Below are 57671 nucleotides of genomic sequence, written 5' to 3'. Positions count from 1 at the left end.
TCGCTTAATCTTTGGCGAAAAATCACTAGCAATTGTCGTGTACTATCAAAACAAAATAAAACAGTCTGTTAAAGTAACCACAGCTTTAATAAAACAACAAAAGGTACACTCAATGACAGAATCAAGAGCTCCTGACTGGGATAATATAAAAACTTACGAGAAGTTATATCAGGAAATATTAGTCAACCCTGATACATCAAAGTTTCATCATTATTTTACGGAAGATTGCTATATCAATATTAACGATAAAGAATATGATGCTGATGCTTTTAAGCAACGTATGGTCTGGTTGAAAAAGAATGCAAAGGTTAAAGTTGAAGTAGTTAACTTTTTTACCTCAAAAGACGGCACTAAGATAACAGACACGCATTTATCTCACTCCATAGATGCAGAAGGAATCAAGAGAACTTTTCGTGTTATGCAACAATCCGAACTTGAAAATGGCAGGATAAAAAGATTTATCGACAATACATTTATGCTTAGTGGTAATGATTCAGATTATAGTATTACAACAAATAAATAATTTTATTGCTTACCTTTTAGCTTCTACATCGCATAGCACCCCACTTTATGTGAGGTGCTACGTTTTTATAAATAATTAAATTTATTAGAATTTATAATCAACACTCCAAACAATTTGCTCTGTTCCTTTTAAACGAACACCATCTGTTTTGTAATTTTGATCAAGATAACGGTATGTAAGATCTGATGAAATATTATCCGTTAGTTGAACCATTGCACCTAGTTGTCCACCCCATACAAAATCAGTAGAGCTATCTTTACCACTCGCTTCTGATGTCTTAGCTGTTAATTTATTATGAGCAGCACCCATTGACGCACCAGCAAAAAGGTTAATATTAGAAGTGACTGGTACTAGGTAATCATAAGAAACTAAAAATAAATCTTGTTTATGCTTAGCCTTGATAGTTTCTTCTCCAGATTCAGCGATATTGAATTTATCTTTCTTATAACCGTAAGTTGCCATTAAGCGGTGATGGTTATCGACAATTACACCACCACGGATTTGATAGCTAGCATCTTCACTATGCATTTTAGCTGCATCTTTAAAGTTATCTAATTGATAACCCACACCACCACCCATAAATGTTTCCACATTTGTTGCCATCGCTGGCGCTGATACGATACCTGCTAAAACGACCGTAGATAAAATAGACTTTTTCATGATTTTATTCCTAACTTATTGTTATTAGTGAAAGTCATTAATCTAAAGGGAAGATTAATTGGCTTTCAAAATACCTGTGTCTTTTCGTTAGCAACAAAACTAAAGCATCTCTCCTGTACGAAAACTTAACAAATAAAACACTATTTTATTAACTAAATGCAACCTGAATAGAGCTGAATTTAAGCGTCTAAAAAGCACTTCAAGTGTAAGTATTTATTTCAAACACATGATAATTCATTTAGAAAATAGAAATCGATTTCTGGTTCATTACTATGCTTTTTATTTTTCGCGTAGACTGTCAGCTAATGACTTTTTAGAATGAATGCTTTGTTTATGTTGAGCTTGGTTCCAAAACAGTCTTTCGCTATTTACTCTAATAACAAAATTTCATTACTAATAAGGTAATAATTAAAGTTAACCACTTTAAACACGATAGCAATAATATGGACATCACTCGTGAACAACCAAACTCAAGCATGACGAATAACGAAATCATGAAAAAACAATTAAAAACAAGATTGACGCTGCATACGTTCGCCACTTTCTTATTGCTAGCTAGCTCTGCGCCGCTATATGCTTATGCTCTTTCACCTATTCACTTACTGAACTATGTCGATTCATATGGCAATGTCTCATTAAGAAATAGTAGAGATATACAACTACCCGATCCTCTTGTGATCACTGGTAACTTGAATCTTGAAAAAAGCAAGATTTCACAACTTCCACGTAGCCTGACTGTAAATGGTAATCTTAATCTTGCTTATACTGAAGTTGAGTACCTCCCCGTGGTATTTAACGTCGATGGATTCGTTAACCTTGCTCATTCAAAAATTAAAGCACTTAACTATGGTATGAGAGTAAAGGGAGATCTCAGTTTAATGGGAACGGAGATCCAAACGCTTCCAGATAACCTTTATGTCAAAGGGGATCTTTACTTAAACAACAGCAAAATAACTAAACTTCCTAATCAAATCATCGTTGATGGCGATATCCACATTAAGGGCACTCAAATAACAAGCATTCCAGATAATGCAAAAATAAAAGGTCGTATTATCAATTAACAAGCCATTGTATTATTTTGCATTTAAAAATAGCAATCGTTTGCCTTTTAATTTAAATGCCTATCTAAATATAGTTAAATGCGAATTTTAAATATAAGAAAGCCAGAAATATTCATTTATTTCTGGCCACTGATACTCAATAAGTATTTAAATTTACATTACTAAGATTTTGAACATTTAACGGGGGATTTGCTAAATGTATAAGACTTTCTGAATCACCTAAAAGAAAGCCTTTCTGTCAGCATTGATTATGCTTTTTCAACTTTAGTAGTTTGATTTTTATAGTAAAACCACTGTCTACGGTTACGTGTTTTCATTTAAAACCTCTCATTAATCTTATATGAGTAAGGTTGATATCACTAAAATTAATACCGTTCTTACTCTTTACTTATCTGTTCTACTTAAACAACTTGATGTGACATAAACATGACATCACAATAGTTTTTTTGTGAACATCTTTTTTTATTAATATATCTTAGGCAGCAAGCTATCAGAAAAGTTCACAGTAGATTATTAAAATGATTTTTATAGATATGGGTTCGATAGGAAGTATTGAAATGCAACCATAGCTAAATATTATCAGCTACGTTTTCTTACTTTAAAAAACCTCGAACAATTTATATCGACAATTTAATATATGTATCTTTTGCTCATTTGACAACCACTAAAATAGATTTTTTTTGTGATTCAACTCTTTATTTTATTATACAAGTGATCATACCCTATTAACGATAATCTTAACCTATTGCAAAATAAGTATATTTTTATAACTATCGGCAATCTATACCAACGTCCTACCCTCTCAAAAATTTAATCAAAACAGCCAATTTTCACTTTTTATTATTAATATCATCACCAATTCATTCCTTTTAATACCATCATAAAAAAGAAAAAATCCCTTTAAAGCTTGCGCTTTGGCTTCCAACAACCAATTGTAAATGGTATGTTAGATGTAATTAAGTGCTATGGAGACGATAATGACGATTCATACCGTTACTTTAGAGGTAACCGCTAATGTACCTAAAACCGTCCTCTTTGCATTACTTTCTGATCACGCTAAATTAGGGCGTTTTTTTAATGCTCAGTACTCGTTGATTCGCTCAGGAAAACCAGAGATTAATGGGATCGGTGCTATACGCGAAGTCATTCAAGGGCCATTTACATATCAAGAGCAAATCATTGATTTTAAAGAAAATGAACACATTCACTATCAAATAATTCAAGGCGCTCCAGTGAATGAACATGGCGGGTGGATAAAGTTTAAAAGTATCAATGCAACCCAAAGTAAAATTCATTATCGCATTACTTTTTCCCCTAAAATTAAAGGCACTGGCTGGTTAATTAAGTTTCAAATACAAAACTTCTTAAAACAAGCACTAGCAAACGTGATTAAACACAGTGAAGATATGTGGAAATCCACAACGACAGCGAAACCTTATTCACGTAATACCACTTCAATAAAAGACATTCCAACCAAAGCCCGCATTAAATAATGCGCAACAGCAAATCGCGATCAATTCTACATTTTTGATTTTCTCTTCCCATAAACATGCCTCTTGTTACGCGATCTTTGATCAAATCGAGGACGTACATATCAAAATACGTTTTAATAGCTCAACAATATGCCTTTAATTGCATTAATAACTACGTTGAGAGGTCGTTAAGACTATGTACCAATCACAACCACTACTAACAACTGACAGATTAATTCTTCGTCCACTACAATTATCAGATGCGACAAAAATTCAACATTTAGCAGGCAACATCGATATTGCAAATAGTACTATCAATGTTCCTCATCCTTACTCTGACGGTATGGCGGGTAAATGGATTGGTAAGCATTTAGGTGGTTGGCTCACCCAGAATTCAGCAATCTTTGCGATAACATTAAAAGCAAATCACCAACTGGTTGGCTGTGCTGGACTTGAAAATATACAAAACGGGAGTGGTCAATTGGGTTATTGGATTGGTGTACCTTACTGGGGCAATGGATATTGTACTGAAGCGGTTGAACGTCTTAAAGAGTTTGGTTTTAACCGATTACATCTCAAACATATTTATGGTCGCCACAGTAAAAGCATCACAGATCCTGCAAAGGTCATGCTAAAAGTGGGTATGTGCCCTGTTGATAAACTTTCTATTGCTTCTATAGACAATATAAATGATGACATTTCACTGTATGAGATCACAACCTCAGCATGATACCGACTGAATAACGACTCCGTATAGTAAATAGCCTTATGATAACTCTCATCACGCATCGCCATACCAATGGGAGGTTTTAGTGTTAGATTGTGACTTTCTAGTTATTGGGGCTGGAATAATTGGATTAAGTACAGCATGGGAGCTGCAACAACGTTTTCCCCAAAAAAAGATATGGGTTATCGAAAAAGAAGCTCATGAAGCTTTCCATCAAACAGGCCACAATAGTGGTGTCATACATGCTGGTATTTATTACCCTCCAGGCAGCTTAAAAAGTGATTTTTGTCTTCGTGGTAATCAAGCTATTAAAGCCTTTTGTAATGAATTTGATATTCCTTTCGAACAATGCGGAAAATTAGTCGTTGCCACAAACACTTCCGAGCAACAACGATTACAACAACTAGCAATACGAGCTGCTCATCTTGATATTGATATCACCCTTCTTGATCAGCATGGACTGAAACAACAAGAGCCTAACATTACAGGCATTAGTGCTATTTTTGTCCCAGATTCTGCCATCGTTAATTATCGATTGATTTGTCAAAAACTTGTTGAGTTGATCCGACATCACAACGGTCATGTTATTTTTAATCAAACCGTTGAAGCAATAGAAGAAAAGACTGATAGCGTTGCTGTTAAATGTAAAACGAAAACATTTGTCGCGGGTAAATTAATTGCGTGTGCTGGACTACAATCCGATAGAATTGTTTCTATGCTCGGTACTCAACCCTCATTTTCTATTGTTCCTTTTAGAGGCGATTACTATCAACTCCCAAACAAGCACAACGATCAAATAAACCATTTAATCTATCCTGTCCCAGATCCTACCTTGCCTTTTCTAGGGATCCACTTAACTAAAATGATCGATGGCAGCATTACTGTTGGACCCAATGCCGTCCTCAATTTTGCGCGTGAAGCTTATGATTCACCAATGTTTAATCTTAAAGATAGTTTGGACTTACTTAGCTTTAAAGGCTTATACCCTCTGCTATACAAACACTTATCATCAGCATTGACAGAGTTTACTCAAGCAGTATGGAAACCTTCTTATTTAGCTAAAGTACAGAGCTATTACCCTCAATTAACAACCTCTGATTTACAACCGTATCCATGCGGGATACGAGCCCAAGCGGTGAATAAACAAGGCCAACTGATTGATGATTTTATGTTTCATCAAACAACATTAAGCCTTGTCGTATGTAACGCGCCTTCACCAGCGGCTACGTCATGCTTTCCTATCGCTCAGTATATTGTTGATAAGCTACGCTATGAGTGAGTGATGTTTTTGATATACTCGCCAACATCAAAAATTATCGTAAAAAGGGATCTTGTAGTGAAAAGCCCATGTGTTGCCAAGTGTAAAAATAGTGATGGTATCTGTAGTGGTTGCTTACGCACCATGAAAGAAGTTATCGAATGGCAAAACTTTGATGATGCCAAGCGAGAATCAGTTATGGCTGAAATAAAGGGGCAGCCTGATACTCATTTTTGCCCTGAATGCCATGAGCCCGCACATTGCGATATTAGTGCGGGAAAGGCAACGTGTTGGTGTTTCGAATTAGATAAACGCGATACTGCAGATTGTCCTTCAGGACGCTGCTTATGTCGTCAGTGCTTATCAAAGCAACCTCTCGCTTAATAATAAATGGCGTTCTAACTTATATAGATCGCTTTGCACGCCTTTTGTTACTAGGACAGTGAAATGACACTTAAGCTTAATAAAAGAAAAGCACAAATCCTTGATGAAGCTATTGCGCACTGGGAACAAGAAAAAATTGTAAGTATGGAACAAAGTGAGCAATTACGACAAAGTTATCAAGTCGCAAATTTTGACTGGAAACTGCTTGCTGTTTATTCATTCTGGATAGCTATCGCTTGTTTTATCCTCTCCGTCATTTTATTAGTTGCTGATAACTATTTAATGTCGTTATTGGCCAAATTGATTAATACTCCAGCCAGTGTTTTAACTATTTTTACCGCGTTTTTATCCGCCGCATTATACTATCTCGGCGTTAGAAGACGTACTAAGTTCCCTGAAAAAAGTATTAGCAATGAAGCAATTTTCTTTTTTGGTGTTTTACTCACAGCTGTTTCTGTCGGTTTTTTAAGTAAAACAGCATTCGCTGAACATTGGCGAGAAAGTCTATTTATTGCTATTCCTGCCATCATCTATTGTGGGTTAGGTATCAAGTTAAGATCAGTTTTAATTTGGTTATTTTTCTTATTAAGCGCGGGGCTTTATTTACTCTCAGAAACGTCCTATTTAAGTGATAGCCATTACCTCTTTTTAGGAATGAATATTCCGCTGCAATTTACTTGTTTTGGCGCCATCATTATCTTAATTAGTCTATTTTTTCCAAAAATAAAAATAGTAAAACCACTAACAGAAGCAACGCGTTTTGCTGGACTGTTCTATTTTTTCACTTTTTTATGGCTACTGACTATATTCGGTAACTATGACAGTTTTCATGAGTGGTCACAGATAAAACAAGTGGAATTATGGGCATGGAGCCTTTTAGCTTTGGCTTGTTGTACTATCGCAATTGTTATTGGCATAAAAACTAATGATGTTATGACGCGTGCATTTGGTATTACTTTTATGTTAGTTGTGCTGTATACCGAATATTTCTCGTATTTTTGGGGCGAGATCCATAAAGCACTTTTCTTTGCGATACTTGCACTTAGCTTTTGGTTTATCGGAACACGAGCTGAAAAGTTATGGCAACCTTATCAGTAAATAAAACACATTCTTCCATACCATGAAAATGGGATAGCTTAATAGTAAAGCTATCCCATTATGAAAGTCATCGATTCAATCTCTATCGATGATAGGCTATGTACTGTTTAGCCTTTTTAAGCCCCATATACTTAGCCAGCGTCTTTTCTGCTACCTGACGTAAATCAACCACAACTAAACCATCTAACGCATCATTAAAAGCAGGATCAACATTAAAGCAAAGTAGCTTGCCATTTAAGCTTAGATATTGCCTTAATAAGACAGGAACACCTTTCTTATCGTTATCTAATCGACTCACAACTTTTGAGAGCAGTTGAATATCAGTAAGCGCGGCCAATATATCGGGATGATGATAACAACGATCCCCTTTCGGCAAAGGATAACTCGGCTTTACCAACGTTGCTACCTGCTGATCGTAATAGTGCACCTCTAGACTAGCCGCTAATAATTGGCGAGCCTCTAAACTATAGTCATTACTTATACTCACAGGACCAAATAAGTGCGTATATTGCGGATGACGATAGACAAATTCGCATATTCCCTTCCACAGTAACAATAGTGGGCTAAGGCTACGCTGATAAGGCTGAGCAACAAAAGAACGTCCTAATTCTAATGAATTACCTAACTGTTTCACTAACGCCTGATCATAATTAAACAAGGTTCTTGAGTATAACCCTTCAATCCCTTGCTGCTGTATGATTTGATCAGATGCTCCTAAACGATATGCACCAACCAACTGCTGCTGCTCTTTATCCCATACGAATAAATGATAATAAAAGTCATCAAACCGATCTAAGTCCAATGCTTTTCCAGTGCCTTCCCCGACAGCCCTAAAATTAACTTCTCGCACTCTACCAATTTCTTTTAATAAATGTGGCGCGTCTGCAGCTGTGGTGCAATAAACATCAAAGCGAGAATTTTCAATAAGCTTCTGATCATGTGGCAAATGTGCAATTTCTGCTGCTAGTAATTGAGCTGGGATAGGAGGATGGATCGTAGCCATTTCAGGGTTCGATACTGGTTCTTGCTTTGTTGACTGAGATAAATAGCTTGAACCTAAAAGATATGTATTGAGCCGTAAGTAATTAACTAATTGATAGTCATCATTAATATTTTTCACTTCCGAATAATGTATAGCTTCACCGATCGCTAGCCCTATACATTGTTGGCGTTTATTTAGCATCTCTCGCCCAAGCATTGCTGTACGTAATAAAGGATGAATTTTCCCTGCTAAATAAAACTTTTTACTGTTTTCACCACTAATAAAAATCGGCACTACAACTGCTTTATGACGGCGAATAAAGCGACTGACCGAGCGATTCCAACTTTTATCGACTAACCTTTTTTTTTGATCTTTAGTCGATACTTCTCCTGCTGGGAATACCAGCAATAAGCCTCCCGCAGCAAGGTGATGATGTGCTTCTCTTACTGCTTTTGCATTCGCTTTTACTGTGGATTGACTTTCAAAAACATCAACGCCAATGAACAGAGAATCTAATTCAGGCACTGTTTTTAAATATTGATTCGCCAAAATTTTTATATCTGCACGAACTGAGAGCAGAAGCTCAGCAAGAATAATGCCTTCCACACCGCCAAGAGGATGATTGGCAACAATCAAGGTTGATCCTTGCTGTGGGATCGTTTGTACCGAGCCTTGTTGGAGTTGATAATCAATCCCTAACGATTCTAACGCATAGCGCACAAAAGTTGTTCTATCTGAATCAACGGGGCGTTTTAAATAATACTGATTAAGCTGCTTTAGTCCTGTCACCCATTCAGCCACGTTCTCAGCAATACCTAGTGGCGTTTTTCTTGGAAGTAAAAAAGGCGTGTCCGTTTCCATACTTTCACCGCAAATCACCGAATTTGGTGTCAGTATAAAAAGGATAAATGACGAAGGGGTTTCAATCTATTGCCGTTTTAATGACAAAAATAAAGCCACTGTTTAAAGTGGCTTTATATCGGTAAATTATTTATAAACGCTATCTGTAACAAAGTCGATACTCAAAAAATAGATATATTATCTTACTGCTTGCATTTCAAGATTATAAAGACGGATCTCATGTAATACACGTTCTGTCAGAATTTCATTCATGTTGTCACGAACTGACGCTTGCATTTCCGATATAGCAGGAAATACGTTCTCATGCATTTCATCTAAACATTCCTTTGATACCTTCATTTTTAAATCAAACTCAAAAGATGCTAGAGCCAAAAACTTCTCCATTCGCTCTAAAACGACATCAATCATGTATTGATCAGCATTTAAATCAAGCAGTTCCTGCTCAACAATGGTTTCTAAAGGTGTCCGTTCTCTCGGTTGTTCTTTTACTGGAAAAGTAAGAATATTCGACATAATATCCTCCCATAGACAGTAACTGTGAAGTCCCTAACAAATTTCCCTGTAACAATACCGTTACATTTATCCTATGTGTATTTATTCATTCTGAAAAGCACAATTTTGAAAAAACGTTATAAGTATAACATTTTTTAAATCTAACATGCCCTATCCTAACTCTATAAAACCTTTAATAAACATATAGATAAACAAATAAAAATAAATTTAAACTTTTCTTATTTTTTTTTCGTACAACTATCAACGATGACCAATATTGTTCGATTTTCATGCATTTCCTCTAACAAAACATTTTTGATTTGGAGCCTTGTAGCGCCACTTATCCGAGTTACTCAAGCCGTATCTCGGTTTTTTTTGTCCTAAAAATAGCAAAACCTTAATATGTGGTTTAAATATCAAACGTTTAGTGAAAATAAGACATTTTTCACGTATAAAGCTATATATTCGATCTACCGTAAATAAAAACAAATCGATTACGGCGAATAGACTAAGGAGAGAGTAATGAAAAAAGCCATAATGGTGGCAGGATTGGTAGCATCAGCGCTATTAACAAGTGGTTGTTCAGATAATGAAGTTGGCGATGTATCACTAGGGGTATTTACCACCAAAGATATTAAATTAAATACTTTAGTTGACCCATTAGTGCCCGGTGTTACCTGTCATATAGCAAGTATTGAGGCAGATTTAAGCCTTGCAGATCCATCCGATTCATCGATTTCATGTCGTCAAACAGGTGAAATTACACCTGATATGATTGCAAAAATAGACAAATCGAAATCGGGTGAAGTGGTATTTAAAAAGTCGAAAAGTATTTTCTTTAAAACAATGAAAATTCGTCGTATTTATGATCCTGCTTCTGAAACATTGATGTATTTATCATACTCAACAAAAGAAACATCAGGCAGTTACAAGCATAGCTTATCAACTGTGCCTCTTTGGGGAACGAAAGCTTACGTACCCAAAGACGTAACACCACAATCTGCGCAGTAATATCGGTTTATACACCGCAACCATGTACTTTTAACATACATGGTTGCGGTATCCTGATAAGAAAAAGTAATTTAAAACTTGTTAAATCGACCTTTAACCATGATCGAGCCGATCAATGCCATGACAAGGCCCGTTAATAACACCACAAAGTTTTTATGACGCTCAGCGGCTAAAACTTTTTCTGCATAATTTGCATTAGGCAAATCAGTACTGCTCGCATGAATATATGCACCCATTTCCATTAGTACGTGCTCTTGTCCGACCATACCACTTAAAGAAATACTTGCCCATAATAGCGATACAACGCCAATTGAAATTGAAATAAAACCCCAGCTTTGTTTAACATCCATATTCTAGCCTACTTTAAAAACCATAAAACATACTGTGTATTTATATAATGGATAAATACACAGTATGTGTAATAAATATCAGAGATGTTCCTCTTTGGTCGCATAGAATATTATAATAGCAATTGAAAAACAAATGATTAATATAAAGTCAAATACTGTTCAAAAAGGCACCAAATATAAGTTTAAGTATATATTTAAAAAACAAAAATAACTAACCATATGTTTTTAAATGATTTTATTTTTTACGTGTTTTTTTTGAATTTCAGTTTTGAAAATATGAATAAATAATTTTGGAATTCATATTTATATTAGGCTTAATTTCGTGAGAAAGTACTAATTTCATTTACAAAAAAATAACAAGAAAAGATATGGAACTCATAATGCTGTATATATACACACTGCCTTTTTACTCTAGCTAAATAAAAAAGTAACCATAAGGTTACTTTTTTATTTATAGCGCTATATTACTTCTGTTTTGGTCTAAAAGGCTTTATCACCGCATCATCACATTCTAAGAATGGACCATCCATTAAATCAATACAGTATGGAATTGCAGGAAAAACAGCATCTAAGCATTCGCGAATCGATTTAGGCTTACCTGGTAAATTAACAATTAAGCTATCGCCACGTAAACCCGCAGTTTGGCGAGACAATATCGCAGTGGGTACAAACTTAAGTGATTCAGCACGCATCAATTCACCAAAACCTGGCATCATACGATCGCAAACCGCTTCAGTCGCTTCAGGTGTCACGTCACGCTTAGCAGGGCCAGTGCCGCCTGTCGTAACAATAAGGCTGCAATTTTCTTCATCTGCCATTGTAATAAGTGTTGCTTCAATCACATTTTGCTCATCAGGGATCACCTTATAAACAGGCTCCCACTCTGAGGTTAAATAATCATTTAGCGTATCGATAATCGCTTGGCCTGAAATGTCTTCATAAATGCCAGCACTTGCGCGATCACTTACCGTAACAATACCAATTTTCGCTTTGCTCATTCGTTTTCCCTCAGTTTTCTTTTGTCTCTTTATTACTTAATCTTTTAAGTAATAAACTCACGTGCTCGCAAGTGTAAAGAAAATGACGTCGAGGTAAACCGTTATTTTCCTTACACTCTCTATTATCAATTAATATCGTATGACGCATTAACACCAACGACGAACATTTCTGCAATATTGCAAATATTCATCACCAAACATAGCGAGTAATACCTCTTCTTCGGGCTCTATTTGAAAATTATTCATCACCCATATAAAAACAGGTACGATCACAAAGCAACTCAGCGCGGAAAAATAAAAAGCAGCAGCTAATAGGAAAAAGACTAACCCTATATACATTGGATTCCGCGTAAAGCGATAAATACCGGTCGTCACCAACCGTGATGTTTTCTGTGGATGGCGGGGATCAATTGTTGTATTGGCCTTTGCAAACGCAATTATCGCTGTAAATCCTGGGATAGCGCCAATAAAACACAACACCGAAACCAGAAAACTCTTACCACTAAAGTCAATGGTTAGAATCGGATAAAAGCGAGAAAGTAAGTACATGGCTAACACGGATAATAACAATAATATTGGAGGTGGGACACGCAACGACATACAAAGAGCCTTCTAAAACAGATTAAGATATCACTTTGATATTATAGATATAATTATATCCAGTAGATATTTTATTTGCCTCAAATGCGATCAACTTATAGCATGACCGTTTTATCTATTTTGTCACGTTATGCAGCCACTAAAATATCTACAGGGTTACCCAACTCATCTTACTGAGCAAGTACAACAGCTTATCGATAATGATACGCTAAAGACTCTGCTCTTAAAGCGCTACCCGACGCCACATAACATCAAAACAGAAAAAGCACTGTATGATTATGTCGTTGAACTTAAAAATGCCTATCTAAAAAAATCAGCGCCTATCAGTAAAGTGGCTTACGATAATAAGATCAACGTTATTAATCATGCACTAGGTCTACATACCTTCATATCGCGCGTCCATGGAAGCAAGCTAAAAGCCAAACATGAAATCCGTATTGCCTCCGTCTTTAAATCAGCGCCACTTGAATTCCTGCGTATGATTGTGGTTCATGAATTGGCACACTTGCGAGAGAAAGAACACAATAAAGCGTTCTACGCATTATGTTGCCATATGGAACCTCGCTATCACCAATTGGAGTTCGATATGCGTATGTACCTGACCCAACTCGAACTATTAGGCCCAATTTATTCTCAACCGAAAAACGATTAAGGCCAGTACTCCTCTTTCTATGGAAAAATTAGGTCGTCGATTTAATTACGATTACAATAACGTAAAACGTCACAGAGATATTAAGCATGCAACAAGAAGAATTTGAGATTTTAGTAAAAGAATTGGCAGCACTCGATAGCGTTTCAGCGATCCTAAATGCCTTAAAAGACAACGATGAGCCTGAAATTTCAGAAACAGCAGCAGCAATGATTGGTCACTTTAGTCTTGCTGAAATCGACGGGCAACAGCGTATTTACCACGTTTTCACTCAAGAAAACGATCAAGGCGAAGAAGAAGAGTTTGCCGAGTGGGTAATGAATGCTAATGATGAGCTGATGCGCTTCATTGCATGGTTCTTCTACACGACCTTTGAAATTAACGATAAAGAAACGTATCAAGCTGCAGGTCGTTCGTACACACCTGCAAAACGTAGCTAATACGAAAGAATTTACACCGCCAATAACGTTCTTTTATTGGCGGTTTCTAGCTACACACTTATTCTTCTTCATCTTGAACACGAGGCACCCAGTTACATAACGTAAGCATTTTGATTATGGCATCATATTCTTCGTTATTTTCAGTATCATTAAGACGTTGAAGGTAAAATTGCGACATCACATTCGTTATAGTCATAACGGTTCTCCTCTCTAGAAACTGTACTCAGTTTGCTAAAAATAACCGTAACTAAAAACAGAACAAATGCGATTTTCCCCTTCCCTATTTCACCATTATCGATGCAATTACACTGACTAAAACGTCATGAATATAGAAATATGGAACAGTTTTCTAGTTTTATTATCCTTATTTAATTTAAAAAGCTTTATCACTGAAAAACGCTAAGGTAAAACAGTTAAAGTGACCTGCCCCGCATTTTTTAAATAGTGGTTAATCAATGAGTCAATATAAGCCTTATCAATTTCATCAACCACAGTTTGTGGCTCTAGAACTGCACCGATAGGAAAGCCATTGATAAAATCTCGATGAACAAACCAAGCCCGATCTTTCGGCAACTTATCATTATCAAGCATCGCTAAAACTAACGCTTTTTTATGCTCATCCAACTCAAATTGCGGTACTCCTGTTTTATAAAGATCAGCTAATGCATACTCCACCGCCTCAATACCTTTTTTTGCATCTTTTTTATCAGTTACCACGTTTATCTGACATCGTGCATAATTACTTCCAGGTGTTGCAGAGCCACACCAAGCGTTAGGTGAATAGGTCAGCGAGAGTTCTTCTCTAACATAGGTAAGCATTTTTCTTTGTAAGATTCGAGAGATAAGATCCGATGCATATATATCTTTAATATTCGGTTCTGTTGCCTCAAAAATAAAATTAAACACTAAATCTGCACGATCTAATTTATTAATACCTCTTTTTAAACGTACCTTCTTATTTAAAACGGGTTGTTTTTTCGTTGTATATTGGTGCTTTTTACCTTTTGGTAAGCTACCTATATATTTTTCTATTAAGGCTTTCGCTTTTAACGGTTCAAAATCACCAATTACAGTGAGTTTATACCCATTCGCATGACCAAATAACCGCTTATATACAGTTTTGACTTTGTCTTTATCAAGATCATATAACTGTTTAAGTGATAACTTACCTTCATAAGGATTATGTGAAAACAAGTCACCTTTCGTGACCGACTCAAAGTTAGGATCATTATTTCTGGTCCATTGAATCATAGATTGCTTAACATGATGAAACACAGTGTCATCAATTTCTCCGTTTAACATAGCAGCATAAATACTCGACATCGCAAAATCTAAATTGTCTGCCACCGTTTCTATCGTGAAGCCTTGTGTAGTATTGCTAATATAAGGAATTAGCTGAGTATTATTGAGTTGAAACAACTGTGTCGTTTGCTGATTCGTCATACCTGACAAACCACTGTTAAGATATATATCGGTTAACGCAACAGCAGCAGCTCTATATTTAGGATCAAGTATTGTAATACCACCTGGCGCTGAAAATTCTAAATACACTTTTCCATCAGCACTGGCATCAGGCTGTAATAAAACCGCGACGCCATTGTCTAAATGTAATTCTTGCATATTATATTTAGGATGATCACTACTTTTAACAATTTTACCTAAGGAAGGTAAATTGACGATTAATGCTTTACTCTCTGTGACCAAACTACCATTAGGTAGACTCTGCTTAGTCAAAAGAATCTGCTGAATATCAGCAATAATCTTATCTGTATCTGGAGCCCCTGCCCCTTTTGTATAAAACGCGCTAAATTGTGGCTTAACTAATACTTCAGACGTAAAATTATTAATTTCATCTAAACGTATTTCAGCTAAAAATTTTTTCGCTAAAGTGTTATCTAACGATGGAGAAACATTCACTTTATTATGTATTAATGAATCTAACGCTCTGTTTATAATATCAACTGATTTCTGATTTTTATAATCAACATTTGATTTTATTATCTGTGCTGATAATAAATTTTTTTGTAGCTCAAACTCTTCATTGGTGAAACCATATTGATGTAATCTAGCCACTTCAGTTGCTAAAAATTTTATTGCTCCGCTTCTATTCTTATAAAAATTATCATGACCAACACCTAATGAGTAAACCCACTTATTACCGGCATCATTCGGTGTCCCAAGATAAGAATATGCATATTTATAAGGTGTTTTTAACAACTCATTACTTCGCGTTAAACGATGATTAATCAATTGATTCAAAAAGTTAACTAATCTATTATGATAATCATCTTGATACGTTTTATATTGATAATCTGACAAATTAAATACAAGCGATGACGTTTCTTCTTTTATCTGTGAGCTAAAAACGGTAAAAGGCGTTTGCTTAAAGGTTGGTAAATGCGGTGGTTGTTTCAACTCTAATTGACGATACCCTTTAAAATCAGAGAACTGTTCTTTTATAATTTTAACTGTGGTCTTCTCTTTTACATTTCCTACAATTAAAAGCTCCATATTAGTAGGGTGATACCAACTATCATAGTAAGCCTTAAGACCTTTATGTGTAGCTTTCTTTATAGTATTAACTGTACCTGTTATTTTCTGATATTGATATTTAGTTCCCTCACCAAAATTCTCCATATAAGCAATATAAGGATTATCAATTAAATTGGCACGAGCATAAATTTCACCTTGGACAACACCTATCTCTTTCGCTATTTCATCTTGTTCCAAATTTATTTGATAACTAATATCAGCTAAATATTGTAAAACTTTTTTTAATAATTGCTCATTACCCTCAGGAATGCTTAGTTGATAGACAGTATTTTCAAAACTTGTAAAAGCATTTAGATCACGGCCAAACTCTAATCCAGCTTGCTCAAAAAGCCTGATAATTTCGTTTTTAGGAAAATGTTTTGTGCCATTAAATGCCATATGCTCAAGCAAATGAGCATAACCTTTTTGCTGATCCGTTTCTTGTACAGAGCCCGCTTTAACGCGAAGGTATAACTGTATTCGATCGCTTTGCTCATCAACTGGCAATATGTGATATGTAAAACCTGTAACAAGCTTTCCAGTGATCCAAGCCGGATCTTGAGGTAATAATAAATGATCACTATCAGCTCTTGCGTTAACCGAAACAACCATGGTTAACAATAATAGCCCTAAATGCATGATTGGTTGTTTCATACAACGCACTAAAACATTGATAGCTAAATCTAGCTTTGCTGTATCAGAGCCATTCTTTCTACAAAAAAAAACCGATATTACCCTTAAAAAGTTAAGAAACATTGTCACTACTACCACGCAAAATACTTAGTAGTAATTATTCATATTACTTTTTAACAATCTTAAAATGATTTGATTTTTACGATGTAGTTCATCATAAAATAATGCAACGCTATACCATTACGAAAAAATGCGTTTACATATCTTATTCATTTCCCCTCTCTTTCATTGTCCTTTACGAAGACTCACTCATTAGGCGCCTCTAACTCAAAGAACGATAAAAATGTAATAGGTACTAACAGCAAATCACTTTTTCGCCTACAATAAGCGCCAAAATATTCAGATTCAGGTGTTAACATGAAAATTTGTGCTGTTGAGCTACGTAGTAACGAAGCGGTTATTTGCCTTCTTTCACTTCAAAATGGCATGTTCGATATTCCACAATGTCGTACACAAAAGTTCATCATGGAAGATTCTCTAGATAACCAACAAATGCGTGATTTCCAATTCGCATTTAAAAAACTACTGGATGATTACCAAGTAGATAAAGTTGTAATCCGTAACCGTGAAACGCGTGGTAAGTTTGCAGGTAGCGCAGTAGGCTTTAAATTAGAATCAGCTATCCAGCTTATTCCAGATGTTGATGTTAACTTCATGACCAATGCTGACATAAAGCAAAAGCTAAAGCGTAATCCAATGGCGATTGATTTCCGTGATACCGGTTTACGTCAATTCCAAGAAGCTGCATTTACAACAGGCTACGCATTTCTTAGCCGTTAATACATTAACTAACATAATGTAATCAATATCTTAAAGGCGCTTTGCTTAATGCTTAGCGCCTTTTTTATCCGCATAATAAAAAATCCCCTGAGACACTAAATGTCTCAGGGGATAATTACTTAAAGCATGTTGTAATGGCTGATGAGTAGATTATTGCTGCACTATTACCAGCTCATTAATTTTACGCTTATTGACAGTTAGCTACGCCAACTTCTTTCCATACACCCCATTGACCAGATTTCGCAGGGTCTTCGCCACGTGTCCACCACTTAGCTTCCCAAACCTTACCATCTTTAGTCGCTTGGTCACCGCCAGTGTAAACTGTTGCTGCGTCCCATGCGTTATCACATGTATCAACAGGTGGCTCTACCGTTGTATGTTTAGCAACAACAACTGTCGCTGAAGCGCTTGAGCTTGCTTCACCATCAGATACCGTTACAGTAAAGACTACGTTAGTGTCTTGCGAGTACTCAGCCGCAGTAAATAGTACTTGTGAACCATTAACTGTTGCATTAACACCAGCTGGTAATGTCCAATCAAATGTTAGCGTATCACCCGCATCTGCATCAGAAGAAGCTGATGCATCAACAACAACTACATCGCCAGCGTTTGCTGTTTGTGGTGCAGTTACACTTGCAACTGGTGCCGTGTTTGTTGGTGGTACGACAACATCTTTAGGGGTTACAGTGACAACAACAGTATCTGATGACGATGCACCTTTGTTATCTGTTACTGTTAGTTTGAACGTTAATTGCTCAGCTTCTACCACTTCTGCAGCGACAAAACTTGCTGTAGCAGAATCAGCACCAGTTAATGCTACCGCTGTACCTGATACTTGCTCCCAAGCATAACTAGCAATGCTACCATCTGAGTCTTTCGAGCTTGAACCATCAAGTGTTACAGATGCAGGACCTGAAACCGTTTGATCCACGCCAGCTGCTGCTGTTGGTGCCTTGTTTGGCTTATCAATCACCGCGCCCGATACACCTTCATGCATTGCATTTAGGATATCACCGTTATCCGCATCAATTTCCCATGAGAATAAACCAGCAAGGCCAAGTGATTTAACGTAGTTACCTTTAGCTTTAACAGAACGCTCATCATCAAATGTGATCAAGTCACCTGTTGAACGATTCCACACATACGGTGCTTCTGCTTGCTCATCGTAACCATATTCAAAGCCATTGATACCTTGGCTGTTAGCACCAAGCATGTATGATTTAATGCCTTTGTAATCAATAACGCCGTCTTCCCAAACACCTTGAGCTTTGCTGCCCGTCAGTTTGCCAGTACCTGTACCTGTCATTGGATCTGTTGGATCTGTTAGCGTATCAGGTGTTACACCCGTCCAACCACGACCATACATTGCAGCACCAAGAACCAGTTTATTAGCAGGAACGCCCTGATCGAGCAGTAACTGAATACCAATATCAGAGGTGTATGCAGGTCCTTTGTACGGTTCGCCATTTTCATCTAGACCAGTACCGTCACACTGACCAGGACGCATGAAGTTACCACAGTAAAGTGCTGTTTGGTGACCAGGAACGTTGTTCCAACCGCCGTAGAAGTCGTATGTCATTGCGAAGATGTAATCCATGTATTGGATAGCTTCGCCATAATCAACGTCTTCAATTTTATCGTAACCAACACCGATTGCTGATGTTAGCTCATAAGTACGACCTGTATCAGCTTCTAGCTTATCAAGCATCGCACGCAGTTCACGCATTAACGCAATGTAAGCAGGACCATCTTTTACTACATCACCACGATCTGCTGCTTGGCCGCCGCCACCAGGGAATTCCCAGTCAATATCTACACCATCATAGAATTTCCATGTTTTTAGGAATTTCTCAACAGAGGCAACGAATGTGTCACGGTTTGCTTTATCTACAAAATCAAAGAATGGGTCAGACAATGTCCAGCCACCGATTGATGGGATAATTTTCAGATCAGGGTTACGCTGTTTCAATGCCATTAGCATTGCGTAGTTACCCTTGATAGGTGTGCTATATTCATGACCTGCTTGCTTAAAGCTCTTTTGGAATGCAGCCCATGGGTCATGGATAACAACTTCGTAATCATTAACACCTTTACACGCAGTTTGTAGTGCGTTGAAGCTATTACCACCTACCGATTTCACAGACTCGTTTGGACCACAAATTGGGATGAAGCCATAAAGAATATGGGTCAAGTTGTCTGCAGGAATGTTATCTACTGTATATTCACGGCCATAGATACCCCACTCAACGAAATACGTCCCCATAACAACGCTTGGGTCGGTATCAAATGATTTGTTGTTTGGATCAACATTCATTGCTAGAGGAGGTAAGTGTGAACCATCTGTATCTGCAATGGTGATTTGTGCTGGCGCACTTTTCGCACATCCTGTTTCGTCACAGGCTTCGATTTCCATTTGGTACAAGCCGCCTTGCTCGTACTCAAAAGAAGCGGTGGTTTGACTACCTTTGATTGGACCAGATGCGACCTTTTCACCATCAAAATAGATGTTGTAAGTATCGCCTGATTTACCACTCCATTGGTTAAATTTCACATTAATCTTAGCTTTGTCATGGTATTTAACCATGTCGTTATAGCCAGATGTTGTTTCCATCGCTAGCTCAATTTTAGAGAACTGAAGGTTGTTAGAACCATACAGATCAATGCTTGGTGCCGTAGGGGCCGCGAAAGCAGCGCCTGACAGTGCAAGGGATATTCCTGCTGCACAAAGGTTAAATCGAATCATAATCTATCTCTCAATCCTTGAATTTATACTCAACATTAAGCATATAATGCTTCTACGTCTGGTACAGGGTATGACTTTTTTTATTAGTAGAAACATGTATTCAGCATTTCAGAGACTGGCTATTTTTCAAAAAAAATAAGTCAGGGATCAATTCTTTTGCACAAATATTCGTACAAGAATTTCTAGATTTCATGGATTTTGCAACAAGAGGCAAACAATCAACAACATTTTGATAACATTTAACCGTATTAAAAATCCCCCTCGAAAAGCTATTTTTAGGCCAAAAAAAGTTTTTTTTAGAAGGAGAAAAACAAAGCCATCGATAACTTTTATAAAAAATAATATCAATAAACATTATTTATCAATGACTTAATTTTATATAAAACAGTTATATATGGCGTTTAATTGCAGAGAATCCGCCATCAATTTGAATAAAATGGCATTGTCGTAGTAATTTAAGCAATGAGATAGCAATCAAAGAACGGTATCCACCCGCACAATGGACAACAAAGTTATCTTTCTCTGAAGGCAGTTTGCCTTGCACAATATCGGATAACGGTAATGCCTCAGCATTAGGTAGCGCACCTTTTGCTATTTCATCTTGTTCACGCACATCTAAAATATTTAGATCTGATGCCTTCGTTACTAACGTTTCAGCAGATATATGTTCAACCTGAGACAGTGTCCCCTCAAGCGCTTGAAAACGGATATGGGTATAACCTAGTGATTGCAATGTTTCTTTTACTTGGTCTTGATTATTAGGTGAAGCAATAACGTCTAATTGAATGTTTTTATCCGGTAGCATTAATTCAAGCCACCATTTAAATTGTTTCCCGCCAAATCCAACAAATACACTACCTTCAACATGACCCGCTAAGAACTCATCAGAACTTCGCGTATCAATCAGGATTTTTTTTCTATCTGTAAAAATATGCACGTCTACTATTATCCTTTAAAAATAGAAGCTTAAGACCTTACGCTTTTCTTATAAAAAAGCCATGGGCTCAGTAACATATTTATCTACAACAATATAAGATTTACACCGTATCTCTTTATCGATAACACAGAAGAGATTTAGTCATCAAATTAACGCCGCTTGAATAACGCTCTTACGATTGCATTCGCAAGTTGCCTTAATAAGGTTTTAATAAACGATTCAGTGTATGTTTGGCGCTGAGAGCGACGAGGTTTTCGAATACTTGCACGTTCCTGTTTATCATGTTCAGCTTCTTGTGTTTGCTGCTTTTTCTGCTCTGTGCGCTTATTTAATATCTCATGGGCTGACTCACGATTCACTGCTACTTTATATTGCAGAAAATACTGACTGGCGTTTAGCATTTCAATGCGCTTATCAGCACGAATAGGACCAATTTGCGACTCTGGAGGGCGAATAGTGACATGTTCAACTACCGATGGTACACCGCCCTCTTCTAATACTGATACTAGTGCTTCACCTACGCCTAATTCACCCAGTAAGGTAACTACATCTAAATTTGGGTTATCCCTAAATGATTCAGCTGCAACTTTTACGGCTTTTCTCTCTTTTGGGGTATAGGCACGTAACGCATGTTGAATGCGATTACCCAGCTGTCCTAATACTGAATCTGGAATATCGGTTGGATTTTGACTTACAAAATAGATCCCAACCGCTTTAGAGCGGATCAAACGTACCACTTGCTCAATCTGATCTAAGAAGACCTTCGGTACATCATCAAACAGGAGATGAGCCTCATCGAAAAAGAACACAAATTTAGGTTTATCGAGATCACCGACTTCCGGTAGGTTTTCATAAAGCTCAGACAACAACCATAATAAGAAGGTTGAGTACAACTTTGGTGATTGGATCAAGGTACTGGCATCCAGAATATTTATAATGCCTCGACCATCTGCGGCTGTTTTCATGAAATCATAGTAATCCAATGCTGGCTCACCAAAAAACTCGCTACCACCTTGGCGTTTAAAGCCCAATAAACGCCGCTCAATAGCAGCAATAGAGGACTTACTGATACGTCCGTAGATCCCACCCAGTTGTTTTGAGTTGTCGCCTAAGTAATTTAGTGCGGTAGAAAAATCATCCAAATCCAACATCGGCATTTGGTTTTGTTCTGCATATTCAAACGCTAAATTAATTAGCCCTTCTTGGACATCATTACAATCTAACAAACGACTTAATAATAGCGGTCCCATGTCTTCTAACGTCGCGCGGATTTTTGCCCCTTCCTTCCCAAACAAATCCCAGAACTCAACGGGAAAAGAAGTAAATTGAAAATCATCAATGCCAATTTCACGACAACGTTTTTGAACAACTGCGTTATCAGTACCAGCCTTCGCCATACCTGATAAGTCGCCTTTTACGTCAGCAAGAAAAACGGGGACACCAAGGGATGAAAAACCCTCAGCTAAACATTGAAGTGTTACCGTTTTACCTGTACCTGTTGCTCCAGCAATAAAACCATGACGATTGGCATATTTAGGATGGATCCCAATTTTTTTTTCGCCCTTACCGATAAGAATTATGTCACTTTTCATACTCAGAGATTCTCTACATTTTATGATTCTATCTTTATCAAACTTAGACTGAAGTCCTTAAAATTACGATAAATAATCATAAACATAGCGTTACTTTTGAGGTTAAATCGAAACTATTAATTTAGGTTTAAACATAAACAACATAGCTATAATGACGAACATGAATGGAATGACAAGAAGGGTAAGCTGATACCAACCAATCATGTTATTAAGCCTGCGATGCTAGCAAGTAAAGAGACGACTGTTACTGAGCTAAACACTACAAACTCATTATATGCTTGTGCTTTATCTTCTGAACTGTGTCCATACTTGTTTTTTCACCATCACCTCCGTATAAAAAACACCCAATGAAAACACTAACATGAATATCAAGCTCTAAATAGAATCAGTTAACATGGACTTTTGATAGTTTCACTAATTATCTCCTCGATAATGGCTGTTTTCATCAAAAACCTCATATTGCACTCACCATTAACACCCAACTAAATCATCAAAAAATTGCCGTCGCTTACCAACGTTCTTTTACTGAATGATACAAACGCGATAATAAATAAGATCTCATCACATTTTTAAAGGAGCTTATCGCTCTTTTTCTCTGTACTCTATTTTCAAATACCAAGTTGTCTTATACCCAATTCTATAAAGTTTTGATTTCTCTAACACATTCATCTGTTTTTTTTGATATAACTCTTTATTGATGTATTGAAATAAAAAGGAATAACGATGGATAAGGTTACGGAAGTTATTAATTTCCTCATCGCACACAAATTACTACTAAGTGCTCTGATCATTGTGTTTATTTCACTGATCCGTCGTCTGGTTTTGACCAAAATTCGAGGGGAAGAACTCTTTCTTTCAGAAGAACAACGAAAATGGATGTCTAGAACCAAAAATGGCACCTTTTCTATTCTTATCCTTTTACTCTTCATCCTTTGGCGCTCAGAAATTAATGAGTTTGCATTATCTGTCACAGCGATCGCGGTTGCCATTGTTGTCGCATCGAAAGAAATTATTCTTTGTATTACAGGATCAATTCAACGCGCAAGCTCACGTTCGTTTCGAATCGGTGATTGGATTGAAGTGGGCAAGTTATGCGGCGAAGTCATCGAACACAATATGATGGCAACGGTTATCCAAGAAATCGATCTTCATCATGGCCAATATCATTACACAGGGAAAACAGCAACCTTACCCAATAGCATGTTTTTCACTTACCCAGTAAAAAACCTCAATTTTATGAAGCGTTATGTTTACCATAACTTTTCTATCGTCGTACCCAATTTCCTCAACCTCTACCCTTTACTACCAACTATGGTCAAAAAAATAGAGCACCATTGTGAAGATTTTATAGACGTCGCTCGTCGCTATAACAGCATGATAGAAAAACATGCGGGTGTTGATTTACCGGGCTCAGAGCCACACATCCATATCAGTAGTGGTGCGACAGGCGAACAAATTGTTCACTTCATGTTATTTTGTCCAACAGAGCAAGCGACACATTTAGAGCAAGAAATTCGACAAGATTTTATGGAAGAATACGAAAAGCATTTTCCCAACAAAGATGACTAACCTGAAAAAGAGCGAGCATTAATCTCGCTCTTTTTAATTGTAAGCAATAAAAAATACGGCTAACTTTTGACAGCTTGTTTAACATCACTTAATTGTTGATGTAATAGCGAAAATTGCTGAGTTAACTTATGCTTTGGTTGGAAATGAATAAGCGGGATTTGTTGAAAATGTGATTCTTTCATTTTGATCGATTGAGGTAGATAAGGCTCTAATACTGGGAAGCCTAATTCTTTAACACTCTCAATAATTTGACGGGGAAAATTTGCCTGAGCATTAAACATATTGACCACAATACCTTCTAATGACAACTCACGATTATGATCGTCTCGAAGCTCTGATAAATTGTCCATTAAATTGATCAATGCCTGTTGTGAAAAACTATCACAATCAAATGGGATCAATAAGTTATGCGCCGCAATTAATCCCGACTTAGTATAGAAATTTAGGTTTGGTGGGGTATCAATATAAATATGTTCATACTCTTTTTCTAATTCATCTAAAGTTTCACGTAACTTATAAATCTTATAGCGGCGTTCTAATTCTGGCTCTAATTTATCTAATTTGGGGCTCGATGGAATAAGAAATAAATTATCATAATCGGTCGGTTGGGGGTAATCCAATGTTGGTGATGCCATTGAAAACCAAGAAGCGGTTTGATTAAGTAAATCAGCAATGGTTTTATCGCTTTTTTGATTAATATCGAACCCTAAATAATGGCTTGAATTACCTTGTACATCGAGATCTATCACCAATGTCTTGTACCCTTTCGCCGCACTAATAGCTGCTAAATTTACGGTAATACTTGATTTACCCACCCCACCTTTCTGATTAAATATAATCCTGCGCATTACATCCCTTCCAATGATTAATTATTAACCAATACAATATACCCTTATATGCATATCTTTGTTAGCTAAAAACCCACACTTCTCAACGTTAAGATTGATATAACTCAAGTGGTAATCCATCTGGATCGCTAAAAAAAGTAAATTTCTTTCCCGTTAATTCATCAATACGGATCGCTTCTACCTCAATATGATGTTCAACTAAATATGCTGCTACAGATTCCACATCTTCAACTGAAAACGCCAGATGACGTAGCCCTTGGGCCTCAGGATAACTGGGTCTTTGAGGTGCATCAGGAAAAGAAAACAGTTCGATTTGGCTATTATCTGGTAAACGTAGATCGAGTTTGTACGACTGACGTTGCGCTCTATAGGTTTCATTAATGATCTCTAGTTTTAATATTTGACTATAGAAGTACTTAGAACGCTGATAATCAGAGCATATGATCGCAACATGATGCATTCCGTTAAACATAAAATGCTTTCCTTATCTGATTTTAACGAGATTAATTAGAGGGGCCATTAGTAATGTAGGCTTTTTCATAAGGGGCTAATAAATGTGGATTATTCTGAATATCCACATCTTTAATATGATTTCCTGAATAATTTAAATACGTGAGTTCTTTATTTTTTTTCACGTCAAGCGATACTAAGTGATTGAAACTCACATTAAGCACTCTTAATTTTTTATTATGCTTAATATTCAATTTATTAAGCTGGTTATTTTCAACACTAAGTAGCGCTAATTTTGGATTATGACTAACATCAAGCTGGGTTAAATGATTATGTGATAAATCTAACTGTTGTAAGTTAGGAAAGTTACTTAATTCTTTAATTTTTGATATATGTAAACCGTCACATTTCAACTCAGTAATGTGTTCGCTATATACTTTGCCTTGCAAAATGACGCAACGTTTAAAGTTAGCATCAGCAAACGGAATATCACTGATTGCCGCATAATGCTGGGCACAACCTGACAATATCAATCCACCCAAAAACAGCAATATAGATGAGAATACTTTTTTCATTTAAAAATCTTTTCTATTACCTGTATTAAAACGACGCTTAGTCTTTGCGCAATGGTCGAATCACGCTTTCGAGACCTTCAATTTTAAAATCAAGCGCCAAAGCCATCAGCATACCTAACTCACCGTCAGGAAATCCTTGTTTCTGAAACCACAATAAATACTCTTCAGGTAAGTCGATAAGGATTCGACCGGCGTACTTACCAAACGGCATTTTCATATTTGCTAATTTAATCACATGCTCTTGCTGAAACATTACTTTCTTCACATAGAAAAACAGCTAAGTATTGTAACAATGCTTAGCTGTAAATATGCGAAATTTTTGTCAATTAAAAATCAGTTGATTATCACGCTATACCGCATCCCATGACTGGGCGACCACTCTTTGCCCATCAATATACAGGCTTGCAATGTAATGACCACCAGCATTCACTTCGCCGACACCTTTTGGTGTCCCCGTCATAACAATATCACCATCTTCTAATGTCATGAATGATTGGATTTCCTGCAAAATAGCGGCAGGTTTTGTGATCATTTGAGAGCTAACGCCTCGCTGTAAAACGTCTTGTTGTTGTTCAAACACCACTTCAAATTCCGTTTCAGCAATATTAGGAAGTGGCACGAAATCACTAAAAAGCACGGATCCATCAAACGCTTTTGCTCGTTCCCACGGTAGGCCCTTTTGTTTTAAGCTCGCTTGCAATTCTCGCTTTGTTAAATCTATTCCCACTCCCGCAGCCATAAACTGACCTTGTTGGTACATAAAACAAATTTCAACTTCATAATGTACGGAATCGTTACTATGCTTAGCTTTGAGTTGTTGAGAAATGGCAGAATTGGGTTTCGTAAACAAGACAAGTTGCGTAGGAATTTCATTATTTAACTCATAGATATGCTCAACGTAATTTCGACCAACACATACCACTTTTGATGGTGTTATATACTTATCTCCAGTGGGTGAACTTAGCGTAATCTTCTGCATCAAATAATTATCCTTAATGATCATGAGTACGTCTATTATTCATATATTTATGAATGAATAAAAACATAAAAATAAAAAACAGATGCCGTTTACATTTTTACGGTTATTTGTCACACTTCATGGCTTGTTAAGTTTTAATGTTCATCTGACTTTTGTAAGCAAGACACAGAATAATATTGCGTTATTTTTGACACATCTGACTATTGACCGTTGCTCTTTATCATCGTCAACACCTGTATCTAACGCACCTTCTTGCTGTACGACATGAGAAAAATAATGAAAAAGATTTTATTAAGTACGCTTTTACTGACATCACTATTAACTGGTTGTAGTTCTTCTCCTAAAGATGCTGCTGCGCTTCCAAGCACATGGGAAGTAATGGCGATTGATGGGCATTCAGAGCCTGTAGATGCATTACCTAAAAAGCCAGAATTAGTGATTGATAATAATTTGACGGTCACTTACCACGGCTGTAATACATTAAAAGGCAAGCTGACACTAACTGGCCAGAATTTACTGACTAAAAATTTAGCGTCAACCCGTAAAATGTGTATTCAAAACGAACAAGCTATTGTTGATGGATTCGTAAAAAGAATGCTAACAGGTCCATCAGATTACCTAGTGAACCAGAACACATTGATTATCAGCTCTGAACGTCACACCGTGACATTTAAGAAAGTAAAATAATTCACCGATTGATTTCAATGCAACGGAGGCTCAATGCCTCCGTTTTTTTATGCATTAACAGTGATGAGCTCTTCTGCTATCAGTTTCAATAAAAAGGTTTCACGCTCAATCGACATCCCCTTTTTCTCAGAATGTTTCATCGTCTCTTCATTATGCGCTATCGCATCAAAAATATTGATCCATACCGGCTTCATACCATTTTTAATTTCGTAATCTTCAAAGCGAGTTGCGCCTAACTCTTTATCAATAGTACAAACGTAACAGTATGATTTCATATAAACCACATCATGATCTGGCTTATACCACGGGCGATATTCGTCATATTGACCAAACGCTTTAATATCTCGAATATTTCTTGCGCCAGTTTCTTCTTGTAATTCTCGGATCAACCCTTCGACTTTATCTTCTCCAGCATCAATGCCACCACCAGGTAAGGTGTAATCATGATAACGCTCTGTGTATAACATCAAAATATCTTCACCATTTAATACAATGGCTCTTGCGGCATCGCGTTGAAATATTGCTAAGTCCGTTGTATTAAAGTCAATATTGGCAAGATCAGGGTGAACAGATAGTTTTAAAAATCGCATATAACACAGAACTCATCACTGTCGATAACTAGGCTGCGTATTTTAGCTAACTCTGCCTATGATTACTAATGAGGGGATTTCAGGACTTGATTCATACGCTTAACAACATTCAATGTTGATTCACCACGGTGTAAGCCTAATGCTGTCAGTATACAATTAGCCCCTAGATAATGACGATTATAAAACTCACCTTTTGCATCAAATAAGGTGCTGACACCTATTTTCAGTAAATCCAGTTTATTTCTAACATTCGACGCTAACTGCCACTGGCTTAACGGCGGTAATAGATTATTTTTTAGCGGACAAGGTAAATGTCCCGGGTAGGTTTGCCACGGCGTAAGTAACGCTTCTGAATATGACTGATTAAGCCATTTCATATAGAGTTGATGTTTTACCGCTGAAGATACCGGTAACGCGAACATCACTTCCAGCATCGCTTTACTGTAAAACGGTAAGTGAAAATCTAATCGAAATTTATCCATATCTTCTAGTGCAGGAGCGATGTGTTGATGTTGATCGTTTTCCCATAAAAAGAGTTGAAACGCTTTATCTAATGGTAAGTGTGAGTACTGACATAAGCATTCAACAATATTTAGCTCTAACTGCTGCTGCAATTTCGCCCCTTGTTTTACCATTCGCTTAGGAATATAAGCATGCTGATGTTTTAAATATGCTTTTGCCACAGCAAAAGGATCGCCACTGGCACATGCGGCAAGAATCTGATCATCACAAAACACCATACCAATACATACACTGCCACCATTACCCGACCATACTAGCCTAGGCCTCTCCACTTGCAGATAAAATGGATACTGTGTCGAACGCCAATAATGTCCTAGACGTTGCTCAACAGTCTGCTCTTGAGTATCACTGACATTCACAATATGCAGTGGAAAATCATGGCATTGTGCAAAAACTTCGGCATAAACCTCATCTTGCGACCGTTGATAGGAAAAGTTCATGCATTCTAATTTTATTCCGCGCTTTAACAACTCAGCGACAATAACACGAGAATCTAACCCCCCCGACAGTGTACTGATCGCATGAAGATCATTACCTATTGCTAGGTCGACCGCTTGCTTAAAGGCATGATCCAACTGAAGTGTTCCCTCACTATCATCAATACAATTAAACGGCATATCAGACCATCGAAAGTACCGCTCTTTAACAAGTGAAGTGCTTGTTAAGGTTAATTTTTCTCCCGGTTGGATAGAGTACACTTCGTTATAGTGGGTTTTATTGCCAAGTGAATAACCGATTACCGCATATTCAGTCGCCCCTGCTAAGTTGGTCGTTAACGTCACACTCAATTCATTGAACAAACGTAAACAGGAACTAAAAATTACGCTCCCTTTATATTTCATATAATAAAGTGGACGTATTGCCAAACTATCGGCAAAAATAGTTAATGCACGCCGTTGTTTATTATAATCTAGCACGCAATACGTACCTTGAGCCTTAGCCAATAATTGTGGGAAATTCGAAAGGCTCTGCTGCAAAAGCGTATTAACGTCTTGAGTCAGTGAAGAAGACATTAAGGTATGTCCAAGAACCATAGAAAAGCGTAAATGATTTTCAGCCCAGCTCGATTCGCGATGACAATCAATGGCGACTCGGCAAAAATACAAATGATTATCGAAATACTCATGCCTTATATCGGTTGGATTACGCGATAAATGTTGAGCGATCTCTTTTTTTATGAGCAATAAATCTGAAGTCCAAGCTTCTGAAATCACACCTGCAACAATACTCATTCATCTCTCCCACTGTGAAGAATGAATATCTGCAAAAAATAAACCAACTTTTTTCAAACATAACGCTTTGTTTCATCGTTATTATATGATGCTTCTCTTTTTATTCTTTATTAATCAATGCATCTTGCTACAAATATAATAAAAAAGCTTCTCTATTAAATTTTATAGAGAAGCTTCATTTTCTATCGTAATAGACAGAGATTCATTATCAATGACGATATGATTCATAAAGGAACCAAACACGACGCTCGGTTTGATCGATCCAGTTATCAATCATACTCACTGATGAATAGTCTCCACAGTCATCACATAAAGTATGCGCAGCACGAAGTTCTGCAGCTAATTGTTTGTTATCACTACAAAGTTCAGCAAGCATATCTGCAGGTTCAACATAATCAGCATCATTGTCTAAAATACGCTGCATACGTGATATTTCACCAATAGAACGTAAAGTTTTTCCACCAATTTTACGCACACGTTCAGCAATGTCATCGGTCATTGCAAACAATTGAACACTTTGCTCATCAAGCATTAAGTGATAATCACGGAAATGTGCACCACTCATATGCCAATGGAAGTTTTTGGTCTTCATATAAATTGCATAAACATCAGCAAGGATCGCTGTTAGTGCACCACTGATCTCTTTAGTCGCGTCTACACTTAAATCTGTAGGTGTGGCTAGAGGACGAGTAAGGTGTAATTTTGCATCTTCAATTTGTGATTCATTCAAGATAGTACTCATCGTCTTTTCCTAGTATGTTATTTGTGACAACGAATTCACTATATCCCCTTTAATTTGTATGACAATATTCTTTTGTCGGTTGTTATTGCAACTTAATATTGAGCCTTTAATTACTTGTATCAAAAATCAATAATATTTAATTTACTGCAAGCTCCTGATTGAATTTAATAAATAATATTCATCTAATATTTTTCGATATAAAATTACCTTATATCTACAGCAACAGTATTTGTTATAAATAAAACCATATTTGCCAAAAACTTAAGCATAATGTAAAAAGTTATTTAATTTAAAAATAAAAATAGGAAGGCAATAATGCAGTCATCTACCTACCACATTGGTGAAGCAGGTAAAGCTTGGGGAAGCGACGAAAAAGCACAATGGTTAGCACAGACAACCATTAAACGTTCTTACCTTGAGCAAGTTGTGACAAAAATTGATGCATTGAAAAATGATTTTGATGTCACTCAGTATGGTGCTCTGTCTTATGCCCCTGATAAATACCCTCTTTTTGCGATAAAATCGCGTAATTGGGATAGCAATAAACCAACAATTTTAATTACCGGTGGTATTCACGGTTATGAAACGAGCGGTGTCCACGGCGCACTTGCATTTGCCGCTTTAGAAGCTAAACACTACAGTGATGATTTTAATATTCTGATTGCGCCTTGTGTGAGCCCTTGGGGCTATGAAACCATCAACCGTTGGAACCCTAACGCTGTTGATCCTAACCGCTCATTCATCCCCAATAGCCCAGCAGAAGAATCAGCGGCTTTAATGCGCTTAGTTCAAGAGCAAAAAACATCATTTCTAGCGCATATTGATCTTCATGAAACGACAGATACCGACGAGTCCGAGTTTCGTCCTGCACTAGCAGCGCGTGACGGTAAAGAATATATTGAAGACAGTGTACCTGACGGCTTCTATGTGGTTGGTGATACTGAAAACCCTCAAGATGCTTTCCAAACTGCAATTATTGATGAAGTACGCCACGTTACCCATATAGCGCCACCTGATGACAACGGGAATATTATTGGTGAAGCGATTACCCAAGAAGGCGTAATTAACTACCCATTAAAAGCATTAGGATTATGTGCAAGCGTAACAGATGCGTTGTATACCTCGACGACCGAAGTCTATCCTGATAGCCCGCGCGTGACAGAAAAAGAATGTAATATGGCGCAAGTTGCCGCAATTAAAGGTGCATTAGACTATTTAAAGCAACACGTTAAATAATAAATAATGTTCAGCTAACCTTGTTATTTTATATGCAAGGTTAGCGTTTTCTATCTTTTGTTTTGTTATTTTTAACATCTAAATACCAACGTTTGAATTGCAGATTTATATTCCCCATAATAAAGCCATCACTCACCTCGAATTTGGCAAGCCGATATGGATATCTTTTTCAAACACATTGATAGCCCATTAGGGAAAATGACTCTCACGGCAAACGATAATGCACTACTTTCTGTTTGGTTTGAAAGCCATACTATCCCCTCTTTACATCACGCCATACTCAAACCAGACCATGCTATCTTGCTGCAATGTGAGGAACAATTAGCTGAATACTTTTCAGGTGATAGAAAACAATTTTCAGTACCGTTATCGTTTCAAGGCACACAATTTCAAGAACGTCTATGGCAAACATTAACGACAATTCCCTATGGTCAGACATGGCACTATCAACAATTAGCAAATGCTATTGATAATCCAAACGCGTGTCGTGCTGTCGGTAGCGCTAACGGTAAAAATACCTTATCCGTTATTGTACCGTGCCACCGAGTGATCACTAAAAGTGGTAATTTAGGAGGATATGCGGGAGGAAATCATATTAAGCAACAGTTACTCGCACTAGAAAGTCAGTTTAAATAATAAAATGCACCCACTCTGACTATATTTTTCTATTGATAAACTCATCTACAACAGCAGATACCTGCCATACTTACTGTTAAATGTCGCGTTTATGAGTAGCATATAAGTAAAAGAGAATCGGCGTTTTAAAATAAACCAAGGCGAAGATATGAGGAGGCAATGATGGCCACAGCAATCTCTGTCGAACAATATTTATCACACCATAATATTGAACTTAAACTAACTCACCATCGTCCTACCGACTCATCCTTTAATTCCGCAATGTCAGCACACGTTCCCACAACGAAGGTGGCTAAATCTGTCATCTTAAAAGATCAACAACACAACTACCTCATGGCTGTAATACCGGCAAATCGTCGCGTTATGTTAGATAAGGTGAGTAAAATTACGGGTAAAAAGTACTATTTAGTTGGTGAACACGAACTGTCATCGCTATTCCAAGACTGTAGCCCCGGCGCGATCCCCAATCTAGGGCAGATCTATCATCTGGATATGATCGTCGATGACATACTGTTTGATATCAACGACATTTACCTTGAAGCGGGTGATCATGAAAATCTTATTCACCTCACCACCGAGCAATTTAAAAAAGTCATGACCAACATCAGTCATCATACAATTAGTGGCTACAGAATGTTATTTACTCAACAGCATGAAAGTAGTTATTGGGATTGGGACTAGCCCTATCATGCTTCATTTGACTAGATATAATAAAGCACATCATCACATTGGGTTTTATGATGATGCTTTGCGAATGCTGTTAGATACAACAGTGTTCGTATTTCCTACCTATTCATCAATCATTTCACACCAAGATGTTCCTGTGGGGATCTGCATGGCTTTACGCTCTGGGGTAGAGCTAACGGAGAGATCTCGCTGCAATATTGCTCCAGCCGCTAACACCATTCGCTCATAGACTAACGGATCAAACATACGCCCTGTTTGTCCCCATTCCACGGTATAACGACCACAACCCAGTGCTATACCCTCATTTTGTGAAAGAAATAAAAACCTATCCTGCAAGCCAAAGTGCTCATACATCATGTAAGACTGAAATAACATTGCCATATCTTCTTTGCGGTTACTGTAACCATATAAATCACTCGCACCTTCTACCTCAAAATGCGCACCAACTTGTAAAGCAGTGAGTGTACTAACCTCATAGCTTGGCGTAACACCGTCATACAGTACATTGGCTGCATCAAACAAAAGATCATCTTGCAGTGGAAACCGATCATAGAGAGTCTGATTTAATGGGGTCATCGAGTTGATGTTTTGATAAATAGTCCGATGAGGATCGAGTGATGTTAGGGAAGCAGGTGGAATCGCATCCACCGCATGCGCCAATTCATGCACCAATAGCCTAAATAAGGCGGGTAATAACTGATCAGTAGTACGCATCGTATTATTTTCTGCATACTCATTGCTCACCCAAGGCGCATAGTTTCCCTCACTATCGACACTTTGCCTTACCGCCAAAAACGGTACATTAACCTGAAATTGATCACGAAAGTCCGGCTTAGCAATAATTGTTAGCCACTCCTGCTCGTTGCGCCATAAATAACGAGGATCAATATAAATGGTTGCAGTATTAGCACTATAAAAAGAAGGACGAATATCATCAGCAATGACGATAGCACTGACGGAGCGAAATAAAGGCAAGACGTCAGACGGAAGCAACGCTAAAGCAGATAAAAATTGCTCGGCCATCCAAGGGTGAGAAACAAAGATTCGTTGCTCAATATCCGTCAATGTCACTGCAGTGTTGAACGTTAACCCTATCGGTGGGAATTGGCTGACTAAACAGCTATTTCGATAATTTTTGGCGCACGCAAGATACTGATTAGGTGTTGTAGCAGAGTGTGCGGTAACCCTACTGAGATCAGGGTCCCCTTCCGCATGTAGCTCTATCTCTTGGTGATTATCATCACAAGCGGTAAGTAATAGCGAAAAAGCCACGATAAAAAGAAAAGAAGACAGATATCTACAGTTCGAACTCAACCACATTTCGCATCTCCTTATCTCACTATTTTCTAAGTGTAGCGGAAGGAAAATACTGATAAGTATTACCACTAATGCAAAGTTTCAAATATCGTGATCAAGCTTCACTATCGGAGATATTCCCGCTAACAAATATTGACTAAAAAGCGAATAAATCTATTCTGGAATAGAGCAACAGAGATGCATGTCGCACAGATTACTGTTTCCAATTTTTGACTATGGAAGGTGTTAAATGGATTTACTTCGTGGCTTATATTCACTACTTGAATCATTCTTTGAATAACGCAAGCAATACAATCATCTCGAGTATCAAGCCGTAATTCAGTATTACGGCTTTTCTTTTTCAGATGTATTCATAATTATTTATTAAGAAAGACTCCTATAGATGTATAAGCCTGCTCACACTCTCTTTTTACTATGTTTTCCATATTTAAGAAGGCATGGATCATTTGGTCAAAATGGATATGCTCTGCTTCTACACCTTGCTTTTTTAACGCTTCGACATACGCGATACCTTCATCTTTTAGTGGGCAAAACTCAGCCGTGATCACTAAGCTTTCAGGCAGCGCCATACTATAGGGTCCCCACACAGGTGATGCTTTACGTCTATCTTCATTATGCTGAAAGTAATTCGAGAAATACCATTCAATACTAGACTGTTGTAGCAAATACCCCATACCGTTTTGATTAACAGATGGAAAACTTAATGTGTAATCAAGGCTTGGGTAAATGAGTACTTGCTTGGTAATTTCAACCTCATCATCAAATTGTGCCATTCGTGCTAACGTGGCACAAATAGCACCACCCGCTGAATCTCCAGCAATAGAAAGTTGCGGTACAAAATTTAACTCAGCACGGATCAAAGTTTGAAACAGCGATTGTAAAACCAAATAACCATCATCAATCGCGGCAGGATAAGGGTGTTCGGGAGCAAGAGGATATTCAACCGATACAACAATAAACTGACTATGTTGTGCTAATTTCCGACAAATAGGATCGTAAACCTCGACACTACCCGACATATGCCCACCACCATGAAAAAAAACTAATACGGGGAGTGCCGTCTCTGGTTGAGGATGATAAATGCGAATAGGCACTTTATCTTTAATCGTTAAGTTCTCAATTAACGCAATATCGGGAATCTCGGTGACTAGCTCACGAGTAATGGCAGCAAGACCTTCTCTCACCGTTGGTACGGTAAACGGAATACCACTGGCAATGGTTTCATCCATCACTTTATTAAAGCTATTAAGCCATTGTTCTAATAAAGTCGTTAATTGGCGCATATCTATCCTTTATATAGGCATTGACCGTTACCCTAAAATAATTAGGGCGTTAATTTTGATAACTCTTCAATATCAACAGGCTGAGTATAATCAACAGATGATAAACCAAAGCCATTAAGGGCTAAAAAAGCTGACTTGTATCCAGCATAGTCGCCAACCTGTCTAAAGTTGTCAGCGTTCATTTCTGCCATTAATTTGTTTACTTGTAACTGTACTTCAGGTTTTAGTTCCCAATCGTCCATTCTGATCAGAGCCTGATCTGATTGCTCGTCTAAATCATTACGCTGTTTTGTTTCAGTATCAGCCGATGAATAAATTTTTTGAGCAAAAAGACGCTGCATTTGTTCAATACACCCTTCATGATTTCCTATTTGCTTCATCACTTTAAATAACACCAATATATAGGGCGAAAATGTCGGTATAAAGACACTGGCTTTTGTCACTAATGCTTTGCACACCACTACGTTAGCTTGACCATTGATCATCTGAGCTAATTGTTGATTAATTGCGTGCGCGGTTTGATGTAAATGCTGCTTGGCAATACCAAGCGTCCCATGATGATAAATAGGGTATGTCGACTCAGGACCGATATATGAGTAAGCCAAAGTTTTAGCTTTTGGGGCTAACAGGTTTTCAGATAACAAAAAGTTTATCCATTGTTGCCAATCTTCACCGCCCATCACTTTTGTTGTAGCGAAAATTTCCTCGTCACTAGCAGCAGTTAGTTCCGCAGGGACTAATTTATCTTTTTCTAAATCAACACTATAACCAGAAAAATTTTCACCCACGGTTTTTAAACATGAACGCCATACCTTACCCGTTTCAGGATCGGGACGAATACCAGTTGCTAGGCTATAAATTACTAAATCAACATGTCCGCCAAACTCATCACGTATTGTTTGCGCTACGTGTTGACGCACTTCATCTGAAAATGCATCACCCACAATATTTTTGGCAGTATAGCCTTGCTGCTCAGCCGCTTGCTTAAAGAAAATATTGTTATACCAACCCGCAGAGCCTATTCCCTTATCACTTGGACCTCGTTCATAAGAGACACCCAAGGTTTCCGCTTGCGCACCACCAAAGGTCAACGCAATACGTGATGCCAGCCCAAATCCAGATGACGCACCTAAAATTAATACTCGGAGAGGACCTTGTGTGATCGGCGCAACAGACTGTACATAATCAATCTGCTGTTGTACTGCTTGCTGGCAACCATAAGGGTGTGCTGTTCGTGCCACAACACCTTGAATTTCAGGTTGAATCACCATTGAACCATTCCTCTTATCGATTAATACATCATCGTTTACTGATCAGCATGCCATACATGCCAATAATAAAACCTGATGATTAACTGATAACGTCATATTTACATCACCGATAAGTCAAAATTTAAACATTTTATAGATTTCACCATTAAAAATGATTCATATTTGCATCAAAAAATATTAACCAAAGTATTTTTTTGTCTTATTGAGCCAAAAATCAATAGCCATAGCTTTATTTAAAATCCGATCAAATATCAAACTGACGGTCGCACTTTAAATTTTTGCAGGAAGCAATGATGAAGGTATGGACGAGTGTTTTTATAGTTTTACTGTTAAGTTTTAGTTCTAGCGGATATGCAAAGATCTCATTACAACAGCAAGCCAAAGTTATTTATGAAGAAACAAAACTTAAGAAGCACTTAGACTTCAATATTTTTATGACGGCTTATAAAGAACATATTCGTGTTGCAGATAAACCGATTATGTCGATTATTGATTACAGCCAGCCATCGAATAACCGCCGATTTTTTATTATTGATACCGATAAGAAAAAACTGCTTTACCGTACTTTTGTTTCACACGGCATCAATAGCGGCAATCTTTATGCTACACAATTCTCTAATATTGTTGACAGTAAACAAACCAGCTTAGGCACCTATCGTGTTGCTGAGGCCTATCATGGTAAGTATGGACTTTCTTTACGTCTTGATGGGATGAGTCCATCAAATTCTAATGCAAGAAAACGTGCGATTGTGCTGCATGGGGCAAAATACGCAGAGCCAAGTACCATTAAAAAATTAGGTATGCTTGGACGTAGCTGGGGGTGTCCAGCCATTCCAATGAAGTTAACCAAAAAAGTCGTCAACTTGTTAAAGGAAGGCGGTTCAATTTACGCTCATGCGCGATCATAATTCGCTTTATTGTTTGCAAAATGCCATTTAGAAAGCTCGTTTTAGCACGAGTTTTCTTTATTCACTTCTGAGATATCTCTTCTTTTCGACCATCACATACTGCAACCAAGCCCACGCTGAGTCGTGTAAACAATGTATTGTCTTTTAGATAATTGGCACAGAATATTCATACATCTCTTCTATATACCATCACCGATCTAATAAGCACGTTCAATATGGGAGGGGGTTATGATGTTTTCACTTTTTTTCCGTCTAAAACTCAAATATCTCATTATCGCATCTTTACTTTTTAGTAGTCCTTACGCTAACGCAATGAGAGCAACACACGCTTGGAAGGTTTACGACCATGCTCAGCTCCAAAATTACGTTGAGTTTGATATATTTCTCAATGCTTATCGTGAGCATTTACGGGTTGCCAACAAACCTATAATGTCGATTATTGATTACTCTCAACCTTCTGACTCTAAAAGATTTTTAATCATAGATATCGAGAAAAGAGCCCTACTCCATCGAACTTTTGTCACTCACGGTATAAACAGCGGCAAACTGTATGCTACCCAATTTTCCAACACGGTGAACAGTAGGCAAACCAGCTTAGGTACTTACCGTGTTGGTGAAGCTTATTATGGTAAATACGGTATTTCTTTACGATTAGATGGCATGAGCCCTAGTAATTCAAATGCGCGAAAACGTGCAATTGTATTACACGGTGCAAGCTACGCTGAGCCAAATGTTATTCATGCTATTGGGATGCTAGGCCGCAGTTGGGGATGTCCGGCGATATCACGAGAGATCACGCCAGAAATCGTAGACCTACTTAAAGAAGGGGGCTCTATTTATGCTCACGCCCATAACAACAGACACAATAAATAAACGGTTCTATCATGCTAGTGACTGAAACACGCAACCACCAGTAACAATAAAAAAATAACGCCAATAAATTTCAGTAATAAACCTAAAGAAGCGCCACCTTTAGGGGCTTTGTTACAACAGCTCATACATTGTCTATTCATAAAATAATAAGAGTCATAAGCATAAAGGTTCCAGTAAAGGGAAGGTCAATACCTCGTCTAATAAAACTAAGCCCATACATATAAAATCGATGTATGGGCTTAGTCTAATAAATCATCACATTCGTTTATAAATATAACTGAATCTTACTTAGCGCTAGAGAATAACACGATTGCATCGTGAACCCCTTGGATCCCCATCTGCATACCAATCACGGCTAAAATTAATCCCATTAAGCGCGTAATAATACTGATCCCACTTTGACCAATTTTTTCTATCAGTTTAGGGCCATAAATAAAGCAAAAAAACGTGATAACACACAGTAAAGCAAAGGCAGAAACCGTCACAAGAATATGAAACATCCCCCCTGCTGCAGAGTAGTTCATCGCTGTCGCAATCGTACCAGGGCCTGCAAGTAACGGTAGAGCCAATGGAGAAATCGCAATATCAGCCCCACTACCAGATGTTTCTTCTTCCTTTGTTTCATGCATACTTGATGTATTACCTTGCAGCATGTGATAACCAACAAGAAAGACTAAAACTCCCCCCGCTAAACGTAATGCAGGTAGCGTAATACCAAATACACTAAAGATCCCTTTTCCTAAAAAACAGAACGTTGTGATAATACAAAAAGCCGTAACCAGAGCCTTAACGGCAATTGCTCTTGTTTGTTTTGCTGGCATTCCACCTGTCATTCCCACAAATACTGCCGTATTCGCAAAGGGATTCATCATCGCGAAAAAGCCCATGAATACAGTAATAGCGACTGTTATTAAGTCGTGCATGCAACCTCTCTCTCTATAAGATTTATAATTAAAACAACACATTCCTGAATGAATCATATTTAATAAAAATAAAATAGCAAAAACAACACAGCAACAAAAACAAACAATTTCTCAACCTTTGAGGTATTTTCGCTCACATTACCAACAATAATGCTTAAAACTCATCATTAAAAACACAACTAATTACCGATAGAACAGATTGCAACATAAATATAACTACATGATTTAAATCACATTTAATATTTTTAGATGTGAAATGAAATAGAAATAAGACAAAAACAACTCATTGCATATAAAAGCGTGATAAAGATATTGTGCGCTCTCAAAATTTTGCTTTCATTCTGCTGCAATATCACTCGCAATTGATATTATCTTTATACGGTTGAAGACAACGGAATTCCCCATGGAGGGGACAACCTCAGTAGGCTGATATAGGGATGGTAGCCACATATCTATGGATGGCACAGCTTCAGTAGGTTGTTGAAAGGATTTGTTCAGGAAGAACCAACCGTACAATTCCCCCAGCAAAATTGCTCCCAGGAATTGGAGTGATTGCATAATCTTATTTTTTATAGATTTGTTTAAAATTGCAGAAATAAAAAAGCCCGCAACCAATTGCGGGCTTTTTTATTTGGCTCCTCCTGCTGGACTTGAACCAGCGACATACGGATTAACAGTCCGCCGTTCTACCGACTGAACTAAGGAGGAATTATAATGGTGGTGGGGGAAGGATTCGAACCTTCGAAGGCAGTGCCGGCAGATTTACAATCTGCTCCCTTTGGCCACTCGGGAACCCCACCGAAATAATGGTGCCGACTACCGGAGTCGAACTGGTGACCTACTGATTACAAGTCAGTTGCTCTACCTACTGAGCTAAGTCGGCACATTAATTCGTTATTGCCAAGCTATCCAGCTAAACAATGAAATATGGCGGAGAGATAGGGATTTGAACCCTAGATACGCTATAAACGTATGCCGGTTTTCAAGACCGGTGCTTTCAACCACTCAGCCATCTCTCCGTAAGTGCGGCGTATGATAGCGATCACATTTTACATTGTAAAGTGCCTCATAAACCGTATGCGTAACTTTTACACATTCAAACGATAGCGCGAAGAATTACACATCAGCTCATAAGAATTAGTGCAATTTGCTGTTTAAAACGCATACAAAAACTCATCGCTATTTTCTATAAGTCACTATTTAAATACGCCTGAATCTCAGTTTGAACACGCTCAAACTCAGCTTCTACGAGGTAATAAGCTTGGTCTGATGAAAAATGTAACTCATCTTGCTTTAGACAAATATTAATGACCGTTTGATCTGCGAAAAACAACATAATAAATGAACTATCAAATTCAACACGCAAGATCGCTGCTTTATTCACTGTAAGATTATTATCAATTATCAATCCACGTTTCATGATAAATACCGATTCAAAAATTCTGCTGTTACCATAACGAATTAATAAAATTTAAACAGAGAGACAAAATAATATTGAGTTTTTCAAGCAATTGACACTATGCACTTACATCGTAAAAATACTAACGAGTCGTTTCATCAACCACGTTTTTATCAGCAGTTTTCTCTTTAGCGGGCTCATCTTTAACCGCATTTTGAAAACCTTTTAATGCATAACCTAAATCTCTGCCTAAGTTTTTCAATTTTTTTGTACCAAATAACAATACGAAAATAACAGCAACAATAAGTAGTTTGCCAATACTGATTTCACCCATGATGTTGGTTCCTATTATTTCGTCGTGGTGTCGGGTTGGTGATTAGGTAAGCATCTGATTCATAGTGTTCTTTTAACCCTGAAAGGATAAATACCATAGAAAAGCACACACTAATCACATTTTTCGCAAACAAAAATTCAGGATAAACATGGGTTAAAAATAGATGGATCAGACACCACACAGAAATAACTTGTAGCGCAACAGTCGTCAGTTGCTGCCACGTTGATTTTAAAAAACAAGTACGAGTTAGTATAGCTATAAAAAAGACCACTGCTGCTGTCATTTCAATATAAAAAAACATATATCCACCTTATCTTCAACGCTTTATCCCATGGTATAAAGTTTGATCTAAGGTTTATGTAATAAATACATTACGTCATATAAAGTTTTTATAAAGAACGATATTCAGCAAAATCGACCCCATTTAATTATCAACTATCTCTCCATTGATCAAGCGATACCCCACCCCATTTTCAGTGATGATATATTGAGGCTGAGCCGGTGATTTTTCTATTTTATGACGCAGTTGAGCGATATGAATACGAACATAATGGGCATGTTCAGTATAATTACCGCCCCATACTTCTTTTAATATTTGCTTATGAGTCAAAACCTTACCCATATTTTTTGCCAGTAATATTAGTATTTTATATTCTTTAGGCGTGAGCTTAATACTCTCACCGTTATACATTACTGTTTGCATTGCCATATCAAGTAATACATCACCAAAACGGTATTGACATCGCCGGAGTAATAAGACTTCACCAAAAAAGAAACCAGCCGCCAACAGACCTAAAACCTTTTTTAAAATGCGGTGGCGCTACGTTATGCGCTAGAGAGGTTAATGTTAAAACACCACCTTCACCTTTATTCGAAGCGCGTGTGACTAACGCTAAACATTTTATACATACCGTTATCACTAAGGTCCAAAAGACTAATGAAAGAAAAACATTTGCTTGGTTAATGGCTATTGAGTGTTCACCTTCAAACATACCTTTAAAGGTATACAGTGAACTGGTACCAATATCACCATACACAGCCCCAATAGATAGGCACGTCAGTCCCCATAAAGACTGTTTTTACTTTTGTATCGTTGACTATCATGTACATCCCATATTGGGGAAACACTGTACCTTATGACGAAATAGAGGCACACAGGTTAACAAGGCGAAGGGAAATAAAGGGGAATATTTACGAAGAAAAATATAAAGAAAACATAAACTTTGTTTATATTTAAAGCTAAAAATACAGTATTCGTAAATAAAAAAAAGAGCGTAATAAATATTCTTACGCTCTTTTTCAATATCTATTTTTAATGATTATCCAGTTTTAGTAATCAATCTAAATATTTTCGATATTTTTTCCTGATGTTTCAAATCTATATTTATATGTTACCCATGCACCAAATAGTGATGTAGCAACAAGACAAAGTAATAAATTAAACACCCCTATTTCATGCATTAAGATAGGGAATAAGAACGCAGCTAAAATCGCACCCAACTTTGCAATCGATGCAGCAAAACCAGCGCCTTTAGCACGAATTTTAACCGGAAATACTTCGCCTGAAATTAAATAAGTCTGCGCATTAGGGCCAAGATTATTCATAAAATTGAACAACATAAAGCCTAAAAACAGCAGGTATATTTGATAATCATTACTTAGCTTTATCGACACAGCAGCTAAAGCCAAACCGACCGCACAGCCAATAAAGCCATAAATTTGCAACTTCATACGACCAATCGATTCAGAATAAATAATTGCGCAGATCACCCCAATAATAAGCAAGGAGTCAATCAATGCCGTACCTTTCGCTGAATATACAATGCTTGCTATCGTACTATGAAGCACATCTCCCGTAACAACGACATGTGGGTCAAGCACCGACGCTAAAATAACAGGAGTAAAAATACCAATACCATATGTGCCTAAATCTTGGATAAACCAAGGAGCAGAAGCCAAAATCGTTTTTGCACGGTACTTTTGCTTAAATAATTTCTTGTAACCGCCTAACCATGAATGGTGCTCTTCACCTTCAGGGCATGGCACAACCGTCAATGTCATATCAGATTGAGGATCACGATTTAATAATTGTTTCAGTGATTTTTCAGCCTCTTTCTCACGTTTTTTCGACAGTAGCCAGTGTGCACTTTCAGGAATAAAGAAACGTGCAACCGTTATTGCCAATGACGGAACCAATGCCAATATGTACATTAAGCGCCATGCATTAATATCTTCAGCATAAGTCAGTACGATAATGCCTGTGAGGATCCCTACCAAAACACCAATCGACTGAAAAGCAAAAGCACCAAGTACCAACTTACCGCGATTTTTAGTCGGAATACTTTCCGAGATCATTAAATGCGCGGTCGGGTAATCACACCCTAATGCTAATCCGATACCAAAGTTAAACAGTAAGATAGTAAAGTAAGATTGGCTACATGCCATACCGACTAAACAAACAGAAAGTAATGCCATCTCAATGATAAACATTTTCTTTCGTCCGTAGAGATCAGATAACCCCCCTAACGCACTTGCACCAATTAATATGCCGAACAGTATTGAAGAGCTCAGGGTACCTTTTTGAAATTCTGTTAAATGAAATTGCAGCGTGATCAAGGGCAAAGTTAGCCCCATCATAAACACGATCATTCCTTCGAAAAACTTTCCAAATGTCGCCAATAACCAAATTCGCCACTGTACCTTTGTCATTGACAGGCAAAAGCGGTTTGACCCTTTTCCCCATATTGATGTGTCATCAATATAGTTTTGAATAGTTTTTTGACATTGAATATCTAGATTTTGATTCATGTTAAAAATCAGCAATGCTTATAGTCTTACGACCAATATAAGTATTAAAGGTGCGCGTATATAAACACAGACGAGAGTAAAAATATAAGATATATTTTTCTCTTGACTTAATGGATGAAATCACAATATAAAAATGAATATATCGATATATTTCAGTTAAATAAGAAAAATGACCAGTATTGATATAGTAATCATACAGTTAAAGTTATTAAGATTATTAATAACACTAAGTCCACACTGTTTTTTATTTTAAAGTTGCCGTTATGTATCAAATATAAAATCTAACTTTTAAATTATGACACTCTATCTGTTATTAAATAGCGTTACATCAGCCAAAAAATAGACACCTCTGTTTAATGAGAATAAATATCAAAAACAAAGCCCACATTAAAAATGTGGGCTAATATTCAAAAAACCATCAAAAAACCATCAAAAAAATGTTACATAAAATGACTAACTAGAAAGATACTTATCAATATCAACTTCATCAATTTGCTTAGAAGGTAAAAACTTTTCAGCATATTGCATATAAACGCCACTTGATAAAAACAATTTAAATAGATCCATATCAATATGCTCATCTAATGCCATTTTGTGCAAAATATCTATCGCAACACTTAACGGTTTTGCCTTCTTATATGGGCGATCTGCCGCTGTTAGTGCTTCAAAAATATCAGATATCACTAAAATACGTTCAGGAGTACTGAGATCTTTTGCAGATAGCTTACGAGGGTATCCTGTGCCTTTCATTGTTTCATGGTGGGTTGAGGCGTAACGCGGTACACGCGCGAGATCATCAGGGAACGGTAGACTTTCTAACATCTTAATTGTACTGATCATATGTTCATTGATCTTAAAGCGATCTTCTGCTGTTAACGTACCACGTTTAATCGTTAGGTTATAAATCTCGCCCAGGTTGTATTGAAGCTCAGGTACCTGCATTTTTATTCCAAACGCTGGATCAAAATTTAGCTCATTAATACGCTTGATACAGTGTTCTCGCTTATCGACCAACAAATGTTCTTCAACAGGTAACGTTTCCGATTTTGCTGATACACTCAATTCTTCTAATGGCGATAAACCCAAGTGATCATCAAAGTGGCGTAACCATGTTTTATTGGCGATTTCATGTATACGAGCAATATGCTCATCACTCATAAACTCCCCTCCAACATTGGCGTTAGCCACAAATTTATAGTCATCCTGTAACTGTGTTTGCGTCTGTTTTAATGTCGCCAATGCTATTTCTTGTTCATGCGGATTATCAATAATATGTTGTAAATACTTAAGTTCCGCATCACGCCATAACACTTCAAAACGCATTCTAATTTCATGAATACGATTATAGTTTGCTTCTAATTTCGTTCCTTTATCAACAATATGCTCAGGCGTTGTGATCTTACCGCAGTCATGTAGCCACGCTGCAATTTTAAACTCTCGACGTTCTGCTGCATTTTTAAAACGGAAATCGGCGAATTGACCTTGGTTTGATTTTTCCACTTCACGGGCAAACATCAACGCAATTTCAGGCACGCGATTACAGTGCCCTGCGGTATAAGGGGATTTATCATCGATTGCTTGAGCAATTAACTGAATAAACGATTCGACAAATTCATCTTGACGTTTTTCATGCTCTTGAAGAGATTCAGCGGTAGTGTAAATTGACATCGAAAGATCATGAAATTCTTTGATTCGAGTCGGGATCACAGCGACATCACTATAATGTCGCAGCTTCACTTTTTTATTTTCTTTACGAAGCAGTAAAATTGGCTTAACTATGGGTTTTGCGCAAAATCCTGCTAGCGGAAGTAACACTAGTAATAATAGTGCTGATGTATAAATAGATGTACGAATTCTTTCTTCACTGGCAGCATAAACCGATGCTTTAGGTACCATCGAAGCAAAAAATATTTGATCATGTCCACCACGTCTTACATCGCGTACATAATAAAAATAGTCATCGTCATTACTATTCTTTTCTATCAGTTGGTTCTGGTAAGACTCATCAGCCGCAAAGTCGATTAATTCTACATAAGGTACGACACCCGTGCGATTCACTTCCACATCAGAATTTAACCATCTCTGCTGTAAATAATGTTGCTGCTGAGGCGTCAATGATTCAATCGCGCGATTAATAATATCTAAAAGTGGCTTTTTTTCAGGAGCCAGAACCAATGATAACGGAAAGCTGTTTTCAATATTTAATGTATGATAAGTCAGATCATTAATCATAAATTGTTCAGAAACATAGCTAAGTACAGCTTCTAAATCAATGAAAGCATCAACCTCTCCCTTTTTTACTGCTCTTAAAGCTTGATCAACATGTGAGTACGTCACAATATCAATTAAAGGGTATTTTTCTTTGATCACTGAGATAATTGGCCAGTTGCTTAATAATGCTAAGCGTTTGCCATTTAGATCTTGTAACTTTTCGTAATGCTTACTATCTGAAACCGCTATGGCAAAGGGAGATTTAAATAAAGGTTTACTAAAAATACCTAATCCCTGATTACTTGGAATATCAGGTACAGACGTAAGAATATCTAACCCTCCACTGGAATATGCCTGTTGTAATCCTAGTGATCCCGCACCGTTAAAAAAATCAAACTCAAGTCCTGTAGATTGACCCACCATATAAAGTAAATCAGGGATCAATCCGGCAGGACGCCCCGATATAGTAAAATCTATTGGTGCCCAGTTTTCTTTATTTGATACGCGCAATATAGGGGTATTTTTAATTAATTTTTGCTCTTCTGGCGTTAGTACTAAAGGTTTAGATTTGGGTAATGGCTGTTGTCTAAAAGAAGGCTCACTACTTGCTACTAACTCTCCTGATGGTAAATAAAGGAAATTATGACTAACATCGCTAACACTATTTTCTTGTAATAATTTATTAAAATGCGACAGTGTAAAATCGATACCAACAACAACCTTGCCTTTATCAGTAGGCACTTCTGTTGAGTAAGTTATGCCTGTAACCTCTTCAGGTAAAAATAAATAAGGCTCAGTACGGAAAACTGAACCACGTGTCGCATTTATATACCAAGAGCGTAATGTTGGTGAAAAAACATTTTTACGTTTTATTTTTTTTCGTAAATTAAAATTGGCATCATAAAAAGAATCATATTGTGTCATACCATTTGAATCAGCACTTCGTTCTATAATCAGCCAGCGATCTTGCTTTAATGCATTATTTTTGCGTCTTACTTCAGACATAGAATCTAAATTAATAATGATATAGGCATAGTTTTTATCCGTTCCAATAAAGGCACTATAAAAACTTGGGTTGTCTTTTAAAACATTAGTGAAAATACGACGAATAACATCTTTAGATGGCGAATCAAGAATAGTGCCTAAGTGTGAGAGGTACTTTACCGTTGCTATGGCATCATCACTAACATCTGTTACAGCATCAGAGACAGACTCGGCTAACATTTGATACTTAACCTTTGCCTGATCTCGCGCCATTTGCTTACTATGGTAATATTGTAAACCAATCGCGATCGATGAAGTAATAAGTGCAACTAGTATAAAAAGAAAAATAACAATTGATTTAATGCTTATTGTTCTATTTTTGAAAAACGTCCATCCCTGCATACCTACACTATCCCATACGTTTTCTTGCGGTTACATAAATCATACAAACAACTAAATATATCAATAACAATTATTCGGCATATTTAAGAAGAAGATAACAAATATATGTAAAAATCGTTAGGAATGGCAAAAAATAGTAAAGATATTTGTAAAAATAAGAAGTACAAGAGATAGGACAGCTAAAAGCAAAAATACTTAATACGAATAATGTGAAAATTCTGCTTAAGTAAAGACTTAAGCAAAAAAGAGGTATATTTAACGTTTCTCAAATTACGAACAACGGCATCTTATCTTCAATAATGATTTCGACTCAGCTGTTTTCACAATCTCAATTTTATTATCTTTTATATCAGCCCATTGAGATAGTAGTCTCGATAGCTCATCTTTCATCATTTGAACATTGTACGGAATGCGATTAGTACGCAGTTCACCAAGTAAGCGTTGCTTAGCGATAGATGCGGTACCTAATACAGGCTTATCAATTTGTTGCTTTTTCCATAAATTAAACATAACCAGTATCCCTATACACCTAGTGCTTTTCTTCGATTATAGTTGAAATTTAAATTTAGTTACATTTTTTCGATAATTTCAAGATCTATATCAAATAAGTTCAAATAACGATCTTTATTAACCGAATACCTAAACTATATCGGCCGATCATCAAAAACTTTAACAAATAAAAAAGCCGTAAATAATAGTTACGGCTTATATATATTTATGGCCTTAAACGCTTATTACGCTATCGCGGGCTCATCAAACGCTGTCAGTGGCAATACTGGTCCAGTGTATTTTTCAATCTTCACAACAGAAGAGTTACCTGCACAGCCGTTGGCTAAGCGTGAAGTCGGAATATCTCCCGTCAATACGTTGCAGCCACCATTTTTACAAATCCCAGTTATAGGATCTAAATCAGGCCATGCCCCTTCATGAATACAGACTGAGCCTTGCTTAATGCCATCTGTAATGTAAGCGCCTACTAGTACTTGACCACGGTGATTGTAAGCACGCACTAAGTCTCCCTGCTTTATCCCTCGCTGTTTTGCATCTTCAGGATGAATTGAGATCGGTTCACGATCAGCAATCGCGTATTCTTTACGAAGTTCTGCATAATTTAATTGGCTATGAAGACGGTGCGCAGCATGAGAGGTCATTAACTGTAATTCGCCATCTTTCGCATTACCTACCCACTCCGTTGGCGCAAGCCATGTTGGATGAGGGGGACAATCGGGATAGTTATAACCTTCAATGGTTTTCGAGAAGATCTCAATTTTACCACTTGGCGTACCGAGTGGATTCATAATGGGATTTTCACGGAAAGCTTGATAACGAACAAACTTGGCGTTTTGCGCGTTGTACTTCATTTCAAGCAGTTGGTTTTGTTTCCAGAAATACGTGAAATTTGGCATTGCAACACGGTTTTGACGACCAATGGCTTGTGCTTCTTTGTAGAAGCCATTTAGCCATTCCATCTCTGTTTTATTTTCGCTATACACACCGCGACCGCCCGCTTTTAAACGCTCAGCCATATCAGCAAACACATCAAAATCATTGCGTGATTCAAATTGTGGCTCAACCACTTGTTTCATTGGCACGAGATGTTGATTGCTGTAATCCCCCGTCATGGTTAAATCATTACGCTCAAACGAGGTGGTGATAGGCAAAACAATATCGGCATGTTTTGCTGCAGCCGTCCAATACGGTTCTGAAATAACAATTAATTCAGGCTTCTGCCACGCATCAATTAAACGGTTAGTATCTTGGTGGTGAGTAAAGTTGGCACCACCAGCCCACCAGATCATTTTGATCTCAGGGAACACTTTTTCATGACCATTATGCTGATAAGTTTGTCCCGGATTTTCTAACGCTTCCACAATACGTGCAACAGGGAAACTGTTAATAGCCCCTGATACTGCCCAGTCGTTCCCCGCAGAAGAGGCACCATCAATGGCTGCAGATATAGCAGGTAATACACCAGCATCACGCGTTGGGTTACCACCATTAGAATAGTGGTAAGAGAAACCAAATCCCCCACCCGGTAAACCAATTTGCCCCAACATTGCCGCTAACGTCACCAACATCCAATGACGTTGTTCACCGTATTGCTGACGCTGAATCCCCCACCCAGCCATTAGCATAGTGCGATTTTTACTAAAGATATCGGCCAAAATCGTTAACTGTTTTGCTGGTACACCACAAATATCAGATGCCCATTGCGGTGTTTTAGCAATACCATCTGACTTACCTAAGAGGTAATCTTCAAACTTGTCATATCCTGCGGTGTATTTATCTAAGAAAGCTTTATCGTACTGACCGCTATCAACCAATGCATAAGCGATACCTAACATCATAGCCACATCAGTACTTGGGTGCGGTGCAATCCACTCAGCGCGATCACCGAAGAACTCAATGGTTTCAGAACGCATAGGATCAATCGCAATAATGGTCTTGTTTGATTTTTTCAGTTGGTGGAAAAACTCAAGCCCCGCACCATCAGTCGCACTCCACGCGATCTTTAAGGTATTAAGCGGATTCAAACCCCATAACACCACCACATCACTGGTTTCTAACACCACAGGATAAGTCGTTTGCTGCTCATACACTTCAATCGAGCCCACCACGTGCGGCATGATCACCTGTGCAGCACCTGTTGAGTAATCCCCCATATGGCCTGAGTAACCGCCAGCCATACTCATATAACGTTGCAATAGCGTTTGGGCTTTATGTAATACACCACTTGAACGCCAACCGTAAGCCCCAGCAAAGACGGATTCAGGGCCATAAGTTTGGCGAATTCGCATATGTTGGGCGTGAATCAAATCTAATGCTTGATCCCAGCTCACACGTACAAACTCATCACTGCCACGTTTACCTTGTGGCGCTGTTGGATTGTCTAAATAGCCTTTACGTACCATTGGGTATTTCACACGAGCTTTGGTGTGAACATAATCTTTCGCTGTGGTTTGTAAGCTGTTTTCAACTGTTGCTGGCAATGCGCCTTTCGATGACACAATCTTGCCATCTTGCACTTCAATCAGCATTGCGCCCCAGTGAGCTGCCGATAACACCGCTTTTCCTTGTGGTTCGGTGGTCGTTGCACAAACAGGCATCGCTTTAGCAATCGTCAATGCCCCAATCGAAGCCGTCGCGCCTTTTAAAAAATGGCGGCGTGATAATGACATCATGGTAATTTCCTTATTCATGCTTAGTGACCTACCACATCTTTGGCGTTGTACTGGAAGAACTTCGTTAATATTTCAAGATCTTCTGCTGAAATAGACGTGCGATCGCCCATGCCTTTCGCTATTGAAGGCCATGCGTTTACGGTAAAGTGGTTTGCAGGGATCTTAGCGTGACAGGTTGAACAGAACACGTTATCGAGCTGCTCTGCGTAATCCCAAAGCGGTTGTTGGCTATTAAGCACTGGCGCTTCAATCGTCGCCACAAGCGATACTGGACGCCATTGATTACCATAATCATCGGTTTTAAATTCACCCGTTTTTAATGCTGATTCACCGTCTTTGGTTAAGGTCGCAATAATGGCACGTTGACCTTCGCCCATGTACAGCACTTGCTCGGCACCTTGCATTTGGTAGCCCGAGAGCTCAACTTGGCGCTTACCATTTTCATCTTTAAGGTTTTTCAGTGGTGTCGCTGGGTTAATAGAACCTAAATCCCCCATCGCAATGGTTTGTACTGGATACACCACTTTTGCATCTGCTGGGGTTGTCTGCGCTTCATCTAACAGGTGATCAAGCGCGGTTGAATCCATTTTGGCTTCAGGTGGAAGGTGTGCAACGCCTTTGTGACAATCGATACAGGTTTGATCATTTTCCGCCGCATACAAGTGCATTTTCTGTGCATCTTCCGACTGATCATAAGTTTCCATTGCATCTTCATCATGACAGCTACGGCAAGTCGCAGAATCATTACCGCGCATCTGTTCCCATACCGTTTCCGCCATGGCTGCACGGTGCTGCTCATACTTCTCGTCAGTATCAATCTTACCGGTCACAAACTCATGATAAACATCTTTGGTCGCGCGGATCTTAGTCCATAAATATTCCATTGGTTCTTGTGGAATATGGCAATCAGAACACTCAGCTCGGATGCCTTTCGCGTTACTGAAGTGCACAGAGCCTAAATACTCTTTGTATGGGGTTTCCATTGAATGACAAGAAAGGCAGAACTCAGTGCTAGATGTTTTATCAAGGATGACTTGTGTTCCCCCTAGCGTCAGCCAGCCAATACCGATGCTAGATGCCACAATTACGGCAAGGGTTGTTTTATTTAGTTTCATGATACTCGCATATCCATATAAGCAATAGACACTCAAAGACCGAATGCGAGCGAGAAATTACGCTATTGTGAGATTTTTAAATTTGATTAAGACCACATTTTATTAAAGGTTATGAAGGGAATATTTCAAAATCACCATTAATTTCACATTTTTACATATTTTACAATTGACTGGCTGTCTATAAAAAACTTAATCTGATTAAAATAAAACCAACAGCGACAACCTTGCTGTTGGTTTTCACTATTTTATTGGATCACACCACAGGCAACACGTGCACCGCCGCCACCTAATGCTTTTGGCGTATCAGAGTAATTATCGCTACCCGCATGGATCATAATTGCGTGACCTTTTAGTTCTTTCAACGTTAAACGTGGCGCTAAAACAGGGTTAGTTGCTAAACCATTTGCACTCACAAACAGTGCTGGCAGATCACCTTTATGATTATCATCAGTCCATGGAAAACCGTGTTTATTCGTGTGCTCCGGATCGTAATGCCCACCTGCTGCACCACCTAAAATAACTTTGCCGTCTTTTTCTGATGAAGCACAGCTACCATTTTGATGAATATGGAAACCATGCATTCCTGGTGTTAAATCTGCCAGTTCAGGTGTAAATACTACCCCATATTTATTTTGGCTTAGTTCAATCGTACCAACAGGTTTACCTGTTTGTAGATCAGTCATTTTAACCGTGAGATCTTGTGCTAACACTTGGTGAGATACCCCCAAAGCGAGAGCGGTGAAGAGTAAAGTTTTTGTCTTATTCATCATTTTGTCCCTCTTGTTTTTTATTTCCTAAAAACATCAAACATACCTATAACAAAAAGTTATAAATTATATTTACAATTCTAGTTATAGACTACGCTTGAAAAATTCCATAAGGAGATTAAATGCAGTGTACGTACTTTTTACTCTTACGATTACATCAACACGGCTATCTTAAACAACCGATTCGTTGGCAGATTACGGACACAGATATTGTTCATACCGCGCGTAACTCTCCTAACGTCATTGAAGATAAGAAGCGTTTTTTCCTCGTTCGCTCAGCTAGCTCAAATACCAGTCCTCACTCACAAATGCTTAAACTGAGATACTCCAGCTTGGCGAATACTAATTATTCACTAATTGATAAACCACTTTTTCTAATTTTTCAGCTGATATTTGTTCTGCCGGTATCGGTGTAGAAGCAACAACTTCAAGCTCAGAGCGAAAACGTTTTATCGCGCGCATAATCGTAAATCGTCCGCTACGACTAAAGATAGAACCCCATACCCCTTTTAATCCCATCGGAATAACAGGGACAGGATTACGTTTTACTATATGTTCAATACCACGTTTAAACTCATTTATTTCACCTGTACGTGTAATTTTCCCCTCGGGAAAGATACAAATAATTTCGCCAGATGAAAGCTCTTTATCAATTTGATCAAAAGCTTGTTGATAAATTTCAGTTGATACTTTTGGTGAACAAATAGGGATCGTTTTCGCCCATTTAAAGAAATACTTCATCACAGGTAAATTCGCGATATTTTTATCCATGACAAAACGAACAGGTCGACGACTGGCTGCACCCACTAAGATTGCATCAACAAAGCTAACATGATTACACACTAAAACAGCAGGTCCCGTTTCAGGAATATTATCAAGCCCCGTTGATTTCACTCGATAGAGAACGCGGGAAATAATCCACACGATAAAGCGTATTAAAAATTCTTGAACTTGACTAAATACGTAAATAGATACAATCACATTAAGTAACGCGATAGAAAGAAACAGCTCGAGAACTGATAAATGAACGACTGTTAACATCACAATTGAGAATAACGCACTGCCAACCATAAACAATGCATTAAGAACATTATTACCAGCAATCACTTGAGCACGGTGTTCTTTTTCGCTTCGTTGCTGAATTAACGCATTTAACGGCACAACAAAGATACTTCCTGAAGCACTAAGTAACATTAAATCAAGCAGTAAACGATAATTGTTAAGCGTAAAATCAACCACAGTCATTGAATTTGAGGTGATGATAGTTTGGCTTGAAAAATACAGATCAAAGCCAAACACACTCATGCCTAAAGCCCCAAGCGGGAGAATACCTAATTCAATTTTATCGCCAGATAACTTCTCACAAACAATCGCTCCTAGCGCAATGCCAACTGAAAAAATAGTCAGTAGCATTGTGACATATTGAGGATCATCACTAATAAATGTTTTCGCAAAGTGTGGAAGTTGAGTTAAATAGGTCGCTCCCACAAACCAGAACCAACTAATGGCTAAAATTGATAAAAAGACGGTGCGGTTTTGTTTAGTAATACGGATTGTTTTTACAACCTGTTTAATAGGGTTCCAATTAATCGCTAATTCAGCGTTATTCGGCAATGCTTTTGGAATAAAAAGACTACTGACAAAGCCAAGAAGAGATAGTACAACAACGCAAACAGAGGCTGTAAATGCGCGGTCTTCAGTATGAAAAATAAAGCCAGCACATAAGGTCCCACCAAGGATCGCAAGAAACGTCCCCATCTCAACTAATGCATTACCAGCAAGTAACTCTTTTTGTTTTAAGTGTTGCGGCATCAATGCAAACTTTACCGGTCCGAAAAAAGCAGACTGGGCCCCCATCAAAAATAATAGACCCAAGAGCAAAGGGATCGATTGCATTTGTATCGCCCATGCACCTAATGCCATTACGCCTACTTCGATCAATTTTAGCGTCTGAATTAACCGTGATTTTTCATATTTATCCGCTAACTGCCCACCTAACGGTGAAAAAATAAAGAAAGGAAAAATAAACAAACCAGCGGCAAGATTCACCAGCATGGCACTTTCAGCTTGGTTGTACAGTGATGAAAATACAATCACGAGTAATAGAAAATTTTTGAATAGATTATCATTGAAAGCACCCAGTGCCTGCGTAATAAAGTACGGCAGGAAGGATTGCTTTTTTAATAAAGATAATTGACTCATACACACCTCGTGTCATTGCATAATTTTATTTTTATTTACCATACAACACAATCGAACACTGTGCAATTGATTGTTTGAAATATGAATAGAGGATCTTATTACATAGATTAATTTTAGTTGCTTTGAATTTAGTCTCACTTCTAAAAGTATATAAAGTTATAATATAAAAATAACATTTTATATATGAAATGTTATTTTTTATGTTTTTAATATGTTAATCACATTTGTCATATATGGCCGAGTTTTTTATGTGATATGACTTACACCCTAACCAATAAGCAAAAAATATAATTTAAAAAACATTAATAATATCGGGGAATAATCCATAAAATTAATAACAGGATATTGCAATGATAGTTAATACTTTTCCCCTACCCAATGATATAAATACTCCATTACACCAAAAAGCAAACATGACAAAAGAGGAATGGAAGGAAGCAATAAAATTCGATAATGTAGATATTGGATGGATTGTAATGAGTATTGGAATGGCAATTGGCGCAGGAATTGTATTTCTTCCAGTACAAGTAGGCGTCATGGGGCTGTGGGTATTTTTACTATCATCTGTGATTGGTTACCCTGCAATGTATTTATTTCAAAAGTTATTTATTAATACACTAGCTGAATCAAAAGAATGTACAGATTACCCAGGTGTTATTTCTGGATATTTAGGAAAAAACTGGGGAATATGTCTTGGTGCACTCTATTTCCTTATGCTTGTTATTTGGGTATTAGTTTATGCATTATCAGTGACTAATGACAGTGCTTCATATTTACACTCTTTTGGAATAACAGAACATCATTTAAATCATAATATATTTTATGGTTTAGGGCTTATTTGCTTGTTATGTTTCATTGGTTCAAAAAGTGAAAAAATTCTTTTTAAAATATCTGGTGTAATGGCGGTTACAGTCATTAGTTTAGTTGCAATAATGGGGATATTAATGATCCCTGAATGGGACTTTGCTAATGTGCCTAAAATTGGAAATTGGCAACCATTAATCAAAAATGCCATCATTACACTGCCTTTTACATTAACCTCTATTCTATTTATCCAATCATTGAGCCCAATGGTTATCTCCTATCGTTCGCATGCAAAATCCATCGAAGTCGCGCGTTATAAGGCTTTGAGAGCAATGAAAGTTGCATTTACCGTACTCTTCGTTTCTGTTTTTTTCTTTGCTCTTTCGTTTACTTTTGCAATTAGCCAAGATGAAGCAATGCATGCAAAACAAGAAAACATCTCTGCGTTAGCCATGATCGCACACTTTTTCCCTGGTAGTTGGGCAACAGCTGTAGGTGTCATCATTAATATTTTTGCTGTTGTGACCTCTTTCTTTGGTGTTTTCCTCGCATTCAAAGAAGCGTGCAGTGGTATGGCAATGAATGTTCTGGAACGAAAATATAAGCGAGAAAATATAAACAAACAATTAGTAAGTAAATTAACGATCTTGTTTACTATTTTAATCGCATGGGGAGCCGTTGCGTTAAACTTACCGATTTTATCTTTTACTTCAATTTGTTCGCCTATCTTTGGTATTGTAGGGTGTCTAATTCCTGCTTATCTTGTATATAAAGTTCCTCACCTCCACAAGTACAAAGGATTATCAACAAACTTGATTATCATTACAGGTATTTTACTTTGTATTTCTCCACTCTTAGCATTTATTTAATGAAATAAAAATAGCTGTATTCAAGCAAACAATTATATTGAATACAGCTATCACTTTCACATAGTACGACAGGTAAACGTTATGTTGATGATAAACATTCCTTCTAAAACACTTACTGAAATAGAAGATATTTTTTGTCAATTGAAAATTCCCCTAAAAAAAGAATACTCAGAAGAAAAAGAGTTAGTGTGTAAGTTTCAAATCTTGATCAAGAAAGTAGGTGAAAATTATATACCTATAAATTTTGCTATAGATTTAATAGATGAAATTGAGCAACAATCTTTAAGGCATATTGATAACCAGCAACTATACATTGCGCTAACAAAAATATATCACTTATTATCCACAACCATTGACGAAGAATTACTTAGCCATAAGTTTCGTAATGATAACTCTTATAAAATATTAAGTACTTATAAAGAT

At 37.5% G+C, this 57671-nt stretch carries 52 protein-coding genes, 4 tRNA genes and 2 pseudogenes; 20 read left to right on the top strand and 38 right to left on the bottom strand.

From position 1 onward, the window contains the following. The first annotated feature begins 112 nt into the window (after nt 1-112). Entirely contained in the window at nt 113-523 is a 411-nt protein-coding gene (locus tag C9J46_RS07700) for a hypothetical protein (RefSeq protein ID WP_107259859.1), read from the top strand. A gap of 84 nt (nt 524-607) precedes the next feature. Here the strand turns inward: C9J46_RS07700 and C9J46_RS07695 are convergent, their stop codons facing one another. Then, nucleotides 608-1183, bottom strand: coding sequence for a porin family protein (locus C9J46_RS07695; RefSeq protein ID WP_107207043.1), 576 nt, complete (start codon nt 1181-1183; stop codon nt 608-610). A 443-nt stretch (nt 1184-1626) separates the two neighbouring features. Here C9J46_RS07695 and C9J46_RS07690 point away from each other — a divergent pair, with 443 nt between their 5' ends. The 6 genes from C9J46_RS07690 to C9J46_RS07665 all read left to right on the top strand — a co-directional run bounded on the left by C9J46_RS07690 (nt 1627) and on the right by C9J46_RS07665 (nt 7183). Beyond that, entirely contained in the window at nt 1627-2244 is a 618-nt protein-coding gene (locus C9J46_RS07690) for a hypothetical protein (protein ID WP_107207044.1), read from the top strand. Nucleotides 2245-3221: 977 nt separating this feature from the next. After that, nucleotides 3222-3737: an SRPBCC family protein gene (locus tag C9J46_RS07685; RefSeq protein WP_107207045.1), complete on the top strand. Its 516-nt coding sequence runs from the start codon at nt 3222-3224 to the stop codon at nt 3735-3737. A 175-nt stretch (nt 3738-3912) separates the two neighbouring features. Beyond that, nucleotides 3913-4446, top strand: a complete 534-nt coding sequence (locus C9J46_RS07680) for a GNAT family N-acetyltransferase (protein ID WP_107207046.1) — start codon at nt 3913-3915, stop codon at nt 4444-4446. 82 nt (nt 4447-4528) lie between these two features. Continuing rightward, nucleotides 4529-5722 (top strand): L-2-hydroxyglutarate oxidase, encoded by a 1194-nt coding sequence (gene lhgO / locus C9J46_RS07675; protein WP_107290732.1) that lies wholly within the window; start codon nt 4529-4531, stop codon nt 5720-5722. Between the two features lie 57 nt (nt 5723-5779). Further along, the gene (locus tag C9J46_RS07670; protein ID WP_107290731.1) at nt 5780-6085 is read left to right on the top strand and encodes a DUF1289 domain-containing protein; all 306 of its coding nucleotides are present in this window, start codon (nt 5780-5782) and stop codon (nt 6083-6085) included. Nucleotides 6086-6148: 63 nt separating this feature from the next. Next, the gene (locus C9J46_RS07665) at nt 6149-7183 is read left to right on the top strand and encodes a DUF2157 domain-containing protein (protein ID WP_107290730.1); all 1035 of its coding nucleotides are present in this window, start codon (nt 6149-6151) and stop codon (nt 7181-7183) included. Between the two features lie 82 nt (nt 7184-7265). On the opposite strand, the gene C9J46_RS07660 is transcribed toward C9J46_RS07665, so the two are convergent. Continuing rightward, complete coding sequence (locus C9J46_RS07660; protein WP_107207050.1) at nt 7266-9026, bottom strand: lysophospholipid acyltransferase family protein; 1761 nt, start codon at nt 9024-9026, stop codon at nt 7266-7268. A 177-nt stretch (nt 9027-9203) separates the two neighbouring features. Beyond that, nucleotides 9204-9539, bottom strand: a complete 336-nt coding sequence (locus C9J46_RS07655; protein ID WP_005364081.1) for a hypothetical protein — start codon at nt 9537-9539, stop codon at nt 9204-9206. A gap of 501 nt (nt 9540-10040) precedes the next feature. Between C9J46_RS07655 and C9J46_RS07650 the strand changes: the two genes are divergently transcribed. Next, complete coding sequence (locus C9J46_RS07650) at nt 10041-10529, top strand: CreA family protein (RefSeq protein WP_045152230.1); 489 nt, start codon at nt 10041-10043, stop codon at nt 10527-10529. Nucleotides 10530-10600: 71 nt separating this feature from the next. On the opposite strand, the gene C9J46_RS07645 is transcribed toward C9J46_RS07650, so the two are convergent. From C9J46_RS07645 to C9J46_RS07635, 3 genes are all read right to left on the bottom strand, one after another. Then, a complete protein-coding gene (locus C9J46_RS07645; protein WP_107207051.1) occupies nt 10601-10879 on the bottom strand; it encodes a molybdenum cofactor biosynthesis protein in 279 nt (92 codons plus the stop codon). Between the two features lie 464 nt (nt 10880-11343). After that, on the bottom strand, nt 11344-11877 hold the full coding sequence (gene mog / locus C9J46_RS07640; RefSeq protein WP_107290729.1) for a molybdopterin adenylyltransferase: 534 nt from the start codon (nt 11875-11877) through the stop codon (nt 11344-11346). A 147-nt stretch (nt 11878-12024) separates the two neighbouring features. Continuing rightward, the gene (locus tag C9J46_RS07635) at nt 12025-12477 is read right to left on the bottom strand and encodes an isoprenylcysteine carboxylmethyltransferase family protein (protein ID WP_107290728.1); all 453 of its coding nucleotides are present in this window, start codon (nt 12475-12477) and stop codon (nt 12025-12027) included. Nucleotides 12478-12607: 130 nt separating this feature from the next. On the opposite strand from C9J46_RS07635, the gene C9J46_RS07630 reads away from it, so the two are divergent. Next, nucleotides 12608-13129 (top strand): M48 family metallopeptidase, encoded by a 522-nt coding sequence (locus C9J46_RS07630; RefSeq protein ID WP_107207053.1) that lies wholly within the window; start codon nt 12608-12610, stop codon nt 13127-13129. 86 nt (nt 13130-13215) lie between these two features. Then, a complete protein-coding gene (locus C9J46_RS07625; RefSeq protein ID WP_107290727.1) occupies nt 13216-13566 on the top strand; it encodes a hypothetical protein in 351 nt (116 codons plus the stop codon). 58 nt (nt 13567-13624) lie between these two features. Here the strand turns inward: C9J46_RS07625 and C9J46_RS21645 are convergent, their stop codons facing one another. Both C9J46_RS21645 and C9J46_RS07620 read right to left on the bottom strand, forming a co-directional pair. Next, nucleotides 13625-13762: a hypothetical protein gene (locus tag C9J46_RS21645; protein WP_181316924.1), complete on the bottom strand. Its 138-nt coding sequence runs from the start codon at nt 13760-13762 to the stop codon at nt 13625-13627. A gap of 203 nt (nt 13763-13965) precedes the next feature. Further along, nucleotides 13966-16752, bottom strand: a complete 2787-nt coding sequence (locus C9J46_RS07620; protein WP_158259609.1) for a pitrilysin family protein — start codon at nt 16750-16752, stop codon at nt 13966-13968. A 396-nt stretch (nt 16753-17148) separates the two neighbouring features. On the opposite strand from C9J46_RS07620, the gene C9J46_RS07615 reads away from it, so the two are divergent. Further along, complete coding sequence (locus C9J46_RS07615) at nt 17149-17571, top strand: DUF3010 family protein (protein ID WP_005364059.1); 423 nt, start codon at nt 17149-17151, stop codon at nt 17569-17571. Nucleotides 17572-17758: 187 nt separating this feature from the next. On the opposite strand, the gene C9J46_RS07610 is transcribed toward C9J46_RS07615, so the two are convergent. The 3 genes from C9J46_RS07610 to C9J46_RS07600 form a co-directional block, all read right to left on the bottom strand. Then, nucleotides 17759-20314 (bottom strand): glycosyl hydrolase family 18 protein, encoded by a 2556-nt coding sequence (locus C9J46_RS07610; RefSeq protein ID WP_107290725.1) that lies wholly within the window; start codon nt 20312-20314, stop codon nt 17759-17761. Between the two features lie 388 nt (nt 20315-20702). Then, nucleotides 20703-21251, bottom strand: a complete 549-nt coding sequence (locus C9J46_RS07605) for a rhodanese-like domain-containing protein (RefSeq protein WP_107290724.1) — start codon at nt 21249-21251, stop codon at nt 20703-20705. Nucleotides 21252-21400: 149 nt separating this feature from the next. Beyond that, entirely contained in the window at nt 21401-22843 is a 1443-nt protein-coding gene (locus tag C9J46_RS07600) for a helicase HerA-like domain-containing protein (protein WP_107290723.1), read from the bottom strand. 723 nt (nt 22844-23566) lie between these two features. Between C9J46_RS07600 and C9J46_RS07595 the strand changes: the two genes are divergently transcribed. Next, nucleotides 23567-24412, top strand: a complete 846-nt coding sequence (locus C9J46_RS07595) for a mechanosensitive ion channel family protein (protein WP_107259870.1) — start codon at nt 23567-23569, stop codon at nt 24410-24412. Between the two features lie 59 nt (nt 24413-24471). Here the strand turns inward: C9J46_RS07595 and C9J46_RS07590 are convergent, their stop codons facing one another. From C9J46_RS07590 to C9J46_RS07570, 5 genes are all read right to left on the bottom strand, one after another. Next, nucleotides 24472-25260, bottom strand: a complete 789-nt coding sequence (locus C9J46_RS07590) for a ParA family protein (RefSeq protein ID WP_107290722.1) — start codon at nt 25258-25260, stop codon at nt 24472-24474. A gap of 88 nt (nt 25261-25348) precedes the next feature. After that, nucleotides 25349-25732: a VOC family protein gene (locus C9J46_RS07585; protein ID WP_107290721.1), complete on the bottom strand. Its 384-nt coding sequence runs from the start codon at nt 25730-25732 to the stop codon at nt 25349-25351. Nucleotides 25733-25763: 31 nt separating this feature from the next. Then, a complete protein-coding gene (locus C9J46_RS07580; RefSeq protein WP_107290720.1) occupies nt 25764-26285 on the bottom strand; it encodes a hypothetical protein in 522 nt (173 codons plus the stop codon). Between the two features lie 37 nt (nt 26286-26322). After that, nucleotides 26323-26538: a DUF3820 family protein gene (locus tag C9J46_RS07575; RefSeq protein ID WP_107207062.1), complete on the bottom strand. Its 216-nt coding sequence runs from the start codon at nt 26536-26538 to the stop codon at nt 26323-26325. A 96-nt stretch (nt 26539-26634) separates the two neighbouring features. Beyond that, nucleotides 26635-27264: a fumarylacetoacetate hydrolase family protein gene (locus tag C9J46_RS07570; protein WP_107290719.1), complete on the bottom strand. Its 630-nt coding sequence runs from the start codon at nt 27262-27264 to the stop codon at nt 26635-26637. Nucleotides 27265-27540: 276 nt separating this feature from the next. On the opposite strand from C9J46_RS07570, the gene C9J46_RS07565 reads away from it, so the two are divergent. After that, nucleotides 27541-27951 (top strand): META domain-containing protein, encoded by a 411-nt coding sequence (locus tag C9J46_RS07565; RefSeq protein ID WP_107207064.1) that lies wholly within the window; start codon nt 27541-27543, stop codon nt 27949-27951. 47 nt (nt 27952-27998) lie between these two features. Here C9J46_RS07565 and C9J46_RS07560 read toward each other — a convergent pair whose 3' ends face one another. From C9J46_RS07560 to C9J46_RS07550, 3 genes are all read right to left on the bottom strand, one after another. Beyond that, on the bottom strand, nt 27999-28541 hold the full coding sequence (locus C9J46_RS07560) for an NUDIX domain-containing protein (RefSeq protein ID WP_107207065.1): 543 nt from the start codon (nt 28539-28541) through the stop codon (nt 27999-28001). A gap of 65 nt (nt 28542-28606) precedes the next feature. Continuing rightward, complete coding sequence (locus C9J46_RS07555) at nt 28607-30295, bottom strand: asparagine synthase-related protein (RefSeq protein ID WP_107290718.1); 1689 nt, start codon at nt 30293-30295, stop codon at nt 28607-28609. Between the two features lie 208 nt (nt 30296-30503). After that, complete coding sequence (locus C9J46_RS07550; protein ID WP_107207067.1) at nt 30504-31037, bottom strand: Dps family protein; 534 nt, start codon at nt 31035-31037, stop codon at nt 30504-30506. A gap of 315 nt (nt 31038-31352) precedes the next feature. Between C9J46_RS07550 and C9J46_RS07545 the strand changes: the two genes are divergently transcribed. The 3 genes from C9J46_RS07545 (at nt 31353) to C9J46_RS07535 (ending at nt 33590) form a co-directional block, all read left to right on the top strand. Next, nucleotides 31353-32273, top strand: coding sequence for a M14 family metallocarboxypeptidase (locus C9J46_RS07545; RefSeq protein ID WP_107207068.1), 921 nt, complete (start codon nt 31353-31355; stop codon nt 32271-32273). 156 nt (nt 32274-32429) lie between these two features. Next, entirely contained in the window at nt 32430-32909 is a 480-nt protein-coding gene (locus tag C9J46_RS07540) for a methylated-DNA--[protein]-cysteine S-methyltransferase (RefSeq protein WP_107290717.1), read from the top strand. Between the two features lie 159 nt (nt 32910-33068). Continuing rightward, complete coding sequence (locus C9J46_RS07535) at nt 33069-33590, top strand: YbaK/EbsC family protein (protein WP_233217719.1); 522 nt, start codon at nt 33069-33071, stop codon at nt 33588-33590. Nucleotides 33591-33698: 108 nt separating this feature from the next. On the opposite strand, the gene C9J46_RS07530 is transcribed toward C9J46_RS07535, so the two are convergent. The 3 genes from C9J46_RS07530 to fabV form a co-directional block, all read right to left on the bottom strand. After that, nucleotides 33699-34916 (bottom strand): hypothetical protein, encoded by a 1218-nt coding sequence (locus C9J46_RS07530; protein WP_107290715.1) that lies wholly within the window; start codon nt 34914-34916, stop codon nt 33699-33701. A gap of 353 nt (nt 34917-35269) precedes the next feature. Beyond that, nucleotides 35270-36196, bottom strand: coding sequence for an alpha/beta hydrolase (locus C9J46_RS07525; RefSeq protein ID WP_107290714.1), 927 nt, complete (start codon nt 36194-36196; stop codon nt 35270-35272). Nucleotides 36197-36237: 41 nt separating this feature from the next. Continuing rightward, entirely contained in the window at nt 36238-37467 is a 1230-nt protein-coding gene (gene fabV, locus C9J46_RS07520) for an enoyl-ACP reductase FabV (RefSeq protein ID WP_107290713.1), read from the bottom strand. A 293-nt stretch (nt 37468-37760) separates the two neighbouring features. On the opposite strand from fabV, the gene C9J46_RS07515 reads away from it, so the two are divergent. Then, a complete protein-coding gene (locus C9J46_RS07515; RefSeq protein WP_107207074.1) occupies nt 37761-38375 on the top strand; it encodes a murein L,D-transpeptidase catalytic domain family protein in 615 nt (204 codons plus the stop codon). A 228-nt stretch (nt 38376-38603) separates the two neighbouring features. Further along, nucleotides 38604-39248, top strand: a complete 645-nt coding sequence (locus C9J46_RS07510; RefSeq protein ID WP_107207075.1) for a murein L,D-transpeptidase catalytic domain family protein — start codon at nt 38604-38606, stop codon at nt 39246-39248. A gap of 284 nt (nt 39249-39532) precedes the next feature. On the opposite strand, the gene C9J46_RS07505 is transcribed toward C9J46_RS07510, so the two are convergent. The 16 genes and pseudogenes from C9J46_RS07505 to C9J46_RS07420 all read right to left on the bottom strand — a co-directional run bounded on the left by C9J46_RS07505 (nt 39533) and on the right by C9J46_RS07420 (nt 55575). Then, on the bottom strand, nt 39533-40171 hold the full coding sequence (locus C9J46_RS07505; protein ID WP_107207076.1) for a MarC family protein: 639 nt from the start codon (nt 40169-40171) through the stop codon (nt 39533-39535). A gap of 632 nt (nt 40172-40803) precedes the next feature. Beyond that, a tRNA-Asn gene (locus tag C9J46_RS07495) sits at nt 40804-40879 on the bottom strand. Between the two features lie 7 nt (nt 40880-40886). Beyond that, nucleotides 40887-40971, bottom strand: a tRNA-Tyr gene (locus C9J46_RS07490). A 7-nt stretch (nt 40972-40978) separates the two neighbouring features. Continuing rightward, a tRNA-Thr gene (locus tag C9J46_RS07485) sits at nt 40979-41054 on the bottom strand. A 45-nt stretch (nt 41055-41099) separates the two neighbouring features. After that, nucleotides 41100-41190: transfer RNA gene (locus C9J46_RS07480), tRNA-Ser, on the bottom strand. A gap of 167 nt (nt 41191-41357) precedes the next feature. Continuing rightward, complete coding sequence (locus C9J46_RS07475) at nt 41358-41591, bottom strand: hypothetical protein (protein WP_107259928.1); 234 nt, start codon at nt 41589-41591, stop codon at nt 41358-41360. Between the two features lie 121 nt (nt 41592-41712). Then, on the bottom strand, nt 41713-41904 hold the full coding sequence (locus C9J46_RS07470; protein WP_107207079.1) for a Sec-independent protein translocase subunit TatA: 192 nt from the start codon (nt 41902-41904) through the stop codon (nt 41713-41715). Between the two features lie 424 nt (nt 41905-42328). Further along, nucleotides 42329-42655, bottom strand: a pseudogene (locus C9J46_RS07460) (winged helix-turn-helix domain-containing protein); the annotation flags it as partial. Between the two features lie 10 nt (nt 42656-42665). Then, a complete protein-coding gene (locus tag C9J46_RS07455) occupies nt 42666-42941 on the bottom strand; it encodes a KUP/HAK/KT family potassium transporter (protein WP_233217718.1) in 276 nt (91 codons plus the stop codon). A gap of 304 nt (nt 42942-43245) precedes the next feature. Then, nucleotides 43246-44613: an MFS transporter gene (locus tag C9J46_RS07450; RefSeq protein ID WP_233217717.1), complete on the bottom strand. Its 1368-nt coding sequence runs from the start codon at nt 44611-44613 to the stop codon at nt 43246-43248. 552 nt (nt 44614-45165) lie between these two features. After that, on the bottom strand, nt 45166-48147 hold the full coding sequence (locus tag C9J46_RS07445; protein WP_233217716.1) for an HD domain-containing phosphohydrolase: 2982 nt from the start codon (nt 48145-48147) through the stop codon (nt 45166-45168). Nucleotides 48148-48579: 432 nt separating this feature from the next. Further along, nucleotides 48580-48819, bottom strand: a complete 240-nt coding sequence (locus C9J46_RS07440) for a hypothetical protein (protein ID WP_107207082.1) — start codon at nt 48817-48819, stop codon at nt 48580-48582. A 224-nt stretch (nt 48820-49043) separates the two neighbouring features. Further along, entirely contained in the window at nt 49044-51491 is a 2448-nt protein-coding gene (locus C9J46_RS07435; protein ID WP_107247601.1) for a molybdopterin guanine dinucleotide-containing S/N-oxide reductase, read from the bottom strand. A 20-nt stretch (nt 51492-51511) separates the two neighbouring features. After that, on the bottom strand, nt 51512-52606 hold the full coding sequence (locus C9J46_RS07430; protein WP_107259930.1) for a NapC/NirT family cytochrome c: 1095 nt from the start codon (nt 52604-52606) through the stop codon (nt 51512-51514). A 245-nt stretch (nt 52607-52851) separates the two neighbouring features. After that, entirely contained in the window at nt 52852-53373 is a 522-nt protein-coding gene (sodC, locus tag C9J46_RS07425) for a superoxide dismutase family protein (protein WP_107207118.1), read from the bottom strand. Nucleotides 53374-53715: 342 nt separating this feature from the next. Further along, nucleotides 53716-55575, bottom strand: a complete 1860-nt coding sequence (locus C9J46_RS07420) for an MFS transporter (protein WP_107207085.1) — start codon at nt 55573-55575, stop codon at nt 53716-53718. A gap of 350 nt (nt 55576-55925) precedes the next feature. Here C9J46_RS07420 and C9J46_RS07415 point away from each other — a divergent pair, with 350 nt between their 5' ends. Both C9J46_RS07415 and C9J46_RS07410 read left to right on the top strand, forming a co-directional pair. Then, complete coding sequence (locus tag C9J46_RS07415) at nt 55926-57248, top strand: amino acid permease (RefSeq protein WP_158259276.1); 1323 nt, start codon at nt 55926-55928, stop codon at nt 57246-57248. 81 nt (nt 57249-57329) lie between these two features. Further along, nucleotides 57330-57671 (top strand): annotated as a pseudogene (locus tag C9J46_RS07410) (hypothetical protein); the annotation flags it as partial.

This window comes from Photobacterium sp. GB-36 (assembly GCF_003026135.1).
Classification (GTDB): domain Bacteria; phylum Pseudomonadota; class Gammaproteobacteria; order Enterobacterales; family Vibrionaceae; genus Photobacterium.
This window is presented reverse-complemented; position numbering and strand designations above follow the sequence as displayed.

Bases quoted from the DNA above. Each gene is read 5' to 3' on its own strand.
- C9J46_RS07535 (WP_233217719.1), top strand. From the start codon at position 33,069: ATGATGGCCACAGCAATCTCTGTCGAACAATATTTATCACACCATAAT.
- C9J46_RS07445 (WP_233217716.1), bottom strand. From the start codon at position 48,147: ATGTTAGCCGAGTCTGTCTCTGATGCTGTAACAGATGTTAGTGATGAT.
- C9J46_RS07685 (WP_107207045.1), top strand. From the start codon at position 3,222: ATGACGATTCATACCGTTACTTTAGAGGTAACCGCTAATGTACCTAAA.
- C9J46_RS07660 (WP_107207050.1), bottom strand. From the start codon at position 9,026: ATGGAAACGGACACGCCTTTTTTACTTCCAAGAAAAACGCCACTAGGT.
- C9J46_RS07680 (WP_107207046.1), top strand. From the start codon at position 3,913: ATGTACCAATCACAACCACTACTAACAACTGACAGATTAATTCTTCGT.
- C9J46_RS07700 (WP_107259859.1), top strand. From the start codon at position 113: ATGACAGAATCAAGAGCTCCTGACTGGGATAATATAAAAACTTACGAG.
- C9J46_RS07475 (WP_107259928.1), bottom strand. From the start codon at position 41,591: ATGAAACGTGGATTGATAATTGATAATAATCTTACAGTGAATAAAGCA.
- C9J46_RS07430 (WP_107259930.1), bottom strand. From the start codon at position 52,606: ATGAAACTAAATAAAACAACCCTTGCCGTAATTGTGGCATCTAGCATC.
- C9J46_RS07585 (WP_107290721.1), bottom strand. From the start codon at position 25,732: ATGTTTAACGGAATGCATCATGTTGCGATCATATGCTCTGATTATCAG.
- C9J46_RS21645 (WP_181316924.1), bottom strand. From the start codon at position 13,762: ATGACTATAACGAATGTGATGTCGCAATTTTACCTTCAACGTCTTAAT.
- C9J46_RS07600 (WP_107290723.1), bottom strand. From the start codon at position 22,843: ATGAAAAGTGACATAATTCTTATCGGTAAGGGCGAAAAAAAAATTGGG.
- C9J46_RS07525 (WP_107290714.1), bottom strand. From the start codon at position 36,196: ATGCGCCAATTAACGACTTTATTAGAACAATGGCTTAATAGCTTTAAT.
- C9J46_RS07635 (WP_107290728.1), bottom strand. From the start codon at position 12,477: ATGTCGTTGCGTGTCCCACCTCCAATATTATTGTTATTATCCGTGTTA.
- sodC (WP_107207118.1), bottom strand. From the start codon at position 53,373: ATGAATAAGACAAAAACTTTACTCTTCACCGCTCTCGCTTTGGGGGTA.
- C9J46_RS07615 (WP_005364059.1), top strand. From the start codon at position 17,149: ATGAAAATTTGTGCTGTTGAGCTACGTAGTAACGAAGCGGTTATTTGC.
- C9J46_RS07530 (WP_107290715.1), bottom strand. From the start codon at position 34,916: ATGTGGTTGAGTTCGAACTGTAGATATCTGTCTTCTTTTCTTTTTATC.
- C9J46_RS07560 (WP_107207065.1), bottom strand. From the start codon at position 28,541: ATGCGATTTTTAAAACTATCTGTTCACCCTGATCTTGCCAATATTGAC.
- C9J46_RS07550 (WP_107207067.1), bottom strand. From the start codon at position 31,037: ATGAGTACTATCTTGAATGAATCACAAATTGAAGATGCAAAATTACAC.
- C9J46_RS07435 (WP_107247601.1), bottom strand. From the start codon at position 51,491: ATGATGTCATTATCACGCCGCCATTTTTTAAAAGGCGCGACGGCTTCG.
- fabV (WP_107290713.1), bottom strand. From the start codon at position 37,467: ATGGTGATTCAACCTGAAATTCAAGGTGTTGTGGCACGAACAGCACAC.
- C9J46_RS07655 (WP_005364081.1), bottom strand. From the start codon at position 9,539: ATGTCGAATATTCTTACTTTTCCAGTAAAAGAACAACCGAGAGAACGG.
- C9J46_RS07565 (WP_107207064.1), top strand. From the start codon at position 27,541: ATGAAAAAGATTTTATTAAGTACGCTTTTACTGACATCACTATTAACT.
- C9J46_RS07440 (WP_107207082.1), bottom strand. From the start codon at position 48,819: ATGTTTAATTTATGGAAAAAGCAACAAATTGATAAGCCTGTATTAGGT.
- C9J46_RS07590 (WP_107290722.1), bottom strand. From the start codon at position 25,260: ATGCGCAGGATTATATTTAATCAGAAAGGTGGGGTGGGTAAATCAAGT.
- C9J46_RS07695 (WP_107207043.1), bottom strand. From the start codon at position 1,183: ATGAAAAAGTCTATTTTATCTACGGTCGTTTTAGCAGGTATCGTATCA.
- C9J46_RS07545 (WP_107207068.1), top strand. From the start codon at position 31,353: ATGCAGTCATCTACCTACCACATTGGTGAAGCAGGTAAAGCTTGGGGA.
- C9J46_RS07610 (WP_107290725.1), bottom strand. From the start codon at position 20,314: ATGATTCGATTTAACCTTTGTGCAGCAGGAATATCCCTTGCACTGTCA.
- C9J46_RS07470 (WP_107207079.1), bottom strand. From the start codon at position 41,904: ATGGGTGAAATCAGTATTGGCAAACTACTTATTGTTGCTGTTATTTTC.
- C9J46_RS07625 (WP_107290727.1), top strand. From the start codon at position 13,216: ATGCAACAAGAAGAATTTGAGATTTTAGTAAAAGAATTGGCAGCACTC.
- C9J46_RS07450 (WP_233217717.1), bottom strand. From the start codon at position 44,613: ATGACAAAGGTACAGTGGCGAATTTGGTTATTGGCGACATTTGGAAAG.
- C9J46_RS07505 (WP_107207076.1), bottom strand. From the start codon at position 40,171: ATGCACGACTTAATAACAGTCGCTATTACTGTATTCATGGGCTTTTTC.
- C9J46_RS07515 (WP_107207074.1), top strand. From the start codon at position 37,761: ATGAAGGTATGGACGAGTGTTTTTATAGTTTTACTGTTAAGTTTTAGT.
- C9J46_RS07630 (WP_107207053.1), top strand. From the start codon at position 12,608: ATGCAGCCACTAAAATATCTACAGGGTTACCCAACTCATCTTACTGAG.
- C9J46_RS07420 (WP_107207085.1), bottom strand. From the start codon at position 55,575: ATGAGTCAATTATCTTTATTAAAAAAGCAATCCTTCCTGCCGTACTTT.
- C9J46_RS07650 (WP_045152230.1), top strand. From the start codon at position 10,041: ATGAAAAAAGCCATAATGGTGGCAGGATTGGTAGCATCAGCGCTATTA.
- C9J46_RS07620 (WP_158259609.1), bottom strand. From the start codon at position 16,752: ATGAAACAACCAATCATGCATTTAGGGCTATTATTGTTAACCATGGTT.
- C9J46_RS07570 (WP_107290719.1), bottom strand. From the start codon at position 27,264: ATGCAGAAGATTACGCTAAGTTCACCCACTGGAGATAAGTATATAACA.
- C9J46_RS07510 (WP_107207075.1), top strand. From the start codon at position 38,604: ATGATGTTTTCACTTTTTTTCCGTCTAAAACTCAAATATCTCATTATC.
- C9J46_RS07690 (WP_107207044.1), top strand. From the start codon at position 1,627: ATGGACATCACTCGTGAACAACCAAACTCAAGCATGACGAATAACGAA.
- C9J46_RS07555 (WP_107290718.1), bottom strand. From the start codon at position 30,295: ATGAGTATTGTTGCAGGTGTGATTTCAGAAGCTTGGACTTCAGATTTA.
- C9J46_RS07645 (WP_107207051.1), bottom strand. From the start codon at position 10,879: ATGGATGTTAAACAAAGCTGGGGTTTTATTTCAATTTCAATTGGCGTT.
- C9J46_RS07575 (WP_107207062.1), bottom strand. From the start codon at position 26,538: ATGTTTCAGCAAGAGCATGTGATTAAATTAGCAAATATGAAAATGCCG.
- C9J46_RS07580 (WP_107290720.1), bottom strand. From the start codon at position 26,285: ATGAAAAAAGTATTCTCATCTATATTGCTGTTTTTGGGTGGATTGATA.
- C9J46_RS07595 (WP_107259870.1), top strand. From the start codon at position 23,567: ATGGATAAGGTTACGGAAGTTATTAATTTCCTCATCGCACACAAATTA.
- C9J46_RS07540 (WP_107290717.1), top strand. From the start codon at position 32,430: ATGGATATCTTTTTCAAACACATTGATAGCCCATTAGGGAAAATGACT.
- C9J46_RS07665 (WP_107290730.1), top strand. From the start codon at position 6,149: ATGACACTTAAGCTTAATAAAAGAAAAGCACAAATCCTTGATGAAGCT.
- mog (WP_107290729.1), bottom strand. From the start codon at position 11,877: ATGAGCAAAGCGAAAATTGGTATTGTTACGGTAAGTGATCGCGCAAGT.
- C9J46_RS07415 (WP_158259276.1), top strand. From the start codon at position 55,926: ATGATAGTTAATACTTTTCCCCTACCCAATGATATAAATACTCCATTA.